This window comes from Prevotella sp. HMSC073D09 (assembly GCF_001814145.1).
Lineage (GTDB): Bacteria > Bacteroidota > Bacteroidia > Bacteroidales > Bacteroidaceae > Prevotella > Prevotella conceptionensis.
The window spans coordinates 48,159-89,642 of sequence record NZ_KV815065.1; the positions used below are offsets into that span (position 1 = coordinate 48,159).

Annotated in this window: 44 protein-coding genes and 1 pseudogene; 21 read left to right on the plus strand and 24 right to left on the minus strand. The window is 49.2% G+C overall.

Annotation, left to right across the window (positions count from 1 at the left end):
* The first annotated feature begins 1,067 nt into the window (after positions 1-1,067).
* The 7 genes from rfbC to menA are packed head-to-tail and all read left to right on the plus strand — an operon-like array spanning position 1,068 to position 8,334.
* A complete protein-coding gene (gene rfbC, locus HMPREF2955_RS04155) occupies positions 1,068-1,616 on the plus strand; it encodes a dTDP-4-dehydrorhamnose 3,5-epimerase (protein ID WP_070721292.1) in 549 nt (182 codons plus the stop codon).
* A 41-nt stretch (positions 1,617-1,657) separates the two neighbouring features.
* The gene (locus HMPREF2955_RS04160) at positions 1,658-2,974 is read left to right on the plus strand and encodes a UDP-glucose dehydrogenase family protein (RefSeq protein ID WP_070721295.1); all 1,317 of its coding nucleotides are present in this window, start codon (positions 1,658-1,660) and stop codon (positions 2,972-2,974) included.
* Between the two features lie 22 nt (positions 2,975-2,996).
* The gene (locus tag HMPREF2955_RS04165; RefSeq protein WP_070721297.1) at positions 2,997-3,806 is read left to right on the plus strand and encodes a DUF4738 domain-containing protein; all 810 of its coding nucleotides are present in this window, start codon (positions 2,997-2,999) and stop codon (positions 3,804-3,806) included.
* 52 nt (positions 3,807-3,858) lie between these two features.
* Entirely contained in the window at positions 3,859-5,856 is a 1,998-nt protein-coding gene (gene ligA, locus HMPREF2955_RS04170) for an NAD-dependent DNA ligase LigA (protein ID WP_070721365.1), read from the plus strand.
* Entirely contained in the window at positions 5,856-6,551 is a 696-nt protein-coding gene (locus tag HMPREF2955_RS04175; protein ID WP_083317620.1) for a B3/B4 domain-containing protein, read from the plus strand. The genes ligA and HMPREF2955_RS04175 overlap by 1 nt, the downstream gene beginning before the upstream one ends.
* Positions 6,542-7,408: a type II pantothenate kinase gene (coaW, locus tag HMPREF2955_RS04180; protein WP_070721299.1), complete on the plus strand. Its 867-nt coding sequence runs from the start codon at positions 6,542-6,544 to the stop codon at positions 7,406-7,408. Before HMPREF2955_RS04175 ends, coaW begins: the two co-directional genes overlap by 10 nt.
* The gene (menA, locus tag HMPREF2955_RS04185; RefSeq protein ID WP_070721301.1) at positions 7,408-8,334 is read left to right on the plus strand and encodes a 1,4-dihydroxy-2-naphthoate octaprenyltransferase; all 927 of its coding nucleotides are present in this window, start codon (positions 7,408-7,410) and stop codon (positions 8,332-8,334) included. Before coaW ends, menA begins: the two co-directional genes overlap by 1 nt.
* A 345-nt stretch (positions 8,335-8,679) precedes the next feature.
* Here the strand turns inward: menA and HMPREF2955_RS04190 are convergent, their stop codons facing one another.
* The 5 genes from HMPREF2955_RS04190 to cobU form a co-directional block, all read right to left on the minus strand.
* Entirely contained in the window at positions 8,680-10,236 is a 1,557-nt protein-coding gene (locus HMPREF2955_RS04190) for a PAS domain-containing protein (RefSeq protein ID WP_070721302.1), read from the minus strand.
* A 190-nt stretch (positions 10,237-10,426) separates the two neighbouring features.
* Positions 10,427-10,957, minus strand: a complete 531-nt coding sequence (cobC, locus tag HMPREF2955_RS04195; RefSeq protein WP_070721305.1) for an alpha-ribazole phosphatase — start codon at positions 10,955-10,957, stop codon at positions 10,427-10,429.
* Positions 10,958-10,972: 15 nt separating this feature from the next.
* Positions 10,973-11,791, minus strand: coding sequence for an adenosylcobinamide-GDP ribazoletransferase (locus tag HMPREF2955_RS04200; protein ID WP_009229680.1), 819 nt, complete (start codon positions 11,789-11,791; stop codon positions 10,973-10,975).
* Entirely contained in the window at positions 11,766-12,812 is a 1,047-nt protein-coding gene (gene cobT / locus HMPREF2955_RS04205; protein WP_070721307.1) for a nicotinate-nucleotide--dimethylbenzimidazole phosphoribosyltransferase, read from the minus strand. The genes HMPREF2955_RS04200 and cobT overlap by 26 nt, the downstream gene beginning before the upstream one ends.
* Positions 12,813-12,878: 66 nt before the next feature.
* Positions 12,879-13,406, minus strand: a complete 528-nt coding sequence (gene cobU / locus HMPREF2955_RS04210) for a bifunctional adenosylcobinamide kinase/adenosylcobinamide-phosphate guanylyltransferase (protein WP_070721309.1) — start codon at positions 13,404-13,406, stop codon at positions 12,879-12,881.
* A gap of 217 nt (positions 13,407-13,623) precedes the next feature.
* On the opposite strand from cobU, the gene HMPREF2955_RS04215 reads away from it, so the two are divergent.
* Both HMPREF2955_RS04215 and HMPREF2955_RS04220 read left to right on the plus strand, forming a co-directional pair.
* Complete coding sequence (locus HMPREF2955_RS04215) at positions 13,624-14,775, plus strand: OmpA family protein (protein ID WP_070721312.1); 1,152 nt, start codon at positions 13,624-13,626, stop codon at positions 14,773-14,775.
* Between the two features lie 401 nt (positions 14,776-15,176).
* Positions 15,177-15,941, plus strand: coding sequence for an acyl-[acyl-carrier-protein] thioesterase (locus HMPREF2955_RS04220; protein ID WP_083317622.1), 765 nt, complete (start codon positions 15,177-15,179; stop codon positions 15,939-15,941).
* 117 nt (positions 15,942-16,058) lie between these two features.
* Here the strand turns inward: HMPREF2955_RS04220 and HMPREF2955_RS04225 are convergent, their stop codons facing one another.
* Positions 16,059-16,919, minus strand: a complete 861-nt coding sequence (locus HMPREF2955_RS04225) for a FimB/Mfa2 family fimbrial subunit (protein WP_070721315.1) — start codon at positions 16,917-16,919, stop codon at positions 16,059-16,061.
* Between the two features lie 713 nt (positions 16,920-17,632).
* Here HMPREF2955_RS04225 and HMPREF2955_RS16150 point away from each other — a divergent pair.
* From HMPREF2955_RS16150 to HMPREF2955_RS04270, 9 genes are all read left to right on the plus strand, one after another.
* Complete coding sequence (locus tag HMPREF2955_RS16150) at positions 17,633-18,268, plus strand: hypothetical protein (RefSeq protein ID WP_070721317.1); 636 nt, start codon at positions 17,633-17,635, stop codon at positions 18,266-18,268.
* 443 nt (positions 18,269-18,711) lie between these two features.
* Positions 18,712-18,927, plus strand: coding sequence for an ABC transporter permease (locus HMPREF2955_RS04235; RefSeq protein ID WP_070721318.1), 216 nt, complete (start codon positions 18,712-18,714; stop codon positions 18,925-18,927).
* A gap of 12 nt (positions 18,928-18,939) precedes the next feature.
* Positions 18,940-19,161, plus strand: a complete 222-nt coding sequence (locus HMPREF2955_RS04240; protein WP_070721321.1) for a hypothetical protein — start codon at positions 18,940-18,942, stop codon at positions 19,159-19,161.
* 16 nt (positions 19,162-19,177) lie between these two features.
* Positions 19,178-19,768 carry a hypothetical protein gene (locus tag HMPREF2955_RS04245; protein ID WP_070721323.1) on the plus strand — a complete coding sequence of 197 codons (591 nt, stop codon included), beginning with the start codon at positions 19,178-19,180 and terminating at the stop codon, positions 19,766-19,768.
* Positions 19,769-19,783: 15 nt separating this feature from the next.
* A complete protein-coding gene (locus HMPREF2955_RS04250; RefSeq protein WP_025799955.1) occupies positions 19,784-20,197 on the plus strand; it encodes a PcfK-like family protein in 414 nt (137 codons plus the stop codon).
* Positions 20,198-20,217: 20 nt separating this feature from the next.
* Positions 20,218-20,748: an antirestriction protein ArdA gene (locus HMPREF2955_RS04255; RefSeq protein ID WP_070721326.1), complete on the plus strand. Its 531-nt coding sequence runs from the start codon at positions 20,218-20,220 to the stop codon at positions 20,746-20,748.
* A 17-nt stretch (positions 20,749-20,765) separates the two neighbouring features.
* The gene (locus HMPREF2955_RS04260; RefSeq protein WP_070721327.1) at positions 20,766-22,040 is read left to right on the plus strand and encodes a PcfJ domain-containing protein; all 1,275 of its coding nucleotides are present in this window, start codon (positions 20,766-20,768) and stop codon (positions 22,038-22,040) included.
* A gap of 32 nt (positions 22,041-22,072) precedes the next feature.
* On the plus strand, positions 22,073-22,327 hold the full coding sequence (locus HMPREF2955_RS04265; protein ID WP_070721329.1) for a hypothetical protein: 255 nt from the start codon (positions 22,073-22,075) through the stop codon (positions 22,325-22,327).
* Positions 22,328-22,331: 4 nt separating this feature from the next.
* A complete protein-coding gene (locus tag HMPREF2955_RS04270; RefSeq protein WP_070721331.1) occupies positions 22,332-22,556 on the plus strand; it encodes a hypothetical protein in 225 nt (74 codons plus the stop codon).
* A 198-nt stretch (positions 22,557-22,754) separates the two neighbouring features.
* On the opposite strand, the gene HMPREF2955_RS14975 is transcribed toward HMPREF2955_RS04270, so the two are convergent.
* The 17 genes from HMPREF2955_RS14975 to HMPREF2955_RS04355 form a co-directional block, all read right to left on the minus strand.
* Complete coding sequence (locus HMPREF2955_RS14975) at positions 22,755-23,279, minus strand: glycoside hydrolase family protein (protein ID WP_246830064.1); 525 nt, start codon at positions 23,277-23,279, stop codon at positions 22,755-22,757.
* Positions 23,251-23,745: a DUF3872 domain-containing protein gene (locus tag HMPREF2955_RS04280; RefSeq protein ID WP_070721335.1), complete on the minus strand. Its 495-nt coding sequence runs from the start codon at positions 23,743-23,745 to the stop codon at positions 23,251-23,253. Before HMPREF2955_RS04280 ends, HMPREF2955_RS14975 begins: the two co-directional genes overlap by 29 nt.
* 20 nt (positions 23,746-23,765) lie before the next feature.
* Positions 23,766-24,620: a toprim domain-containing protein gene (locus HMPREF2955_RS04285; protein ID WP_070721336.1), complete on the minus strand. Its 855-nt coding sequence runs from the start codon at positions 24,618-24,620 to the stop codon at positions 23,766-23,768.
* A 2-nt stretch (positions 24,621-24,622) separates the two neighbouring features.
* Positions 24,623-25,207: a conjugal transfer protein TraO gene (locus tag HMPREF2955_RS04290; RefSeq protein WP_070721338.1), complete on the minus strand. Its 585-nt coding sequence runs from the start codon at positions 25,205-25,207 to the stop codon at positions 24,623-24,625.
* A gap of 2 nt (positions 25,208-25,209) precedes the next feature.
* Positions 25,210-26,157 carry a conjugative transposon protein TraN gene (gene traN / locus HMPREF2955_RS04295; RefSeq protein WP_070721341.1) on the minus strand — a complete coding sequence of 316 codons (948 nt, stop codon included), beginning with the start codon at positions 26,155-26,157 and terminating at the stop codon, positions 25,210-25,212.
* Positions 26,158-26,196: 39 nt separating this feature from the next.
* Positions 26,197-27,522, minus strand: a complete 1,326-nt coding sequence (gene traM / locus HMPREF2955_RS04300) for a conjugative transposon protein TraM (RefSeq protein ID WP_070721343.1) — start codon at positions 27,520-27,522, stop codon at positions 26,197-26,199.
* Positions 27,522-27,782, minus strand: coding sequence for a TraL conjugative transposon family protein (locus HMPREF2955_RS04305; protein ID WP_070721344.1), 261 nt, complete (start codon positions 27,780-27,782; stop codon positions 27,522-27,524). Before HMPREF2955_RS04305 ends, traM begins: the two co-directional genes overlap by 1 nt.
* Positions 27,779-28,402, minus strand: coding sequence for a conjugative transposon protein TraK (traK, locus tag HMPREF2955_RS04310; protein ID WP_009161585.1), 624 nt, complete (start codon positions 28,400-28,402; stop codon positions 27,779-27,781). The genes HMPREF2955_RS04305 and traK overlap by 4 nt, the downstream gene beginning before the upstream one ends.
* 25 nt (positions 28,403-28,427) lie before the next feature.
* Positions 28,428-29,456, minus strand: coding sequence for a conjugative transposon protein TraJ (traJ, locus tag HMPREF2955_RS04315; protein WP_070721346.1), 1,029 nt, complete (start codon positions 29,454-29,456; stop codon positions 28,428-28,430).
* A gap of 3 nt (positions 29,457-29,459) precedes the next feature.
* Positions 29,460-30,089, minus strand: a complete 630-nt coding sequence (locus tag HMPREF2955_RS04320) for a DUF4141 domain-containing protein (protein WP_019969161.1) — start codon at positions 30,087-30,089, stop codon at positions 29,460-29,462.
* Between the two features lie 320 nt (positions 30,090-30,409).
* Positions 30,410-32,920: a TraG family conjugative transposon ATPase gene (locus HMPREF2955_RS04325; protein WP_070721348.1), complete on the minus strand. Its 2,511-nt coding sequence runs from the start codon at positions 32,918-32,920 to the stop codon at positions 30,410-30,412.
* Entirely contained in the window at positions 32,904-33,254 is a 351-nt protein-coding gene (locus HMPREF2955_RS04330; protein ID WP_070721350.1) for a DUF4133 domain-containing protein, read from the minus strand. The genes HMPREF2955_RS04325 and HMPREF2955_RS04330 overlap by 17 nt, the downstream gene beginning before the upstream one ends.
* Positions 33,255-33,275: 21 nt before the next feature.
* Positions 33,276-33,578, minus strand: a complete 303-nt coding sequence (locus HMPREF2955_RS04335) for a DUF4134 domain-containing protein (RefSeq protein ID WP_070721353.1) — start codon at positions 33,576-33,578, stop codon at positions 33,276-33,278.
* 158 nt (positions 33,579-33,736) lie between these two features.
* Positions 33,737-34,435, minus strand: a complete 699-nt coding sequence (locus HMPREF2955_RS04340) for a hypothetical protein (protein WP_070721355.1) — start codon at positions 34,433-34,435, stop codon at positions 33,737-33,739.
* Positions 34,432-34,689, minus strand: coding sequence for a DUF3408 domain-containing protein (locus tag HMPREF2955_RS04345; protein ID WP_019188323.1), 258 nt, complete (start codon positions 34,687-34,689; stop codon positions 34,432-34,434). Before HMPREF2955_RS04345 ends, HMPREF2955_RS04340 begins: the two co-directional genes overlap by 4 nt.
* Before the next feature lie 12 nt (positions 34,690-34,701).
* Positions 34,702-35,154: a DUF3408 domain-containing protein gene (locus HMPREF2955_RS04350; protein WP_019188322.1), complete on the minus strand. Its 453-nt coding sequence runs from the start codon at positions 35,152-35,154 to the stop codon at positions 34,702-34,704.
* Between the two features lie 5 nt (positions 35,155-35,159).
* Positions 35,160-35,933, minus strand: a complete 774-nt coding sequence (locus HMPREF2955_RS04355; protein ID WP_070721371.1) for a ParA family protein — start codon at positions 35,931-35,933, stop codon at positions 35,160-35,162.
* 644 nt (positions 35,934-36,577) lie between these two features.
* On the opposite strand from HMPREF2955_RS04355, the gene mobA reads away from it, so the two are divergent.
* From mobA to mobC, 3 genes are read left to right on the plus strand one after another with little or no spacing between them, the layout of a single operon-like run.
* Positions 36,578-36,997 carry a conjugal transfer protein MobA gene (gene mobA / locus HMPREF2955_RS04360; RefSeq protein WP_070721356.1) on the plus strand — a complete coding sequence of 140 codons (420 nt, stop codon included), beginning with the start codon at positions 36,578-36,580 and terminating at the stop codon, positions 36,995-36,997.
* The gene (gene mobB, locus HMPREF2955_RS04365) at positions 36,982-38,229 is read left to right on the plus strand and encodes a conjugal transfer protein MobB (protein ID WP_070721358.1); all 1,248 of its coding nucleotides are present in this window, start codon (positions 36,982-36,984) and stop codon (positions 38,227-38,229) included. The genes mobA and mobB overlap by 16 nt, the downstream gene beginning before the upstream one ends.
* Positions 38,230-38,289: 60 nt before the next feature.
* A complete protein-coding gene (mobC, locus tag HMPREF2955_RS04370) occupies positions 38,290-40,302 on the plus strand; it encodes a conjugal transfer protein MobC (protein WP_070721359.1) in 2,013 nt (670 codons plus the stop codon).
* Between the two features lie 164 nt (positions 40,303-40,466).
* On the opposite strand, the pseudogene HMPREF2955_RS15665 reads toward mobC, so the two are convergent.
* Positions 40,467-41,140 (minus strand): annotated as a pseudogene (locus tag HMPREF2955_RS15665) (IS982 family transposase); the annotation flags it as partial.
* Positions 41,141-41,484: the final 344 nt, after the last annotated feature.

Consider the following 41,484-nt stretch of genomic DNA (forward strand, 5'->3'; position numbering starts at 1 on the left):
GCTAAACGCAAGGCAAAATGGTGCTAAATGCAGTACAAAATGGTGCTAAATGCGATACAATACGCATAAAAATTCACTGCAAAGAGATGGATAATACCTTTTCGAACCATTAAAAACATGGCAGAAAAGGGCGAAATAGTCGCTAAAAAGTGGTTTTTTAGGGGTTAAAAGCGGGCAATTGGGATTGAAAAATTACGAGATGTCGACCAAACTAAAAAGGCTAAATGGTGCAAAACGCAGGTCTTATTCTTAAAAGAAGACAAAGCGAAAGGCGTGAAAGACTAGAAATAGTAGCAATTTACCTACTTTTTGGCCGATATTTTCGCTAGAACGGAGTTAAATTCTGAGTGCTTTTGTAAAATTAAAGATAATAATTTAAGTTTTGAGTTGCTGATTTTTTGAGTTTGTGACTTGATGAGGTTGTGAGCTGACAAGTTGGTGTTATTTTTGTTTTTTGAGTTGGTGTTTTTTGAGTCGGTGGGTTGAGGGGGGGGGAGGTTATGAGTTGACAAGTTGGTGAATTGATGAGTTGGTGGGCTTTTGAACTGATGAGTTAATACAATCGGGAGTTGTTTGGGTTTTCATGAGTTTACAAGCCAGTAAATTGATTTGTCAGCACTTTGCATGTGAAAAGGGGTGCTTATCTTGTGTTGGCATCACAAAGGTAACGAACTACTCTCAATTTTATAGAAGAGTCAAAGGTCGAGACAGCTACTTAACACACTGTCTTAAAAGAAATCTTATATTATAACTTATTGATTTCCAGTTGTATATATGCGCGTTATTCAATCAGTACTTAACGCCTGCTATTTGCCTAGAAGGCGACTCTCATCTACCAGATAAAGAAAATGCACACAAAAAAAACATCTTGGCAACATGAAGATTAAAAACAAATTGGGTATTGTCCAAGTAAGTGTCGCCACCCATTTTTATGCTTACCTGTTTATGCGTTTGGGCATTCTTTTGGCGGTCAATAGTTAACTTATCGCCAACTAAGGGCTAATTTATCAATTTTCTTTTGTCGTTTCTTTGTTTTGTACTATCTTTGTACATCAAAATAAATCACGATGGAATACATAGCAACAGAACTACAAGGCGTTTTCGTTATCCAACCAAAGGTTTTTAACGATGAGCGCGGTTATTTCTTCGAGTCCTGGAAAAAAGAAGAATTTGAAAAACATGTTGGTAAAGTAGACTTCGTTCAAGACAACGAGTCGAAATCCTCCTTTGGCGTGTTACGTGGCCTTCACTATCAGAAAGGTGAGGCATCGCAAGCCAAATTGGTGCGTGTCATTAAAGGAAGGGTTCTCGATGTAGCCGTAGATCTGCGCAAGAGTTCGCCCACTTTTGGCAAATATGTGGCCGTAGAACTGAGCGACGAGAATAAAAAACAATTGTTTGTACCTCGTGGTTTTGCTCATGGCTTCCTCGTGTTGAGCCCCGAGGCGGTGTTTACATATAAGGTAGATAACGTGTATTGCCCGCAAAGCGAAACCAGCATTAGGTGGAACGACGAAACATTGGGCATTGAATGGCCCATCGAGTACGACAAGATTGTTACCAGTGCGAAAGACCTCAAAGGCAAAAGCCTGGGCGAGGCAGAAGTCTTTGAGTAACAAAGGCGAACAAACTAACTAAAGAGGAGGAAAGTTAACCTATGAATATAGCTATAGTAGGAACAGGATACGTAGGGCTTGTTTCGGGTGCATGCTTTGCAGACACCGGAGCGAGCGTTACTTGTGTAGACGTAGACACCGAGAAAATAGAACGAATAAAGCGCGGCGAGATACCCATCTACGAGCCAGGTCTAGACGAATTGGTGCTTAAAAACGTCAAAGCAGGTCGCCTACGTTTCACTACCTCTTTGGAAAGTGTCCTTAATGAGCAACAAATCGTTTTTTCGGCTGTTGGAACACCACCCGACGAAGACGGCAGTGCCGACCTTAAATATGTGTTGCAGGTGGCACGAACCATTGGCCAACACCTCAACAAATACATGGTGGTGGTAACCAAGAGTACCGTTCCGGTAGGCACGGCAAGGCTTGTACGCCAAACCATACAGGCCGAATTAGACAAGCGGCATGCCGACGTAACGTTCGATGTGGCCAGTAACCCGGAATTCCTTAAAGAGGGAAACGCCATCAAAGACTTCATGAGTCCCGACCGCGTAGTGGTTGGCGTGGAGAGCGAAAAGGCAAAAGAACTGCTCACACGCCTGTACAAGCCTTTCCTCATCAACAATTTCAGGGTTATCTTCATGGACATTCCCAGTGCCGAAATGACCAAATATGCGGCCAACTCCATGTTGGCCACCCGAATATCGTTTATGAACGACATTGCAAACCTATGCGAACGGGTAGGGGCAGACGTGAATATGGTGCGTGCCGGCATAGGAAGTGACACCCGTATTGGCCGAAAATTCCTCTACGCTGGTTGTGGATATGGTGGCAGTTGTTTTCCCAAAGATGTCAAGGCACTTATCAAGACAGCCGACGACATGGGCTATTCGATGGAGGTCCTAAAAGCTGTTGAGCGTGTAAACGATGCCCAGAAACACGTAGTTTTCAACAAGCTGGCCGCCGCTTTTGCCAAAGAAGGTCTTAACGGCAAGACCATCGCCCTATGGGGACTGTCGTTCAAGCCCGAAACCGACGACATGCGCGAGTCTACTGCGTTAGTAACCATCGAATTGCTTAGGCAAGCTGGTTGCCGTATTAAGGTGTACGACCCCGTGGCTATGCCCGAATGCCAAAGGCGAATTGGTACAACGGTGAACTATGCGAGCGACCTATACGATGCCGTTAACAATGCCGATGCATTATTGTTGCTCACCGAATGGAACGAATTTAGGTTGCCCAACTGGGAGATTGTGGGCAAAGTGATGAACCGAAAGCTGCTTATCGACGGCAGAAACATATTTGAGAAGAAAGAATTAGAAAGTTACGGCTTTGACTATCACAGCATAGGCCGGTAGAATTACAGATTGTACACATAAGATGATTTTACGAACAAACAACATCCTTGCCTTGTTATGTGCCGCGACGGCTATCGTGGCCTGTGCTCCTAAAACGCCCAAGAATGAAGGGAAAGTGGAAGAAGACAAGGTAGCCAAACAAATGTTGCAAGGCATTTGGATAAATGCCGACGATGAGAGTGTGGCCTTTAAGGTGAAAGGCGACACCATCTACTACCCCGACTCGACTAGCTCCCCTGCTTATTTTCAGATATTCAGGGACACGCTGGTTATTCATGGAGCAGACGATACTGTGAAATACCCCATCGTAAAGCAGGCCCCCCACCTCTTTATGTTTAACAATTCGAATGGCGAAACGGTGAAACTCACGCTTAGTGAAGATGCACTCGACAAGTTTCAATTCGATAACAACAAGGCGCAAGTGCTAAACCAAAACCAGCTGATAAAAAAAGATACGCTGGTTTCGTACGAGGATATGCGTTATCGATGCTACATCCAGGTTAACCCTACCACTTACAAGGTTATCAAGGCTACTTACAACGATGAGGGCGTAGAAGTGGATAACGTTTACCACGACAACATCGTCAATCTCGCGGTTTACTCTGGCGCAAACCGCCTTTTCTCTCACGATTTCAGGAAAAACGACTTCAACAAGTTCGTTCCCCAAGATTTCTTGATGCAAGCTATCCTTAGCGACCTCACGCTCTATGGCGTAGATAAGTCTGGTGTGCACTTCAACGCCTTGCTGGCCATGCCCGATTCGCCCAGCTACTATGTGGTGGAAGTTAGTGTTTCGCCCACAGGCAAGCTTAAAATGCAGCTTGGCAAATAGTTAATAGTTATACGCCCACATTCTAATGTCCAACCCTAACACAACAGCGCAAATGGAAGAGATTAAACGAATTGAGGAACTGCGCGAACAGCTCCACCACCACAATTACTTGTACTATGTGCAGAACTCGCCTACGTTGTCCGACCAAGAGTTCGACCGCTTAATGCGCGAGTTACAGGACTTGGAGGCCAAGCATCCCGAAGTGTACGACCCCAATTCGCCCACTCAACGCGTGGGTAGCGACCTCAGCACGGGTTTCACACAAGTGAAACACAAGTACGCCATGCTGTCGTTGGCCAACACTTATAATGAACAAGAGGTGGCCAGTTGGTACGCTACCGTCAGCAAAGACCTTGGCGGACAGCCTTTCGAGGTGTGTTGTGAACTGAAATACGACGGGCTTAGCATCTCGTTAACCTACGAGCAGGGGCGTCTTGTTAGGGCCGTTACCCGTGGTGATGGTGAACAAGGAGACGACGTAACGGCTAACGTTCGCACAATTCGTGCCATTCCACTTGTACTTCCCGGCACTGGTTACCCCAACGAATTTGAGATTCGAGGCGAAATATTGATGCCTTGGAAAGTGTTTGAACAGCTGAACGCAGAAAGGGAAAAGGCAGAAGAACCCTTATTTGCCAATCCACGAAACGCAGCTAGCGGCACATTGAAAAGCCTTGACCCAAAACTCGTTGCCAAACGCAAGCTAGACGCATACTTGTACTATCTTCTCGGCGACAATTTGCCATCCGACGGCCATTACGAAAACCTAAAAGCAGCCGAAACATGGGGTTTTAAGGTGAGCCAAGGCATGCATAAGGCCACATCGCTAGAACAAATATACGAATTTATCAACCATTGGGACACCGCACGCCACGATTTGCCCGTTGCCACCGATGGTATCGTACTAAAAGTAAATAGCTTGCGCCAGCAGCAACAGCTAGGCTTTACTGCAAAAAGCCCACGTTGGGCCATCGCTTACAAGTTTAAAGCCGAACGCGTTTGCACTCGCCTGAACGAGGTTACTTTCCAAGTGGGGCGTACAGGTGCCGTAACGCCCGTTGCTAACATGGAACCCGTTTTGCTTGCAGGCACAACGGTGAAACGTGCAACCCTTAACAACGAAGACTTCATTCGTAGTCTAGACCTCCATATCGGCGATAACGTCTTCGTAGAAAAAGGTGGCGAAATCATTCCAAAGATTGTTGGCGTAGACGTTACTCACCGTTCTCCCAATCTCCAACCAGTTCATTTTATCAGTAACTGTCCCGAATGCGGCTCCCCATTGGTGAGATACGCTGGCGAGGCGGCCTATTATTGTCCCAACGACACGGGTTGTCCACCCCAGATAAAAGGACGTATAAAGCACTTCATCGCCCGAAAAGCCATGAATATCGACTCAATCGGTCCTGAAACCGTGGACGATTACTTCCGCAGAGGAATTGTTCGCGACGTGGCCGACCTCTACGAGATACGCACAGAGCAAATAAATGGCGACGGAACACGGCAGAAGTCGGCCCAAAAGATTGTGAAAGGCATTCAAGATTCTGTGTCTACTCCTTTCGAGCGTGTGCTTTTCGCACTCGGAATACGTTTCGTTGGCGAAACAACGGCTAAACTATTGGCCAAGCACTTCAAGTCGATAGATGCGCTGATGGTTGCAACACCCGAGCAACTTGTTGAAGTTGAAGGCGTTGGTACGGTGATTGCAGAAAGCGTTGTGCGCTTTTTCCACGATGAAGTGAACCTCAACATCATCGAACGACTTCGCCAACATGGGCTGCAAATGTCGCTAAGTGCCGACCAACAACAGCCCGCTACCGATAAGTTGGCTGGCAAGAACATCGTTATTAGCGGTGTCTTCGAGCAGCATAGCCGCGACGAATATAAGGAGATGATTGAACGTAACGGCGGAAAGAACGTCAGTTCGATAAGCAGCAAAACGTCTTTCATCCTCGCAGGAGCCAATATGGGGCCATCAAAGATGCAGAAAGCGCAGCAGTTGGGCATTGACATGATAGACGAAAGCACCTTTCTTAAAATGTTGGAATAATGATAACCGTTTCTGTTTTGCCCGAAATAGCTGCGGTCTGTCCCAATTTTGTGGGTGCATGCCTTGTGGCTAAGGTGGCTAATACGCCCTTCGATGCAAACCTATGGGAGAAGATCGAGGCCACACAAGCACAACTTCGGCAGACTCTCACCACCGAATCGCTGAAACAACAGCCCAGCATTGCCGCCACAAGACAGGTGTATAAGGCCTTGGGAAAAGACCCTTCGCGATACCGCCCAGCATCCGAGTCGCTCATCAGACGACTGTTACAGGGCAAAAATCTCTATCAGGCCAACACCCTGGTAGACCTTATAAACTTGGCTAGCATTGTACATGGGTACAGCATAGGCGGTTTCGACGCCTCCAAAATCGCAGGTTCAACGCTGAAATTAGGCGTAGGCAAAGCGGGCGAACCATATGAAGGCATTGGGAGAGGCATGTTAAACATCGAGGGCTTGCCCGTATATCGCGACGAACTGGGTGGCATTGGCACCCCCACAAGCGACAACGAACGCACCAAACTGACCTTAGACACCTGCGAATTGTTGGTGCTCATCAATGGTTACGACGGCAATGAGGCTCGTGTTCGCGAAAACGCCATCTTCATTTCGGACTTGTTGCGCACTCATTGTCAAAGCGATGGCGGACAATTCTTTATCTTCAAACCAGACACTTCAAACAAAACATGGGAATAGTTATCGGCATAGACGTGGGCATCAGCACCACAAAGATTGTAGGGATAAACAAGGATGGCATCGTTATTTCGCCCTTGCGCATCAAGGCCACCGACCCTGTAACTTCGCTTTATGGAGCATTTGGTAAGTATCTGCACGACAATAAGATTTCTTTGGAAGAAGTTGAACACGTGATGTTAACTGGAGTTGGCGCTGCTTATATCAACGAATCCATCTACGGATTGCCCACCAACAAGGCCGATGAGTTCTTAGCCGACGGACTTGGCGCACGCTATGAAACGGAGATCGACCGTATGATTGTGGTAAGTATGGGCACGGGAACGTCGCTTGTTCAATGCGATGGCGACCGCATTGAACACATCGGCGGTATCGGTATCGGCGGTGGAACGTTGCAAGGCTTATCGCGTATGCTGCTCAAAACCGACGATATCAAGCAGGTTTCGGCACTTGCCATGCATGGCGACATCACCAATATCAACCTGCTTATCGGCGATATTAGTGCCCAACCTTTGCCCGGCTTGCCTATGGATGCTACTGCAAGTCTTTTTGGCAACGCCAAGAGCAATGCCTCTCGCGAAGACATCGCCCTCGGACTTATCTGCATGGTGCTGCAATCCATCGGCAGTGGCACCATCCTTTCGTCGCTAAACACTGGCATAAAAGAGTATGTACTCATCGGCAACCTAACCCTTTTGCCACAATGTAAAGACGTGTTCCCTGCCATGGAAAGGCTTTATCATGTACATTTTCGCATTCCTAAGCACAGCGAGTTCTGCACGGCCATTGGCGCAGCCCTTTATTATTATCAAGGAATACTCGAAAAGAAACAGAAGGGGCAACACCACTACGGCAAATAATGAATATAAATAAAACCATAAAAACCAACTCTGCCAAGGCCTGGTTGTTGGCTGCACGGCCTAAAACACTCACTGGTGCCGCTGTTCCCGTATTGCTTGGGGCTATGTCTGCCTATCTAAAAGCCGGCAACGAGATAAGGTTGTTACCCATTGTGTTTTGCTTTCTCTTTGCTTTCGTGATGCAGATAGATGCCAACTTTGTTAACGATTACTTTGATTTTCGCAAAGGAAACGACAACGAAAAGCGCCTTGGACCTAAACGAGCTTGTGCACAAGGCTGGATAACGCCTGCAAAAATGAAGTGTGCCCTGTATCTAACAACCCTTTTGGCTTGCCTCATTGGTCTGCCGCTTATCTTCTTTGGAGGATGGATAACCATCTTGGTAGGATTGGTATGCGTTGTCTTTTGTTTCCTATATACCACCCATCTCTCTTATAAAGGCATGGGCGATGTACTAGTGTTGGTGTTTTTCGGCCTTGTTCCTGTTTATGGCACCTATCTTTTAGCCCTTCCACACTCTGCATTAAGCTTTTCAGCCGAACCTTTCGCCTTAGCTCTTGCCTGCGGTTTTGTGATAGATACCTTATTAATAGTAAACAATTTTCGCGACATCGAAAATGATATTGAGGCAGGTAAACGCACGCTTGCCGTTAGGTTAGGCTTAGAACGTACCTTATGGCTCTATCTCTTTGTTGGTCTTTTTGCCATTTTGCTGTCGGGCTTTGCTTTCATCCTTGCAGGACATTACTTCGCTTTTTCCTTCTCGTTATGCTATATCCCCTTGCACATAAAGACATTTAATACGATGAAGGCTATCCGCAAAGGCAAGGCTTTAAACAAAGTATTAGGCAAAACAGCAGCCAACATCACCGCCTATGGGGTAGCCACGGCCATAGGAATGTTGCTTGATATGGTGCTAAGGTAAAAAAGAACCGTACGTTTCGCCACAACATGAGAAGGATATTCAACAAAGATTTAATGGACTTGCCAAGAACGGGAAGGGAACGCCGGGCTGGTGTTATCATAGAAAACATCAATGAATTGTTGAAGAACAAGACTAACCATACTAATTCTTCTCTAGAAGAAAGGAAGAGAGAAAAGCCAAGATGAATTACGCACTTTTATAGTTAGTGCCTTTCAATTTGATTTTACAGGACAGCAATAATTGGAATTAGATGTATGCAAATAAAAAAGTCCGCCAGCAGAAGTGCATGTTTGCATTCAGCTGGCTGACGGTTGTGTTATCCTGCCTATATACCTAATTGAGATTTTAGCTTATCAGTTTCTTTATCCCTTCGATAAGTTTATCGAGCGGTATTCCAGAGCGTTCGCTCATCATTTGCACGTTAGCTTTACCCATCATGATTTTGCCTAGCGGCGTGTTGAGCATCTTAAACTTGGGATTGAGCTCGGGTAACCGACTTTTGAGGGTGGGATATTGCTTGAGAAGATCTTTCAGACGAGTTTGAGGAGTAATCTCTGTTACAGGTTCTGTCGTCTCTTCGTCCTCGGTTTCTGCATCTTCAACTCGCGTTTCCTGCGTATTGTGGCTTTGTTCGGCGGTTTCAGACGTGTCGCCATTGCTCCATGTAAGCAGCGTTTGCGAGCCTTCTAATGCGCGAATGTGGGTGCAATCTTGCATCATTTCGAGTACGCCACGGAACTTTCCATCCTTATCGCGTATGGCCACATAGATAATATAGATGAACAATCCTGGCTTGTTAATCCAAAATTCGGCCTTATCCTGTTCGCCACTCCTTAGCTTATCTATCACTTCGCGAACAATATGTGCGCTTTTTCGGGGGTGACAGTTCATTACTTCGCGTCCGATGACGTTCTTGCTGCGTGGGAAAATACGGTGGTCGGTGTCTGAATAGAAACAAACCAGTTCGTTTTCGTCCACGAAGGAGATGTCGATGGGCAGGTGTTTGTAAATGAGGTTCACCTGTTCGAGCGTTAGTTTGCCCGTGGTAACATCCAACTTGTCTCCTCCGCCAGCAGCCGAATACCCATATTTTGTGAGCAAGGCTTGCAAATCATTGGCAAAGTTATTTTGTTCGTTCGGTTGGGTTCCTACCTTGTTTTCAGTGGTTTTGTGTTCCACTTCGAAGAAGGCAAAGCCAATTTCCTGGTCGCCACTCTTCATGTCTTCAAACTCTTCTTCGCTGATAAGGGCCATCGATGTGGGATAAAGGATAAACTCCTCTTTCTCCATTAGGTCGCGTGCGTAGAGTAGGACGCGTTCTTGTTGTTTGATGAAGGCGTCTTCTTTGTCTTCGCGCAGCAGGCGTTCTGCCTCACGAATTTCATCACGCACCATGTCGTCGAAGGTCCACATTGTTGTTGTGGGGCGTGTAAATCCCTTGCGTTCAAGCATGGGATAAAGTTGGTTTTGTTTGCGTTTGTAGTGTATGGGGTACTGACTAATCTTATCGTATAGCTCAAGCCATTGGTTCTTAATCATCGGGTATTGCACCAAGTCTTCCACCGCTAAGAGCAATCGCTTCATTTCCTCGTTTTCTTTAAGGTAATGCATGATGGGGTGGTCGGCCGGAAGATTGGGCATCGTGTTGTCTATTTGGTCGCCCAGCATGTTGATTATAGCGTGTACATCTTCGCGAATGCATTCGTCGCTGGTTTCTTCGGTCATTGTCTGCTCTATGTAGGCCACGTGGTAGGCACTAACTTTGCCTACACGTTCTTTAATTTGCTGTCGGGCCTCGTCTGCAGATAGCTGTCCGGACTTGAATGCATTCTCTATTTCGAAAAGCGCTTTAAGCTTTTCTGGGTCCATCGGCGGGAGGTAACCTCTCATTTTATGTTCCATATTTGGTCTTATTTTAATTTCGATTACGTTGCAAATTTAGTTATAAAACGTTGTTTGTTTGGTAACAATTGTTACTTCGCGGGTTTAAAAAAGGTTAAGAGTTTGGGGTGATAGGTTATGATGGTTAGCGGTTATTCGGTTTTATTCTCCTGGTTTTCCATCAGCCTGTTGCGGTGATGGAGTGGGGCATTCAGATAGTTATCCTTAGCAATCCGCCAAAGGGTGTTAAGTGTTCGAAAGCGTTTTCGCGCTTAAATACTCCCGCATATATGCCTGCACAAATCAGCATACCACCATGAGCGAACACCACCACGCGGCGATGGGGTTGAGTTTTCAACTGGTTGAGAAAGTCGGAAACGCGTGAATACACGTCGGGGAAACCCTCTCCATTGGTTGTGCGCACGTTCATATAGTCGGCATACCAACGTTGTAGGTTATCGTCTACTATCTCATCGTAACGTTGCATCTCCCAATCGCCCATGTTCATTTCGCGCAATCGTGGGTCGATTATGGGGTTTTCGTAACCGCAGAAGGCCGCAAGACGTGTGGCTCGACTAAGTGGTGAGCTGTATGCCGCATCGAAAGGGGCGTGTGCTGACAAGGCGTTACGGGTGAGGGTGGCCTCTTGTTCGAAGGTTTCTGACAGCGCAACATCGGTGCAACCATAGCATGTGCCCTTGGCAACAGCCACGCTGGTGTGTCTTACAAAGATGATTTCCATATCTAAAAAAAGATTTTAAAGGGTAAAGTTAGCGGTGAGTAACACTACGGCCGTTAGGTGAAATGCCAACTCGCACAGCAAAAACACGGCTCCACAGCAATCGCCCGTATAGCCTTTGATGCGGCGCAGCATCAGCATGTATAGGAAAAACATGGTGAGACAGGGTGCAGCTACAAGGAAATTCCAATCTAAAAGTCGGCTGCCCCAATGAGCATCGAAATAAAGAAGGCCAATGAATGGCGTAAGACCTTGCACCATGAGCGAGACCCCTGCCGTGAGATTGAACCTGCGATAAATGTTATGAGCCTTGGCTTGCTCTTCGGTTCGGGCGTAAGGAAGTATCTGGGTGATTTGTCCTGCCACCATTTTACAGAACGGATCGGCCGTGAATGCAACGAGTGCGGCGTATAATGGGCCGAGTGAAAGCATACATTCGAAGAACAACGCGAAGTAAACGATGAGCGAAAGAACGCCGAACGTGCCGATATGCGAGTCTTTCATGATGGCGAGAATACGGCTGCGGTCTTTTCCTCCCCCGCCGAAACCATCGAAGAAGTCGGCTAATCCGTCTTCGTGCAGTGCGCCCGTAACCAACAATCGCGCAGCAATGGCCGCTAAAATGGCAATGGAGAAGGGCAAAACCTTTGAGCCAAACCAAATGATGGCACCCATTAGCGCGCCTGTTAACCACCCTGCGAGAGGCCAGAACTCAACAACCGACTCGTAAGCGTCTTTCGGTGGCTGATGAATACGCCAGAAAGGAAGTCGGGTAAAGAAGATGAAGGCCGCCCAAGGACGGTCGTACCATCTAGAAGTATTTGTCGATATTCGCATCTTTGAAGTTGTTCATTTCGTTTATCATTCGTACGGAGCTTTCGATTATGGGGTAAGCGCACAACGCCCCTGTACCTTCGCCCAGGCGCATGCCTAGTTGTAGGATGGGTTGTGCTTGCATCAAGGACAGCAATTGGCGATGTCCGCTCTCGTCGCCACAGTGTCCGAAGACGGCATAATCAAGTACGGCAGGGTTTAGTTTGCTTGCGGCTAGCATGCTGGCAGACATAATGAAACCATCAACTAGCACTATCATGCGCTGTTCGGCAGCGCGGAGCATCGCCCCGATGGCGGCCACCATCTCGAATCCGCCAAAGTATTGGATGATGGTTGCAGGGTCGTTGTGGGGCAATGGTTGGCGTTTGAAGTGGTTTACGGCCTGTTCGAGTACGGCTAGCTTGTGCTTTTCGCCCTCAGTATTTAGCCCTGAACCACTACCAACGCAACTGCTAAGCGGTAAGTTGCCCCAAAGACTCATCCAAACACTTGATGGCGAGGTGTTGCCAATGCCCATTTCGCCCAGACAAAGCACGTTGCAGCCCTTGGCTTTGCAACTTTCTGCTAGCTCGCTGCCAGTGTTTAGGGCTTGTTGCATTTGCTGCTGGCTCATGGCTGGTTCGTGAAGAAAGTTGCGCGTGCCGTTAGCTATCTTGCGGTTGAGTATTGTTGGATGGGCCGACAGATCGTGGTCTACCCCCATATCCACAAGTGTTAGTTCGAAACCATGTTGCTTGCAGAAGAGGTTCACCCCACCTCCACCATGCGTAAAGTTTATCATTTGTTGCCAAGTTACTGCTCTTGGCGATACGCTTACGCCTTCTTGCTCTATGCCGTGGTCGGCGGCGAAGAGCAGATGGCAAGGATGCAACAGGGTGGGCGATAGCGTGTGCTGTATGCGGCATATTCTATAAGCAAGGGTTTCGAGCATCCCCAGCGAACCTTTGGGTTTGTTGAGATTGTCTATTTTCTGCCAAACGAGAGAGTCGTCGAGCGTTAAGGGGGGTATGTTGAAGTGAATCATTGCATAAAAATGAAAGCGTTGAATGGACGAAGGTTTGGAAAAACGCTGCGTTGGGTGACAAAGTGACTATTTTATCTTCACCGCAATGCCGCTAACCATCAGGTAAACCTCGTCGGCCTTAGCTGCTACATATTGGTTCATCCATCCTTGTAGGTCGGTAAAGCGGCGTTGTAGGGCGTTGTTGCTTACTCCGCCACTTCCTATCTCGTTGGTAACGAAGATAAAAGTGGCCTCTTGTGCTGTAAGCTTGTCGAACTCGGCCTTCAGCTCTTCAAGTGTTCGGTCTACATCGGGCAGTGTTGACGTGTCGTTGCTTGCGTCGTAGAAGAAGTTGGTGCACCAAAGGGTGATGCAATCTACCACCACCACCTTATTATATAATAGGTGTTTGCTTAGCATTTTCTCCTCTTCGATGTTGGTCCAGCATGGTCCGCGCCGTTCTTGATGTCGCGCAATACGCTGCTTAAACTCGTCGTCCCAAACGTGGGCCGTGGCCATATACACAGGGGTTGACGAGAGATTGAGTGCCATGCGTTCGGCAGCAAGGCTTTTCCCTGAGCGTTGGCCGCCTGTAATTAAGATTACTTTCTTCATGATGCGAAGTTACAAAAAAGACGAAAGAGTACATTGAAAAGTGTATATTATTTCGCTTTTAAAGTCATTTTATGTCCCATTCCCATCTTATTTTGGACTATTTAGAGGATAAAATGGTTATTTTTTGATAATTTATTTGGTGCTTACAGCTTTTTTCTTTTCCTTTGCAAGCGTTTAGATTGAGATAACTTAATAAGTCAAATTTAATTATTCAGGAATGAAAAAGTTGTTTACACTTTTCGCAGCCGCTTCTTTGGCAGCTACTGTTTCCGCGCAAACAGTAACCGAAAGCAAGACTTTCGACAATTTCTACATCGGTGTTAATGGTGGTGTTTCTACTGTTACAACTGGTCATAGCTGGTTGAAAAACCTCAACCCTAACGCTGGCCTGCGCATTGGCCGTTACTTTACCCCTGTATTTGGTGTGGCTGTTGAAGGCAACGCTTACTTCTCTAACAAGCCAGGAACGTCGTATGGCACGTTCGTTCGCTTCATCAACAGCTCTGCTTTGGCAACAATCAACTTCAGTAACTGGGTTGGTGGCTACAAAGGCGAGCCCCGTACGTTCGAGGTTATCGGTTTGTATGGTCTTGGCTGGTTGCACACTTTCAACAACCAAGATTGGAAAAACGTAAACGCTCTTACTTCTAAGGCTGCTATCGACTTTGCTCTGAACTTTGGTTCTAGCAAGCAATTCCAATTCTATGTTGAGCCCGCTATCATATATAGACTTAATGGTGAAGGCAAGGAAGGTTTAGAATACAACATCAACAAGTCTTTCGTTCAACTCAACGGAGGTTTGGTTTATCGCTTTGGAAACTCAAACGGTTCGCACAACTTCACGGTTGCACAAGTTCGCGACCAAGCTGAAATTGATGGTTTGAACGCTCAAATCAACAGCCTTCGCGGCGACCTGAGCAACAAAGACAGTCGTTTGGCTGAAAAGGATCGTCAGATTTCTGACCTCCAAAAGGCTTTGGACGATTGCAACAACCAACCCAAGACCATCGTTAAGAACGTGAAATCGGAAACGGTTACCAACCTACAACCCACCGTTCTCTTCCGTCAAGGTAAGGCTGTTATCGACCCTGCACAGTACGCTCCGCTAGAACTTATCGCTTCGTACATGAGAAATCACCCAGAAGCTAAGGTTGAAATTCGCGGTTATGCTTCTCCCGAAGGTAGCGCAGAACTGAACCAAAAGCTTTCTAACGCTCGTGCACAAGCCGTTAAGGACGCACTTGTTAAGAGGTACAAGATTGCTGCTAGCCGCCTTACCACTAAGGGTATGGGTGTAACAGACACGCTGTTCGAAGAAGTTTCGTTCAACCGTGTTGCTACTTTCAATGATAGCAGCAAGGGCGAATAATTTTCGTAGCTAAGTTATAAAAATGGTCCCGACATTCTTTTGAGTGTCGGGGCTTTCTTTTTTATGGGCGTACGTATTTTTTTATTTAAATTCTCCTACCCGTCCAACAAGTCTTTTTAACCGATAGGTCTAACCTACCTAGCCTCTCTCTTTTACTTACCCCAGTTTTTCTCCGTCCGCTTTTCGCACAATTAAATTCCTATAAATGTGTAAAGGCCTTATTTATTGTCAACAAACTTGGGGGGTAACATATTTTCTAATTAACTTTGTAGCCGTTAAATGGGGCAGATGGTTTGTTAGTAGCACTCGCCAGCCCTTTCATAGCGCATCACAACTCCTAGATGTTATATATGGAGAAGTTTGATGCTATTTATTATAAGTTAAAACCACTGCATAGTATGATGTTAGATAAGATAGGGAAGTACGAATTCTTAATAGAACCATTCCATTGCGACTTCACGCACCACCTTTTTGTGGGGCATTTAGGTAATCATGTGCTTAATGCAGCCGACTTTCACTCAAATGACAGGGGCTTTGGCATGACCTATCTAAACACTATCCACAAGACATGGGTGCTATCGAGGCTGGCACTTGAACTAGAAGAACTGCCAAAGGAATACTCGCGCATGTGCGTAGAAACATGGGTTGACGGCGTAATGCGTTTCTTTACCAACCGAAACTTTCAGATGACTGATGCAGAAACAGGTGCTGTTTATGGCTTTGGCCGTAGTGTTTGGGCCATGATAGACACGCAAACGCGACAGCCCGCCGACATTTTGGCCATCAACGAAGGCAGTATCGTGAATTATGTTGATAAAGAAAAGCCATGTCCTATTGCTGCATCTTCGCGCGTTAAGTTGAGCGGACAGGCGATTTTAGAGGGTTCTGTAGAAACTCATTACAGCGATGTAGACATCAATGGGCATATCAATAGCGTGAAGTATCTTGAACATCTTTTCAACTTAAAGCCAGAAACCTGGCATCGCGCCTATCGCGTAGGGCGAATAGATGTGGCATACGTGGCGGAAAGTCACTTTGGCGATGTCCTGCATTATTATAAGGAGGAGATAGCAGAGGGCGAAGAACTTTACCAGATTGTGAAGTGTACGCGAACGGGCGATACGGCTGAGGTTTGTCGCGTAGCAGTGAAATGGGTAGAGAGATAAGCAAGTCCACATACAGCTACCTATCTTGTAATGGGCGGTGTGTATTACGCTGCTCAGTATAAGGTGAGTAGTTTTATGCTTGCCTGATTCATGATGATTTTCAGTACAGGCTTAGCCTCACTCTTCCACAATGCACCCTTCTTTCGATAAGGCATCGACAAAATCTTTGGGTAGGTTGCATTTATAGCATGTCTTCATGCCAAGTTTCACTTGTACCTCTTCATAATTCTCCTCATATAGCGTGTTGCCGTTCTTGTCATTAAAACTCACTTTTATCTTCAAGCCCTCGCTGTCGGTGCGTGGAAAGGTGTAGATGGCAAATGTTGGTGGAGTGGTTCTCATCATTTCAGTAACTTCGCGCGTTTCTGTTTGTCGTGAATTTACGCACCCTTCAAGGCTTTTGGCATCTAGCGTGCTGCTTCCGCCCGTGTATCTGAACTCCACTTGTGCAACGTTTTGTGGCAACGCGCTGGTAACTGATAGCTGAAACATGGCTGTTACGCGTTTCATGGTCAGTGTGAGGGTTGATTTACCCGATACGGTTATCTCTCCACAATATACATAGGTGTCGGTAATTTTGTTCTTGTAAAAGGTTATTCGTTGCGCATTGGTGATTGTTGCGTGTCCCATTCCTGCATGAGCCACAGCCACAACGCTATATGTACCATCGTCTAGTCGCAAGGATGGTTTCATAAACAAGTCGTTGTCTGCCGACAGATGTAGGCTCTTCACACGCTTACCACCCTTAAACACACTCACGCTTAACTGAGTTAGGGCCTTATCTTTTGTGGCGTATGCAGGTCTAGCTTCACCTATTTCGGCGTAGGGCTCAGCAGTTGGGGCTTCGAAAATAAGCGTTATGCCATCTGTCTCCGCCTCTTTTTCATGCTCGTTTTCAACCACTGGTTTCTCGCACGCTACAAGAAACAAAGCCAAAACGTAAGTAAATACATATGCCAATCGTTTGTTGTTTGTCATGATATGTAGGTTTTAGTACCTACAAAAGTAGTAAAAAAAATGATGAATACCATGTATCATTATGAATTGTTTCGCTAGACAATCACATTTCCCATACTATCATTCAGTTTGTTATGTAATTTCGTCGTTTTCTCGCACGGACATCAAACAATGCTAGTTTGAGATAAGCGGTTGTTTTCCTTGCGTAAGAGAAAGTAGACTAATAGTGGCGGTCGTTAGCGTACGTTCTTTCCGTACCGTTCCCCACACGCGTTTATACGGCACAACCATTCTTTTGTACAATTTTCCGTAATAATTTTAACATTATGAGTGCCTTTTTATCCACCAATCGCTCACCTTGCCGCAAAAAATCGATTCTCGCGAAGGTTTGTTTTGTGCAAAAAGGGGTTAGCATGTGAATGCGACAAAATGAATTTTTATTTAAGAACACCGTCATTTGCACCAACTTCTCGGCGTTTTGCCGCTAAAAACAGTACGTTTTGATGCTAAATGCAGTGCATTTTGGGGCTAAACGCAGTGCATTTTGGGGCTAAACGCAAGGTGAAATGCTGCTAAATGCGAGATGAAAAGCATAAAAATACATCGCAATTGTATAAACAAAACCTTTCTGATCCATTAAAAACTTGGCGTAAAAGGGCAAAATGACCATTGAAAAGTGGCATTTTAATGAAGAAAAGTGCCGATTCTTTATAACTCTTTGATTATAAGTACTTATGAAATTGAAAAAAGGAAAAGGGTTACGATTTGGTTACTACTCAAATTCCCCGGACTTCCTGGATTTGCTATCGTTTCAAACAACTCTTGTTATTGATGCAAAGATAAATAAAATGTGCTGCCCGACCAAAGAAAACGCTTGTTTTTTTCTTGTCGGACAGACTTTTCTATTGTCATTTCGATGGTTTAATTGTCTTGCTGAAATCCTCATCATCTTCGGCAGAAACAAGTTATGCCCTCTCTTCGTAAACTTCGCTATCGGGCATAACACATTCCTGCCTTTCATGACCGACGAAAAGAGGCAGGGAGCTGTCTGTCGAAAGGAATTTCGACAAATCTGCTTCCTGCCACATTTCTGTGTATCGGCCATACTTCCAAGGTATGGATTTCAGCAAGACAATTTTTCAGATTTTTCTTTTTCGATGTTTTTCCTTTTCTTGGAAGCGGTTGTAAAAGCCGCATTGTTTGTCGTCGAAGAAGTCGGAGCTATTCAGGTGGTGATAAATCCCTCACCCTACTATCTCCGACACCTCCTACTTATCGGACAAAGCCGTAGGAAAAGTACACGCCTGCCCATCGCTGCAAGCCCGAAAGGCAGACTTCGCACCTTTCCTTTTCCGTCTTTTTCTTCTTAGGTGGCTTTTATACGCCCACTTCATTACGCTTTTTACTATCTGATTGTATGACATGCAATCAGATTTTTACTTTTTCATCCGAATCTGTCTCTTTTCCGTTTACCTCCATTTCGATGCAGTCTTCACCGTATCGCATCCGTTGGTCGTCCCCGTTCAGGCGCAAAGGTAATTCCGGGATGTTACGCTGCTGCAAGGTCGGTGCCTTTGGTTTTGGAGAAAATCTCCACGCCTACGCTCCACTGCGTTTTGCTCCGGGTAGTATTTTCCCTCAAAAACCTTGCATTCGCTCATCCCTACCTTTGTGAGGCACCTGAAACGAAAACGACCGATGCGACAGGAAGACGCATTAAAAAAAATGTCGGATAAACGAGAGACAGATAAGCAGTGAAACTCAACTCCCTCAAGCTCTTGGATCCGCATTAAACATTAAAACCCTTAGCAAAATGGAAAAGTCAATCAACATTCACCGAGCCTTGCGCACAACCCTCCGCCTGCTGCTCACAAGCATTCTAAGCATCGTCTTTTGGGCGGTCGGTATGATAGTTGGTTTGCTTGCGGAAGTCATCGCAGGTGTGCTCCGCATCTTTTGGGCAATAGTCCTCTACGTGCTCACCCTTGTAAGTCTTTTCGCCCTTATTCTTTGGATATTCACCCTATAAACATAAATCAAGATGAAAACAAGACACAGCAAGACACCCAGCCAGCAATGCCGATACTACGAAGTGGACAATATCTTCGAGTATATGTATGAAACCTACATCAACGGCAATCATTCGCAACTGAAAACATTGTACAAGGAGTTACGCAGAGAAGCAAGAAAAGAATTTATCGCATTCTGCTTTGAAATAGTTAGTCCCCAACACAGAATGCAAATTATGCAAGCTATCGTTTAATTAAAATCATACGACAATGAGAATAGAAACAAAAACATACGAGGTGTATCAGTTCCACGAACTGACAAAGGAAGCACAAGTTAAGGCACACCGCCATTGGGTAGAACATTTCGACTATACTTGGAGCGAAGAGAACCAAAACACCTTGCAAGCCTTTGAGCGGGTTTTCAAAATCAAAGTAGAAAAATGGTCATACGACAGCTGCACCTACAACTATCGTTTTACCTCTCATTACAGCGAGGAAGAAGACAATTTGCAAGGAATAAGGCTTCTCAAATACCTTGTCAATAACCATTGGAACGATTTGTATATCCCCAAGACCTATTGGGGCAAAAACTACAAGAAGAAACGCAAGAGCCGTGTATTCGTCACCAATGATTGCGTACTGACGGGCTACTACATAGACTTTGATATTTTGAAGCCCATATACGACTTTTTGAAATCTCCCGACAACACCACGCTGTGCGAACTTATAGACAAGTGCTTGGATGGCTTTTTCAAAACTTGCAGGGACGATATGGAATACCAACTCAGTGAGGAAGCCTTTGCAGAGAGTTGCGAAGCCAACAACTACGAATTTCTATCCAATGGAACATTATTCAATTAAAAACAGCATACGACAATGAAAGCAACCGACCATTTCAAACGAACCATTCAAGCCTATTTGGACAATAGGGCAGCCGAAGACGAACTCTTTGCAGTAAGCTACCGCAAGGAGGGCAAGAACATCGACGACTGCATCACCTATATTCTCAACTACGTGAAGAACAGCGGCTGTGCAGGTTTTTCAGACGGGGAGATATATTCGCAGGCAGTACATTATTTTGACGAGGATAATATTGACATCGGCAAGCCCCTTAATTGTCACATAGCCGTAAACCACGTGGTACAGCTCACAGACGAGGAAAAGGCGGAAGCACGCAGGCAAGCCATCGAGCAATACCAACGCGAACAGCTTGCCAAGATGCGCAGCCACAGCGAGCGAACCAAGAAAACAGAAAATAAGGTCGTACAACCTTCACTATTTGATTTTTAACCCTTAGACAATATCGCAATATGGAAGCAATGGACTTGAACGAAGCACGGATTTACGTAGGCACTTATGCCAAGTACAACAACGGCACTTTGCAGGGCGAGTGGGTAAGCCTTTCGGATTTTTATGATTTGGACGGCTTTCTGGAGTATTGTGCCGAGATACACGAAGACGAGGAAGAACCCGAATATATGTTCCAAGATTGGGAGAACATTCCCGATAGTCTGATAGACGAGAGCAATTTGGAAGAAAATTTCTTTGAACTTCGAGACGAGTTGGACAGACTGAACGACACGGAGAAAGAAGCCTTTTGGACATGGGCGGAGGGCAATAACATCAAACTCACACAAGACGCTTACGACCTTGTGAAGTCTTTCCAATCCACCTATATCGGCAGTTATGCAAGCAAGGAGGAATTTGCGGAAGAACTTGTGAGAATGGAAAACGACTTGTCCGATTTTGCATTGAGCTACTTCGATTTTTCAAAATATGCCGACGACCTTTTCGACACGGACTATTGGTATAAGAACGGCTATGTATTTCGTAACGAATAAAGCAAGGAGGAAAGAGTATGAAACCGAGAAACAGATTTGAAAAGGCAGTGCTTGCTGAAAGCAAGCATTTGCGTCCCATTACCAAGACACAAAGCAAGTGGGCATTCCGTGAGTGCATCGGCCACTTTGCCTACCGATTGCCCAAAGGTCATACTACGTGTATGGACTGCGGGCATAGTTGGATAATGGAAAAACCTGCCCAAACTTGCACCTGCCCCCATTGTGGGGCAAGGTTGCAGGTTGAAGAAACCTACGGGCGCAAGTTGAAACAAAAGCAATACTTCACAGTTCTTACTACCTGTGGAGCATACCAAGTGTTGCGTATGTTCCTGATAGTAGTGGGCATGGAGAAAGGTTGTGAGGCGAAATATGAGACAATCGAAATCGGTCAGTATTGGTGGGACGAACAAGGGCGAAAGGTCGTGATAGCCGTTCAACGTACATTGGGGCATTATGTGGACACGTTCTCTTTCTATTCGCCAATGGCAGTGCGAAACGACAACGAAGCTTATCGTTACGTGGCTTGTGCGCCCATATACCCCAAGTTCAAGGTAACGGACACACTCCGCAGGAACGGCTTTAAGGATGATTTTCACCAAATCGCACCTATTGCCCTTATCCCGGCACTACTCACCGACAGCCGTGTGGAAACCCTCATCAAGGCAGGACGCATAGACCATTTGCGCTATTTTCTCAACAACGCAAGGGCATTTGAAGCCTATTGGCAGTCCTATAAGATTGCAGTTCGCAACGGGTATGAGATAAAAGACATTTCCTTGTGGTGTGATTATGTGGATATGCTCCGCAGGTTGGGCAAGGACGTTCACAGTCCGAAGTACCTTTGCGCCAAAGACCTTAAGGTCGAGCACGACCGCATAGAAGCCCAAATACGCAGGAAAAGAGAAAAAGAAGAAATCGAGAGAAAATGGCAAAAGGCAATCGAAGATGAAAAGTGTTTCCGAGAACTCAAATCCAAATTCTTCGGTATCCATTTCACGGACGGCACAATCCAAGTCCACGTTTTGGAGAGCGTGCGTGAGTATCTGGAAGAAGGAGTATCAATGCACCATTGCGTGTTCTCCAACGAATATTATCTTAAAGAGGACTCACTAATCCTATCGGCTACGATTGATGGCAAACGGATAGAGACGATAGAGGTCTCATTAAAGACCTTAAAAGTGGTGCAAAGTCGTGGCGTGTGCAACAAGAACACGGAGTACCACGAGCAGATAGTAAATCTTGTGAATGCCAACAGCAGACTTATACGCCAAAGAATGAAGGCAACGGCATAAAGAAAAATATAAACCACCAAATTATCACAGCAATGAAAGTAGAAATAGAGAGCATCGTATGCAACTGGGCAGACGAGATACCTTACATACTCGTAAGGGTTATCAATGCGATAACCCTATTTGCCAATAAAGAGGAGTTAAGGACAGCCATTAAACAGATAGCCGAAGAAACGGAACTCGACAAGTTCTTTGTCTATGGATATGGTAAACATCATTTTTGGCTCACCCATCGCAGGCTATCGAATGGCGAACCAATGGAACACAGATTATTAAAGGTAGAATTTTAGGGTTATGAAGAAGAAAAAGATATACAGAGTAAAAACGCAATATATTTTCAAGGGCGTATTTGAAGCTCTTGCCGATAGCAAAGAGAATGCACGGCAGAAAGTCCTGCAAGATTGCAGGCTGGTGATGGGAGGAAGCATTCACAGCACCTTGCCCGATGAAGAGATAAACTGGGCATTCTCTACCCACCCCAAAGTAAAGACCACGCGAGTAACCATTCAAAAGGAGTAAACAACAGCGTACTTAACGGACGGCATATCCGCCGCCCGCTCCTTTCTTTCATGAGCAAAGAAAAGGCGAAAAAGAAAGGAGCAAAGAAACCATAAGTCTTCATTCTGCGAATGGCAGAAAGCAACACGAAGAAAAATAGCACACAAAAACTCCCTCTATCGGTATTTTATACTGTTGGAGGGAGTTTTATTGGAGTATTTAGAATTTTACGCATGGGATATAAAACAGGACGAACTCTACGCGCCGCCGTTTGAGCAGACCGGGCAGCACCCTGCCTTTATAGCGGCAGAAAGAGAGGTATTCGGGCAAGATGTTTCTGTCGCCCCGTTCGAGTTTCCGTATCAGCCGGCTTTTGGGACGATTTCTGCCACCGAGCAGTGTGCCCGTGCCTACATTGTAGGAGAGTACGGTCAGGAGCAGAGCATCCTTGCCGAAGCGGCGAAAGAGGGCGTAGCGGCTGAGCAGGTCGGCACGCAGGAGCGAGTCCGCCTGCCGTTCGGTCATATTTGCCGTAAACCGCTCTCCTTTCAGCAGGCGGTGACCGTAACCGACATACGGATACCGACCGCGTCCATGCCAGCCCTCGAAGTATTTTACGCAGCGCACGGCACGTTCGAAGCGTGAAAGCGGTTGACGTGGCTGTGCAGGCAAGGAAAGAGCAGTGAGTACAAGCAGACACAAGCAAAATATCCGCCTAACGCCTGCCGCCAAAATGCCTTTCATCCTCTTTTGACGAAGTGCCCTGCCCGCCACTCTCGTCCTTTTTCGTGTCGTTGTTGAAACTAAGTTCCAACTCCTGTGCCTGCCCGTCGGAACTCTCCACCGTTACCGTGAGCTTCTGTGCATCGGTGGTGGCTGAGGTATAATAGAGACGGAACACCTCGCGTTTAAGCGGATAACGGTCGTTAGGCTTGAATACCGTGCCGTCATCCATGCGCAGCACGCCTGCACCATCATATTGGAAATACCTGATACTGTAGCGCGTGTCGGCAAATCGCCCCTGCCGTACGAGCGTGCAGCGTATCTCCACGGTCTGTCCTTTTGCCACTCTGCCCGGTATGGGCATCGTCTCTAACTTGAACGGGTATGCCGTCTGAATATACAGCTCATTATCACAAGCAGATAGACAAAACACGGCGAGGGCAAGCACTCCCATTACCCAAATCATATTAAAAATTTTCTTTCTCATTTGTTCGTTATTTTTTATCGTTATACATTCATTCCTGCCCGCCAAGAGAGCAGGTACTCATTCAAATCCTTATGGTCGGCATACAGAGAGGAACAGTCAACGACTTTATCCCCGAAGTTTACTCTCAACCTATCAAAAGTCCTTCGCCCTGCCTCGTCGTTGTCGAGATAGCATTCAATCCTCTGATAGTCGCCAAGCACTTGCAAAGCTTTCTCCACGTTGGAAACGGAATTAAGCACAAGCCAATCCGAAGCGATGATGCCGAGTTGCATAGCCGAGAGGTAATCCATGAAACCCTCGAATACGGCACACACGTCTGCACCGCTACGTTTCAGTGAAATATCCTTGGGTGGTATGCACCCCTTGAAGAAGTGGTTACGCAGTTCCATCCCTCCGCTCCTGTTGCGGAAACCGACAGCATAATATCGTTTGCCATGTACACGGTACCTCACCTCCTCGCAGTTGGGGATGGCAACATGAGCATCGATGCCCCGTTCTTCCAAATAGCCCAGCAATTTGCTGTCCTGCAAGGAACGCACCCAAATATCTTCAAAAGCAGGCTCTCTTTCTTTGTTCCTTGGCAATTGCGTCATAACAGGACGCGGACAAGCTCCGTTCCTTGCGATGAATGCCGCCCTTAAAAGAAAATCCTCGCTCCCGATGAATGCTCCTGCCAAGTCGAAGATATCGCCACCTTTACCCGTTCCAAAGTCGAACCATACATTCTTGACAGTGTCGACCTTGAAGGAGGGCGTCCGCTCCGTGCGGTACGGAGCGGAATACCACAAGACCTGTCCTCGCTGTTTTGCCGGACGAACCCCCATCGCGTTCAGGAAGTCCGCAATGGGGATTTCTCTCATTCGTCGTGCGTCCATCGTCAGTCCATCATGATTTTCAGTCCGACACCGTACTGCACATGGAAATGCCCCGTAGAACCTCCCCACAGACAACGTTCCCTGCCGTAGAGCAGCAACACCAATCTGTCCGTCAGATAGATCTCCGCCTGTAGGGTAACGGCCCCACCGTAAATAAAACCGTCTTTATTGCGTATCGTAGAGCCGTCGAAGAGCAGTTTCTTGCCGCCATTGACCGTCTCATAGCCTGCCAAGGCGGAAACACCTGCCGACAGGAAAAAGGTCTTGCTTCCGTCCGAAAGCACGTCACAGAAGAAACCACCCTCACCCGTGAACTGCTCCACGGGAATGCGGCTTTCCCGATAAGGATGGTATCGGCGGAGATATTCCGCTCCGAACACCCATTGATGTCCGCCTTTGGTATAGGTGGCAAGCGAAGCCCCGAACGAATAGCCCGTTTCATTCTTTGAGGAGGGAGAATAAAAACCGTCTGCCATGCCTGCCGTGAGGCGTATGCCTTTCATTCCGGGCAGACAGCGTTGGGCGTGCGCCTGCCCTGCAAAGAGGGCAAGCGACACGACAAAGAGGAAAAATGCAAGCTTTCTCATCATTACTTCACTTCAAGTTCGCTGATTTCCCTTGCACGCACAAGGTCTTCGTTCTCAATGGTGAACGATTGATGCCTGCCGCCGTTCTTCTCGCACAGCTCCACGACAAGTTGCTTGCCGTCGGGGATGGTGAACTTAGACAGGGCAAAGACCGTCCGCTCATTCTTGCCGCCCGGCACGCAGGTAACATAGTTCTGCGCCCGCAGCGGAAGCACGACCTGCTCCTGCACGGCCGTGCGCTTGGCTACCTTTTTGTCCACGATTTTCCACGTCATGTAATCCACGTCGAAGGGAATGTGGCTTTGGTTCCTGATTTCGGTGTGGAAGTATATCAATCCGCCGTGCGTATAGATACCTTTTAGCAGGTATTGCACCCCGAAACGCTTGCAGCCGATGTGCTTGACAGTTCGTCTGTCCTGCCTGTAAATGGACTTCATGATGAGCCGCACGAGCATCGGACTCTCGCTGCCCAGCTCGTTAAGGTACACCTCCTGCGCATTGTTCGGACGGTTCGCACTTTCACCGTCGTGAATGATGTCCGTCATCTCCACGTTGAGCAGCAGCGGCTCGTCGGCATAGCGCACGTTGAAAGTGTAGAAGCAGCCATCTTCAGTGATGACGCTCATGTTCGTCTCCCCCTGAAAGCCCTTGACAGTGGATTTTACGCGGATGACATTCTCCGCTCCGTCCGCCTTACCGGCGATGAGGTTGGGCGAGCCGAGGTCTACGTAGCGCACTTCTGCGGGGAAGAGGATGTGCACCGTTTTCCCGTAGGTCACTTCCAACCCGTGGGGCGGTATCATCCGCTCGAAGGTCAGCTGCCGCGTCAGTCCGTCATACGGTGCAGCGGCGGCAACACCCACCGGTTTCACTTGTTTGATACCCTGTTGCTGTGCATTCGCACACGCCACGCCCATGAAGAGGGCGAGGACAAATAACATTTTCTTCATTTTACTGTTGGATTTAGTTGGTAATAAAAACATTGTCGATTAATCTTTCTTTTGAAAAAGCAGCACGCGGTAGCCCGCCTTGAGATGTACCTTGACGGCGCGCACCTTTTTGGCGAAGTACTGCGACGTGCCTTGCAGCAGCCCCTTGCCCACGTCGGCGGCGAGCTGCGCCCCCGCATCGGTGGAGATGTTCATGCTGCTACCCGCGGCGGTGCCCATGTTGGCGGCAATCTCCTTGGCAGCACTGCGCTCCATCGAGTTGGGAATAAAGATGCCTTCCTGCCCGTCGGTGTCGTAGACCGAGAGAGCAGTGGGGATGAGCGTACCACCGTATTCGAGCGTCTCGATGACGATGGTGAGCCGTTCACCCTGTATCTTGGCCGCGCCCGTTATAAGGGTGTTCTTCGGCAGGATACGTTCGCCCGCCGCCATCGGTTCAGAGAGCCGCAGGCGCACCGCCTGTCCGTCGCTGACGGTCTGGTTGCCGTAGACGGTGGCGGCGATGGTGTTCTTCTCCGCCGCAGCCTGCACACCCACCGCCGTCTGAAAGCCGTAGTTGCGCGCTTGGGAGTGGGCAGCAATAAAAGCTTCGTCCGTCATGGGCTGCCCGAGCGCCGATACCACCTGCCGTACTACCCGCTTGACGGGTGTCACCACGGCTTTCTTGTGTACGCCTGCCGAGGCAGCCGCTTGCAGCGTGTCGCCCGTGGCAGCCCTGCCGAAAGGTGCAGAGCCACTTGCAGCGGGCATGTACTTCGCCGCCAGCCGGTAGGACTTTTCCAAGAGCGCCTCCTGCTCGTCCATTGCGGAGGAACGGCTGCTTTGGGTATTCAGACGCTCTTCCAGCTCGTGCAGGCGGACTTTGAGTTCTTCCTTTTCCGTGTCCTGCTTCGGCTGCTCGCGCTCGTAAAAGCCGCCCAGCGTGGTGTTGAGGTCGCGGTAGGCACCCAGTGAAGAGCGTACGGAAGATGTGCTGCCCTGTGCATTGTCCTGCGGGGCGGGTTGCCCGCCCGTGCCGAAATCATCGATGGCGGCATGGGCTGTGCTCGTATTATCCGAGGAAAAGAGCGAGCCGAGGTCTTGCAGGTCTCGGTTGCGCTGTTGCTGCCGCTGCTCCATCTCTGCCGCCTCGTAAGCTTTCCGTTTGTCGGCGATGATGCCCGTGCTGTCGGCAGCAGGCATCTCTATGTTGAAGCCCTTGCCTGCGTCTTCCTTTGCCTTGTCGTCGGACGAGGGGGCGAAGATGAGCCACATCGAGCCGGCGAAGAGCAGCACCATGAGCGGATAGACGAGCAGTTTCATCCTCCGCTGCCGCTCGGCTTCGGTGAGCGGTCGTTTCTGTTTTTCTTTACTTGTCTGTGTCATTATCGTTTTTGTTTGAACGTTTGAATATGTTTGAATTCCATGTGCTCGCCGCCACCATGCAGCAGACCATAGACTGATTTGCCGACGGTATAGAGCGAGAGCAGAGCGAAAAGGACGAGCATCGTCAGGACGATGCGCCGCCGCGTCCGCTCGGACAGGCTGTCGTGGTAAGCCCGCAACCGCCGTAAAGCGCGTTTGCGGAAGTCGTAGACTTTCCACAATGCCCGCCATAGTGCCTTGCTGGTCTTTTTCCTTTTCATCGCTTCACGGTTTGAAGGTCCTTGTTTTCGAGAATATTAAACCCCTCGATAGTAAAGCCGTTGGGATTGTCGTCCGAGCGGGCGGCATTCAGAAGTCTACACTCCGTCTTGAGGCTCCGTCGGGTGACGTTGCTCTGACGGATGATGAGCTGTGTGGCATAGGTCACGGCGCGATAGGGATAGGCGTCGAAGCTGCACACCACGCTGTCCACCCGGAGCGTCTGGTTGATGCCGCCGGCGATGATGCGGTTGTAATAGCCCTTTTCGGCAAAGTCGGCATAGCAGTCGTAGGCACTCTTGTCTGCCAAGAGCAGGGCGCGGCGGACATTGTGTTCGATGGCGCTCTTGTCCGGCGAGAGGGTGAAGAAGAGTTCGTGGAAACGCCGCACATGCTCCCGCGCTTCGGCGGGGCGGTTCTGCGACAAGTCCTGCGAGAGGGCGAGCATCAGGCTCTTGCCCCCGTCCAATACGTAAATCTTCTCGCGCTGCCGCTCGGCAAACCGGTAGGAGCTCCACAGCGTGTAGCCCACGATAGCCGTGCACAGGCAGAGGAAGATGATGCCGAACAGGCGTATCTGCCTGAACGAGCTTTCGATGTTCTTTAGAGATTTGAATTCCATTGTTCTATTCGTTTCTTTTCTGTTTTTACGATTTCATGCGCTGGTAAGCGGACTTGATGAGGTGTCCCGCACGCCCGGCGGCGTTGCCCGCCACGGCTCCCGCCGCACCTGCCGCACGTTTGCCGGCAAGGCTCGCCATGTTGTTGATGCTGCGGTTGTAGCTGCCCATGCCGCCCGCCTGAATGATCCAGCCCGAGACGGTGGGGATGGTGAAGTAGCCCACGATGCCGATGACGAGGAAGACGATGTACACCCCGTTGCTCGCATCGATGGAGAAGGCAGGATTATTCTGCAACTCGGTGATGTCGTTCTGCAGCATCAGAATCTGTATCCGAGCAAGGATAGTGCTGAACAGGTCGGACACGGGCAGCCAGAGGTACACCTGCACATAGCGGCAGACCCACTGCGTGAGCGTGGACTGAAAGCCGTCCCACACGGAGATAGCGAAGGCAATCGACCCGAGTATCGCCAGCACGACGAGGAAGAACGTGCGCAGGGTGTCGATGATGAGCGCGGCGGCCTCGAAGAGCAGCTCCATGATGCTGCGGAAGAAGTCGCGCACCTTCTTTTCGAGGTTGTAGGCACCCCGTTCGAGATACATCCCCGTCATCGTGGCCAAGTCGGCGGGCGAGAAGCCCAGCTCCTCGATCTGCTTGTCGAACGCCTCGTCGCTCACCAAGTAGGCGGTTTCGGGGTTGCGCGCCATCGCCTCGTATTCCAACCGGTCTTTCTGCTCGCGGTACTTCTTCATGTCGAAGGTCTGCTCCTGCAACATCCCGTTGGTGCCCTTGACGATGGGACTCATCACACCGTTAAGCGTGCCGAGCACCACCGTGGGGAAGAACATGATGCACAGCCCGATGACGAACGGGCGGAGCATCGGAAAGACGTCGATGGGCTCGGCACGGGCGAGCGACTGCCACACGCGGTAAGCCACGTAAAAGAGCGCACCCAGACCGGCGATGCCCTTCGCCACGCCTGCCATGTCGGCACACAGTGGCATCATCTCCTCGTAGAGCGAACGGAGGATTTCGTGAAGGTTGTCGAAGTTCATGGCCTACCAGTATCTTTGGTTCGCATTGCCGTAGAGTGCCATCACGCGGTCGAGGTCGTTCCTCTTCTTGGCGCGCAGGTAGCTCACGGAGATGTTCTTATTGGTGTAGTAATTCACGAGGTTGCGGTAGTTCTTCATCCGCATGTAACAGCGGTCTACCACGTCCATTCTGTCCTTGTCGGTCATCGAGAGCGTGGTGATGTTCACCACCTGCTTGAGTTCCTTGAGCACGTCGTTGCTCTCTTCAAGGAGCTTGGTGTAGCCAAAGGCGATGGCGCTGAGTTCGGCGGGCGAGAAGTTGCTGTCGTGCAGCATCCGGCGGTAGCTGTTCACGTAGACGTCGGTAATCTCGCCCACCATGAGAATGGTCTTGCGTACCTTCTGGGCGTCCTTGATGAGACCATTCACCGATTTGAGGGCGTCGTAGTATTTCTTGCCCTGTTCGTAAATCTTCACGGTCTCCCGAAAGTTCTTGACCATGTTCTGTGCCGTGGTCGTGGTCTGTGCGATGTTCTTCCCGGCGTTGATGATGCTCTGCGCGATGTTGGAGGGGTCGATGACCGCCCACTGCGCGCTTGCCCTGCCCGCAAAGAGCAGGCAAAGGGCGATGATGGTAAATACTCTTGTTTTCATTTCTTTGTCATTGTTGATGTTGATGTGAATACTAAATATGCTGTCTCTTGACTAAAATAAGGATGTGTCAGCCTCGCATACGTGGACAAGGAGGCTTATACACGTTTGTATAACCGGTTATACAGGCTTGTATAATTACTTATACAGGTTTGTATAATTCATTATACACGTTTGTATAATTCATTGGACACGTCTGTCCAATGAGCTGGACAAGTTAGTCCAAGTGTTTGGACACGTTTGTATAATTGATTGGACACATTTGTCCAATTATTTATCTACGTTTGGCTAAACCGATACATCCAATGCTATGTCCGACGGGATTAACCGCTCCGTGCTGCCCGCCTTTGCTCGGCCAGCTCCCGGATAGCTTTCTCGATGTCGCCGCCGTACTGCTCCGCCAGTGCGCGCACTTCCACTTTCTCGGTCTCCTCGGTGGTGTAGGCGAGATATTCCTCGGGACTTACCTCCGTGGCGTAGACGGCACTCTGCACGCCGCCCAGCCCGATCCACACCTCCTTGTAGAGCCGCCCCGGGTGGTTGGCCATGTTGATGGAGAGAATCTGCCCGCGTTCCTTGTCGGTGAGCCCCAAGAGCGCCTGTATCTGGTCGAACTTGTTCATGTACTTGCGCTGGTCGAGCAGTATCTTGCAGTCGGAGTTGTTGATGATGCTCTCCTTGACCACGGGCGAGGAGATGATGTCGTCCACCTCCTGCGTCACCACGATGGCCTCGCCGAAGTATTTTCTCACCGTCTTGTACATGTAGCGCAGGTATTCGGCCATGTTCGCCGAGGAGAGCGCCTTCCACGCCTCTTCCACGATGAGCTGCTTGCGTACGCCCTTGAGCCGCCGCATCTTGTTGATGAACGCCTCCATGATGATGATGGTCACCACGGGGAAGAGTTCGCGGTTCTCCTTGATGCTGTCGATTTCGAAGACGATGAAACGCTTGGAGAGCAGGTCGATGTTCTCCGCCGAATTGAGCAGGAAGTCGTAACGTCCGCCGCGGTAGTACTGCCGGAGCGTGGTGAGGAAGTTGTCGATGTTGAAGTCGGACTTCTCCACCTTGATGTCGCGTGCCTCCAGTTCCTGCCGGTAGGTGCCTTTCATGTATTCGTAAAAGGTGTTGAAGCAGGGCGTGACGCTCCTGTCGGCGCGGATCAGCTCCACATAGGCGGACACGGCGCTGCCCAGCTCGGCAGACTCGGTCTTGGAGACTTCCTGACTCTCGCTCTTCCACAGCGTGAGCAGCAGCGTCTTGATGCTGTCCTTCTTCTCCACGTCGAAGACGTAGTCGTCGGTGTAGAAGGGGTTGAACGAGATGGGCTTCTCTTCCGTGTAGGTGAAGTAGACGCCGTCCGCCCCGCCTGTCTTGCGCCGTATCATCTCGCAGAGCCCCTGATAGGAGTTGCCCGTGTCCACGAGCACCACGTGCGTGCCCTGCTCATAGTACTGGCGCACGAGGTGGTTCATGAAGAACGACTTGCCGCTGCCCGAGGGACCGAGCACGAACTTGTTGCGGTTGGTGATGACGCCGCGCTTCATGGGCAGGTCGGAGATGTCCAGATGCAGGGGCTTGCCCGTGAGGCGGTCGACCATCTTGATACCGAAGGGCGAGGGTGAGCTGCGGTAGTTGGTCTCCTCGGTGAAGAGGCACACCGCCTGCTCGGTGAACGTGTAAAAACTCTCCTCGGCGGGGAAGTCGGCACCGTTGCCGGGCATGGCCGCCCAGAAGAGCGTCGGGCAGTCCACGGTGTTGTGGCGCGGCATGCACTCCATGCTCGCCAGCTGGCTGCCCGTGTCGTTCTTGATGTGCCTGAGCTCCTCCTCGTCGTCGCTCCATGCCATGACGTTGAAGTGCGCCCTGACAGAGGTCAGCCCGAAGGAGCGTGCCTCGTTGAGATACTCCTCTATCCAGTCCTGATTGATGGCGTTGCTGCGGCTGTAACGTGAGAGCGACTGCATGTTCTTGGCGGATTTCTCGAACTTCTGCAAGTTCTCCTCGCTGTTGTCGAGGAAGAGGTACTGGTTGTAGATGTGGTTGCAGGGCAGCAGCAGTCCCACGGGTGCGGCGAACGACAGGCGGCAGTCGGAGCGGTCGGTGGAGAGCCGTTCATAGCGGATGTCGGTGCCCACCTTGGCGGGCAGGTCGCCCGGCTCGGAGAGGGTGAAGAGGCACAGGCGATTGTCGCCCACCCGCATCTCGCGCGGCGAGAGGTCGATGTCCTGCAGGCAGGTGTCGCCCTCGGGCAGCAGGGAGAGATACCGCTCGATGATGCCCGCCGTGTCGTCGGTGCCGACAAGCTCCTCGTCGGAGAGTCTCTTCAGCGTGATGAAGCCCGAATCGTTCATGATGCGCTCGAACTGCTCCGTAGCCTCCAAGAACTTGCCTGCCGTCTCTTTGTCGACTTCCTTGGGCACGATGTGTCCGCGGCAGAGCGTGGAGAAGTTGCTCTCGCGGCGGTTGCGCTCCTTGGTCGTCTTGGTGAGGTAGAGGTAGCAGGCGTGCTTGAGGTACGGACGTTCGTTGAAGTGCCGCTCGAAGCTGCGGGAAAGGAAGCTCATGTCCTCCTTTTGCAAATCGGGGCGGTAGCTTTCCCTGATGAACCAGTCCTGCTTGTGCACGATGCAGAAGTCGGGCAGCACCTTGACGGCCTTGCACCACGCGGCGTGTATCGCCTCGTACTCCTGCGCCGTGACCGTGTAGAGTTCGGGCAGCGTCACCGCGAAGCAGACCGTCAGGTCGGCATCTTTGGAGATGATGCACCCGCCCTCCACGGCAAGCAGCGGCAGCTTGTTTTCCACCGTGGTGGCTTTAAGAATGTTCCTCATTTTCGTCTTTCTTTTTAAGTTTCTTGTGTCTGATGATACGGGGAAGGGATTTGCGGTGGAGCAGGTAGCGCGGACGGTTGCGGGCGGCACCGAGCTTCATGAGCCCGTGCGCGCCGTACTTGCGGTTCAGGGCGAACGTACCCCACACCAAGGCGGAGGCGGAAATCACGCCGAAACCGATGCAGAACCACTGGTCGATGCCCGTCATGTAGAGGATGACGAACAGGACGAACAGCGTGAGCAGTCCCGCCGCGAAGATGAAAAGGTACTGTGCCTTCAGCCCCTTGAACTCGACCGACGCCCCGATCCCCTTGTTGATTGAAAACTCAGCCATCGTTCCTATTCCTTTCGTCGTTTAGAGGAAGAAGGAACGCAGGATAGTGGCCGCCACGATGAGGAAGATGCAGGCACCGAACCAAGAGGCGGCGGTCTTCGAGGTATCCGGATCGCCGGACGAGAACTTCGAATACACCTTCATTCCCCCGATAAGCCCCACTACGGCACCGATGGCGTAGATGAGTTTCGTGGCAGGATCGAAGTACGAGGTCACCATGTTCGTGGCTTGGTTGATGCCTGAAAGGCCGTTGCCCTGTGCAAGGGCGGAAGCGGCAGTAAAAAGCAATACTGCCGAGAGAATGAGTTTTTGCTTGTTGTTCATAAAGCTTCGTTTAGTGACGGGCGTGCATGGAAAACGGTCATACACCGCCCGTCGGGGTTGAATTGAAATTGTCTTACTTAACTTTCTTGTGGATATAGTGGCAGCGAGTGCGCCTTATCCGTAGTCCTTTTCTTTCATTGTCGTTTCTTGTTAACGGGTTATACAAAATCGCGGATATCGAAGTCTTCGATGCGTGCGGGAAGGACGAGCGGTTTTGCCTCTGCGGCACGGGCGGTATAGGGGTCGATGACCTCGTTGACCCTGTCGGAGATGCCGGCGAAGCTCTCGGTGAGCTTTTGAAAGAGTTCCGTCTCGGCGATGTCCTTGAAGGTCTTGCCGGCATGGAGCTTTTCTGCTTCGTCCGCCTCGGGCTTTCTCACGGACTTCACCGCCCTGTCGATGTCCTCGAAGCTCGTACCCCTTGCCGCAGGTGTATCGGGCTCCTCGTCCTCTACGTCCTCTGCGTCTTCGTTTCCGTCTGCAACATCATTTATCCTGATGTCGGTGAAGGTCTCGTCAAGGCGGTCGGCGGGAATTTGCAGGGAAGGCTTCTCGTCCGTTTCGTCGGCAAAGGTAGTGTCTTCGATGTCTACCGCCTCCGTTTTTTCCTGCGTGGCAGCTTGTGGCGCCGTAGTGGCAGCGAGTGGCGTCGTCCTTTCCTGTTGTGCGGGTACGGAGGCCTCCATTTTGAAACGACTCTTACCCACGATGTCGACTGCCTCGTCCTGCGCTTCGCGCTTCTTTTGGGTCTCTTCCATTGAAGCCATTTGCCCTTTGGAGACAGACGGCCGACTCAAAAGGTGATAGGCCAGCCAAGCATTGTATGCCAGCAGGGCGATGATGAGAAAGGTCGTCATAGCTCCATGTTCTTAAGCAGGGCTTCCTCATAGAGGGCTTTGAGTTCTTCTCCGTGCGTTCTGAAATGTTCTTCGAGCATGTTGCACAGTAAATCAGAGATATTAACCCTGTTGCTGCATATAAGCTGTACGATTTTGAGCATCTTCTCATGGTAGACGACCGGAATGTACACCTGTTTGCCGTCTCTTGCTGTGTAATGCGTCTTCTTCAAGAATGTTTCCCTGTAAAGGAAGCGGTTGTCTTTCTTTTCCATTGTCTTTTGTTTTTAGAATATTGAACTGTTGTTTTCATATAACTTTTTGATTTCTTCGCCGAAATGCTCGAAGTGGTAGGTCAGCACATTGTCTATATAGCTGAACAGTGACACCTCGTCCTTGGCGATGATGCGCAGGATACGCTGTATCCGTTCGTGATACTCCTTGCGGATGTACACGGTCTTACCGATACGGGCAGGGATGTCCACTTCCTTGTGAAAGGCGGCAAGGTATTCCTGCTCCCTGTCTTTCGACCGTCTGCGGCGTGTCGGCATTTCCTCCGTCTTCTGTTCTTCTTCCTTGCCCGCTCCTTTTCCCATAGGCGACTCATCTTCCGACTCTTCCTGCTTTTCACTTTCCACTCCGTTCGTCCTTGCTTCGGGTGGGATGCTCATGTCGTCCCGACGGAACGAGTTGATGATGAAATTGCTGTCGATGTCTTCCACTCTTGTCTTCTTTGCCATTGTCTTTATCTTTTGAGGTTTATAATGTCAAGTATTTCGTCTGCGAGCCTGTCCACATTGCTTCCCCGCAGCAGGCTCTTGTCCGTGGGGAATGTCGTGGAGCGGAACACCGCCTTGCGCTCGGATGCCATCTCCTTGCGGAACCGCTTGCTGTCGGGAAGGCGGGTGGAAAGGATGGGCAGGGCGAACTCCGCGCACACCTTTTCGTAGGCTTCATAGAGTTCCGTCTTTTCGCGCCCGTCCACCATGTTCCATATCAGGTAAATCCCCTTGATGGCGGATTTGCCCGTGACGACCATCTGCTCGTTGATGACGGTGGCGAACTTGATGGAGCTTTCCATCACCACACGGTCGGCGATGATGGGCGTGAAGATATAGTCCATCCGAGATACGGTATTGACAATCTCGGCATTGTTGATGGTACCGGGCAGATCGAAGAAGATGACATCCGGCATCTTCCCGCCTCTGCAAAGGCTTTCTGCGGAGGTGATGGCGTCCTCGGCGCGGCTGCAGACGACGGGATAGTATTTCTTGCCCAGCTGTCTGAGCAGGTCATACGCCTGCACCTTGTAATAGTCATCCTTCATGATGGTGTCCATGTCGCGTTTGCGCATGTCGTGGATACTGTACTGGGGGAAGTCGCAGTCGATGACGGCGACGTCATATCCCTTTACGTAATGCAGGTAGCTCGCCATGAGCACCGTGAGTGTGGTCTTGCCTGCTCCGCCTTTCTGGGTGGAGAAAGCAACATACAGTGGTTTGTCTTTTTGTTTGTCCATTGTCTTCTTGGTTTTATGGGTGATACATATATTGATACATTTGTTTGTCGGTTTGTCGGTTTCTTCCGCTTGACGTTCCAACCACATTCTTGCCGTTCGTCGGTTGCGACCGCTAATTCTCCTTGCGGAGATACTGTCGGAGAAACGGACTGCCAAGTGTCGGTTGTAACCAACCAATGGCCATTGGGGCATGAGTCTCTCTCAACCGATCAACCGGCAGATTATCTGACGTCTTTTGGTTTGTCGGTGCAAATAAACAACAAAATGTCGGTACTTGTATCGTTTTTCAGCCACGTGGCAGCTTGTGGCGTCGTTGTGGCAGCTTTTGGCGTCGTTCCTGTCGGTTTTCGGGCGGATATTCTGCCTAATTTTGCACCCGAGCGACGAGGTCTGTCGGTCGGTGTTCTCCCTGACGGCTTCTGAAGGTAACTCCCTCATCCGTCCGAAGGCGGATGTTTGTGTCCTCAAAGACACAGCAAGGTATCTTTTCAGCCGCTCGAAACGATTCGAGCATCCCAGAAAAGCCTTGCCCTTGGCAGGGGAGGTGGGCTTTACCTCCGAAGTCGGAAGCCCAAGAAGAATACCTGACGGTAAAGAACATACGACGGCAGTCCAAGTCGCATCATCACTAAATCCATATTAAAATGACAGAAAACAAAAAGAAAACGGGGAGAAATCCCAAGAAAGACCCGGCGGTGTACCGCTACACCGTCCGTTTTAATGCGGAGGAACATATACGTTTCCTTGCAATGTTCGATGAGTCCGGTGCAGCTGCGCGTTCCGTTTTTATCAAACAGCAGTTCTTTTCACAGCCTTTCCGTGTGATAAAAACAGACAAGACGCTGCTCGATTATTATACCAAGCTCTCGTCTTTTCACGCGCAATACCGCGCCGTGGGCAACAACTACAACCAAGTCGTCAAGGAACTGCGCGTACACTTTTCCGAGAAAAAGGCGATGGCATTGCTCTATAAATTGGAGAAATGCACACAGGAGTTGGTGCTCATCACGCAGCAAATCATCTGTCTCACCCAAACCTTCGAGCAGCAATGGTCGCAAAGATAAGTATCGGTAGTTCACTCTACGGCGTACTTGCCTACAACGCGCAGAAGGTAAATGCGGGTGAAGGAAAACTCCTTGCCGTGAACGGAGTGTTCGATGCCTGCACGGGAAAGATTGACCTTGCACGAACTTTCAAGGATTTCGATAGTCTCTTACCCAAAGGAATTCGGACAGAAAAGCCTGTATTGCATGTCTCGCTCAACCCGCATCCCGACGACCGACTCACGGACACCGAGATGGAAAATATCGCCCGTGAATATATGGAAGAGATGGGTTACGGCAGTCAGCCTTACATGGTATTCAAACACGAGGACATCGACCGCCATCACCTGCACATCGTTTCCCTGCGTGTAGATGCCGACGGCAAGTGTCTCGATAACGCTTTCAACTTTCATCGCAGTAAGCGTATCACCCGGATGCTCGAAGAGAAATACCACTTACTTCCTGCCGAACGCAAACGAGGCGAGATACGCGAAGCTGCCCGCAAGGTAGACATTGTTAAAGGTGACGTGAAGAAACAAATCGCAAGCGTACTTCTTTCCGTCGCTACCCGTTACCGCTTTCAGTCGATGGGCGAATACCGTGCCCTGCTTTCGCTCTACAACATCCACGTGGAAGAGACGCGGGGAAAGGTGGGAGAACGAGAGTATCACGGGCTGGTCTACTCGGCAACGGACGACAAAGGCAACAAGGTGGGCAATCCTTTCAAGGCATCGCTCTTCGGCAAGTCCGCAGGCTATGCCGCCATCGAGAAACGTTTTTCTTTATCGAAGAAACAGATAGCCGAAAAGAATGTCACTGAGCCTACCAAGCGGGCGGTGCTTCAAGCACTCGGAGAGACTTATCACAGGGACAAGTTCGTAAATCTGCTCAAAGCCAAGGGTATCGATACGGCGCTGCGTCTTACCGACGAAGGACGTATCTATGGAGCCACCTTCATCAACCACCGCACGGGTTGCGTGCTCAATGGCTCGCGTATGGGCAAGGAACTCTCTGCCAATGCCCTGCAGGAACATTTTACCTTACCCTATGCCGATGAAAAGCCCATACCGTTTACCCTTCATCCCGAAGAGACGGTACAGAAAGAGTCCGTTATGCAAGACGACAACGAAAACTCTTCCTTCGGTCTCGGACTTTTCAGTCCCTCTGGTCAGGCCGTAAATGTCGAAGAGGAAGATTTTATCAGGAAGATGAAACGACGAAAGAAACGAAAGGGCAAAGGGCGGACAATGTAGGGAGACTGAACAAACGATGTAAGCAACGACACAATAAAAAACAATTAATAAAGAAAATAGATTATGCAACAGGAAGACGATTTAAGGGCACTGGCGAAAATCATGGATTTTCTGCGTGCCGTGAGTATTATCTTGGTGGTTATCCACGTGTATTGGTATGGTTACGGAGCCATCCGTATATGGGGGCTTGACATTGGCGTGGTAGACCGCATCCTGATGAACTTCCAGCGAACGGCGGGACTCTTCTCCTCTATGCTTTATACAAAACTCTTTGCCGTGGTGCTCTTGGGGCTTTCGTGTCTGGGCACGAAAGGTGTGAAGGGTGAGAAGATAACATGGAGGAAGATATATGTCGCACTCGGAGTGGGCGGTGTGCTGTTCTTTCTCAACGGTTGGCTGCTCCGCCTGCCGTTGCCTTTTACTATTGATGTGGGGCTTTATGTCGTTACGATTTCAGCGGGTTATGCCTGCCTGTTGATGGCAGGATTGTGGATGAGCCGGCTATTGAAACACAACCTGATGGACGATGTATTCAACAATGAGAACGAGAGTTTTATGCAGGAAACGCGGTATCTGGAGAATGAATATTCCGTCAATCTGCCCACACGCTTCTACTACAAAAAGAAATGGAACAATGGGTGGATCAACGTGGTGAATCCATTTCGTGCCACCATCGTGCTCGGTACGCCGGGCAGTGGAAAGTCGTATGCCGTGGTCAATTCGTTCATCAAGCAGCAAATAGAAAAGGGGTATTCGATGTATGTCTATGACTTCAAGTTTCCCGACCTGTCGATGATAGCCTACAATCACCTCATCAACCACTTGGACGGGTATAAGATAAAACCGAAGTTCTATGTCATCAACTTCGACGACCCTCGACGGTCGCACCGTTGCAATCCCATCCACCCCGACTTCATGACGGACATTTCGGATGCCTACGAGAGTGCCTATACGATTATGCTCAACCTCAACAAGACGTGGGTGCAGAAGCAGGGCGACTTCTTCGTGGAGAGTCCGATTATCCTCTTTGCCGCCATCATCTGGTATCTGCGCATTTATCAAGACGGGAAATACTGCACGTTTCCACATGCCATCGAGCTACTCAACCGGAAGTACGAGGATGTATTTCCCATTCTCACGTCGTATCCCGAATTGGAGAATTATCTTTCTCCCTTCATGGATGCGTGGCAGGGTGGAGCGATGGAGCAGCTGGCGGGGCAGATTGCCTCGGCGAAGATACCGCTGTCGAGGATGATTTCGCCGCAGCTGTATTGGGTGATGACGGGCGATGAGTTCACGCTCGACATCAATAACCCCGAAGAGCCGAAGATACTCTGCGTGGGCAACAATCCCGACCGCCAGAACATTTATGGGGCGGCACTGGGGCTGTATAACTCGCGCATCGTGAAACTCATCAACAAGAAAGGGATGCTCAAATCGTCGGTCATCATCGACGAGCTGCCCACGATTTACTTCAAGGGACTTGACAACCTCATTGCCACGGCACGCAGCAACAAGGTGGCGGTGTGTCTGGGCTTTCAGGACTTCTCGCAGCTCACACGCGACTACGGCGATAAGGAGGCGAAAGTCGTGATGAACACGGTAGGAAACATCTTTTCGGGACAGGTGGTGGGAGAGACGGCGAAGACGTTATCGGAACGTTTCGGAAAAATGTTGCAGAAGCGGCAGTCCATCTCCATCAACCGGCAAGACGTCTCGACCTCCATCAATACGCAGATGGATGCCCTCATACCACCGAGCAAGATTTCGGGGTTGACACAGGGAATGTTCGTCGGCTCGGTATCGGATAATTTCGACGAGCGCATCGAACAGAAGATTTTTCATGCCGAGATAGTTATCAACAACGCCCAAGTGGCTGCCGAGACGAAACGGTATAAGCCTATTCCCATCATCACCGACTTCACCGATGCCGAGGGCAACGACCGTATGCGGGAAAAGATACAGGAGAATTATAACCGCATCAAGGCGGAGGTGAAGCAGATTGTGAAAGATGAGCTGGAACGGATTAAAAACAACCCGGAGCTTGCACATCTGGTACAAAAGAAGGAATGAAGAAATAACTTGTTAAGTTCTCTTATATGTTAGCCACCAAGATTATGCAACATAATCTTGGTGGCTAACTTGTATAAATCTATATATGGGTAATACGTTCTCTAAAAGCAAGTAAACCTTTTTCTGCTAATGGTCCTATTATTTTACGCGAGTTCGGGATAAGGTCAGTATGCAAACAGTTCTAACTGCCTTGATTTTTCGACATAAACAGGTAGAGCCTCAGGTTTATTGTCAAAAAAGCAATAGGCTGTTAGGGCAGAACATAGGTTCATGATAAAGTTGTGTATCGAGCGATGTCGCGAGTGTACGAGGTTAGCTTTGTTCTTCAAAAGTTCATTGATGCACTCGATGATGTACCGTTTTCTTAACATTATCTTATCCCACATCGGCATCAGCTTATTCTTCATTTTAGCCTTCAGCCCATGAACGAGCCCAGAATACCTTGACTGAATAGGCTTTCGAAGAGTTCTTGCTTAATATATCCTCTGTCAGCAAAGACCTTTCCATAGAGCACCTTTGTAAATACATTCCACACCCTGCTATCCCTGTCATCCACGTTGGCCCCTGTAAGACAGAATGTGATTACCTCACCCGAATCATTGTAAAGCAGGTGAAGTTTGAAGCCATGACACCAACCCATCGTCCCCTTTCCGTTCTTGGCGAGCCCCGAAAAAACCTTGTTGAAATACCTTCTTACGTTGTGGCATACGGGAATCATTGTGCTGTCAACGAACGTTATCCCTGTACACTTGCCGAAAGCATAGAGCTTCATAAAGAGCATCATTTTGCAGAATACACGAGGCATGAGCTCTACAAAGCGATTATAGGATACTGCATTTGAGAGCTCTTTGTGGAAGCAGCCGCGGATACAATTACGACGTGGGTTCGAATAAGAAATTCTCTTATAAAGTTGTAGGAGTGAAATATTTTTTGTTGCGACCCATTCCTTTCCCTTTTCTTGCAGCAGTGTATAAGCTTTTTCTTAAAATTCTATTTAACACTGAGATAGAGTTTTACAAAGGTTATATGCCGCTTTTCGCCATAAAAGAATTCTCAAACATTTCCGTTTATAGAAAGTTAGCTCAAAAAGAAGGCTAAAATAAATACAAGAGGCAATATAATCCAAAATAAGATCACACTTTTTTTATGGTTCTTCCGTTAAATGCGTAGATGAGGAATTTT

Excerpts from the sequence above, each read along its gene's own strand:
- HMPREF2955_RS04225 (WP_070721315.1), bottom strand. The coding sequence starts at position 16,919 with ATGACAAACAACAAACGATTGGCATATGTATTTACTTACGTTTTGGCT.
- HMPREF2955_RS04240 (WP_070721321.1), top strand. The coding sequence starts at position 18,940 with ATGAAAACAAGACACAGCAAGACACCCAGCCAGCAATGCCGATACTAC.
- HMPREF2955_RS04290 (WP_070721338.1), bottom strand. The coding sequence starts at position 25,207 with ATGAGAAAGCTTGCATTTTTCCTCTTTGTCGTGTCGCTTGCCCTCTTT.
- HMPREF2955_RS04260 (WP_070721327.1), top strand. The coding sequence starts at position 20,766 with ATGAAACCGAGAAACAGATTTGAAAAGGCAGTGCTTGCTGAAAGCAAG.
- HMPREF2955_RS04305 (WP_070721344.1), bottom strand. The coding sequence starts at position 27,782 with ATGAAAAGGAAAAAGACCAGCAAGGCACTATGGCGGGCATTGTGGAAA.
- HMPREF2955_RS04220 (WP_083317622.1), top strand. The coding sequence starts at position 15,177 with ATGTTAGATAAGATAGGGAAGTACGAATTCTTAATAGAACCATTCCAT.
- HMPREF2955_RS04320 (WP_019969161.1), bottom strand. The coding sequence starts at position 30,089 with ATGAAAACAAGAGTATTTACCATCATCGCCCTTTGCCTGCTCTTTGCG.
- cobU (WP_070721309.1), bottom strand. The coding sequence starts at position 13,406 with ATGAAGAAAGTAATCTTAATTACAGGCGGCCAACGCTCAGGGAAAAGC.
- HMPREF2955_RS04355 (WP_070721371.1), bottom strand. The coding sequence starts at position 35,933 with ATGGACAAACAAAAAGACAAACCACTGTATGTTGCTTTCTCCACCCAG.
- HMPREF2955_RS04200 (WP_009229680.1), bottom strand. The coding sequence starts at position 11,791 with ATGCGAATATCGACAAATACTTCTAGATGGTACGACCGTCCTTGGGCG.
- HMPREF2955_RS16150 (WP_070721317.1), top strand. The coding sequence starts at position 17,633 with ATGAAATTGAAAAAAGGAAAAGGGTTACGATTTGGTTACTACTCAAAT.
- traJ (WP_070721346.1), bottom strand. The coding sequence starts at position 29,456 with ATGAACTTCGACAACCTTCACGAAATCCTCCGTTCGCTCTACGAGGAG.
- traM (WP_070721343.1), bottom strand. The coding sequence starts at position 27,522 with ATGACACAGACAAGTAAAGAAAAACAGAAACGACCGCTCACCGAAGCC.
- HMPREF2955_RS04340 (WP_070721355.1), bottom strand. The coding sequence starts at position 34,435 with ATGACGACCTTTCTCATCATCGCCCTGCTGGCATACAATGCTTGGCTG.
- HMPREF2955_RS04265 (WP_070721329.1), top strand. The coding sequence starts at position 22,073 with ATGAAAGTAGAAATAGAGAGCATCGTATGCAACTGGGCAGACGAGATA.
- traN (WP_070721341.1), bottom strand. The coding sequence starts at position 26,157 with ATGAAGAAAATGTTATTTGTCCTCGCCCTCTTCATGGGCGTGGCGTGT.
- mobB (WP_070721358.1), top strand. The coding sequence starts at position 36,982 with ATGGTCGCAAAGATAAGTATCGGTAGTTCACTCTACGGCGTACTTGCC.
- HMPREF2955_RS04245 (WP_070721323.1), top strand. The coding sequence starts at position 19,178 with ATGAGAATAGAAACAAAAACATACGAGGTGTATCAGTTCCACGAACTG.
- menA (WP_070721301.1), top strand. The coding sequence starts at position 7,408 with ATGAATATAAATAAAACCATAAAAACCAACTCTGCCAAGGCCTGGTTG.
- HMPREF2955_RS04285 (WP_070721336.1), bottom strand. The coding sequence starts at position 24,620 with ATGGACGCACGACGAATGAGAGAAATCCCCATTGCGGACTTCCTGAAC.
- HMPREF2955_RS04270 (WP_070721331.1), top strand. The coding sequence starts at position 22,332 with ATGAAGAAGAAAAAGATATACAGAGTAAAAACGCAATATATTTTCAAG.
- HMPREF2955_RS04350 (WP_019188322.1), bottom strand. The coding sequence starts at position 35,154 with ATGGCAAAGAAGACAAGAGTGGAAGACATCGACAGCAATTTCATCATC.
- HMPREF2955_RS04165 (WP_070721297.1), top strand. The coding sequence starts at position 2,997 with ATGATTTTACGAACAAACAACATCCTTGCCTTGTTATGTGCCGCGACG.
- HMPREF2955_RS04190 (WP_070721302.1), bottom strand. The coding sequence starts at position 10,236 with ATGGAACATAAAATGAGAGGTTACCTCCCGCCGATGGACCCAGAAAAG.
- mobA (WP_070721356.1), top strand. The coding sequence starts at position 36,578 with ATGACAGAAAACAAAAAGAAAACGGGGAGAAATCCCAAGAAAGACCCG.
- cobC (WP_070721305.1), bottom strand. The coding sequence starts at position 10,957 with ATGGAAATCATCTTTGTAAGACACACCAGCGTGGCTGTTGCCAAGGGC.
- HMPREF2955_RS04280 (WP_070721335.1), bottom strand. The coding sequence starts at position 23,745 with ATGAGAAAGAAAATTTTTAATATGATTTGGGTAATGGGAGTGCTTGCC.
- HMPREF2955_RS04160 (WP_070721295.1), top strand. The coding sequence starts at position 1,658 with ATGAATATAGCTATAGTAGGAACAGGATACGTAGGGCTTGTTTCGGGT.
- rfbC (WP_070721292.1), top strand. The coding sequence starts at position 1,068 with ATGGAATACATAGCAACAGAACTACAAGGCGTTTTCGTTATCCAACCA.
- HMPREF2955_RS04215 (WP_070721312.1), top strand. The coding sequence starts at position 13,624 with ATGAAAAAGTTGTTTACACTTTTCGCAGCCGCTTCTTTGGCAGCTACT.
- HMPREF2955_RS04235 (WP_070721318.1), top strand. The coding sequence starts at position 18,712 with ATGGAAAAGTCAATCAACATTCACCGAGCCTTGCGCACAACCCTCCGC.
- HMPREF2955_RS04250 (WP_025799955.1), top strand. The coding sequence starts at position 19,784 with ATGAAAGCAACCGACCATTTCAAACGAACCATTCAAGCCTATTTGGAC.
- coaW (WP_070721299.1), top strand. The coding sequence starts at position 6,542 with ATGGGAATAGTTATCGGCATAGACGTGGGCATCAGCACCACAAAGATT.
- traK (WP_009161585.1), bottom strand. The coding sequence starts at position 28,402 with ATGGAATTCAAATCTCTAAAGAACATCGAAAGCTCGTTCAGGCAGATA.
- HMPREF2955_RS04325 (WP_070721348.1), bottom strand. The coding sequence starts at position 32,920 with ATGAGGAACATTCTTAAAGCCACCACGGTGGAAAACAAGCTGCCGCTG.
- HMPREF2955_RS04255 (WP_070721326.1), top strand. The coding sequence starts at position 20,218 with ATGGAAGCAATGGACTTGAACGAAGCACGGATTTACGTAGGCACTTAT.
- cobT (WP_070721307.1), bottom strand. The coding sequence starts at position 12,812 with ATGATTCACTTCAACATACCCCCCTTAACGCTCGACGACTCTCTCGTT.
- HMPREF2955_RS04175 (WP_083317620.1), top strand. The coding sequence starts at position 5,856 with ATGATAACCGTTTCTGTTTTGCCCGAAATAGCTGCGGTCTGTCCCAAT.
- HMPREF2955_RS04345 (WP_019188323.1), bottom strand. The coding sequence starts at position 34,689 with ATGGAAAAGAAAGACAACCGCTTCCTTTACAGGGAAACATTCTTGAAG.
- HMPREF2955_RS04335 (WP_070721353.1), bottom strand. The coding sequence starts at position 33,578 with ATGAACAACAAGCAAAAACTCATTCTCTCGGCAGTATTGCTTTTTACT.
- ligA (WP_070721365.1), top strand. The coding sequence starts at position 3,859 with ATGGAAGAGATTAAACGAATTGAGGAACTGCGCGAACAGCTCCACCAC.
- HMPREF2955_RS04330 (WP_070721350.1), bottom strand. The coding sequence starts at position 33,254 with ATGGCTGAGTTTTCAATCAACAAGGGGATCGGGGCGTCGGTCGAGTTC.
- HMPREF2955_RS14975 (WP_246830064.1), bottom strand. The coding sequence starts at position 23,279 with ATGAAAGGCATTTTGGCGGCAGGCGTTAGGCGGATATTTTGCTTGTGT.